Origin of the sequence: Pseudoalteromonas sp. 3D05 (assembly GCF_002723455.1) — a bacterium.
Lineage (GTDB): Bacteria > Pseudomonadota > Gammaproteobacteria > Enterobacterales > Alteromonadaceae > Pseudoalteromonas.
Genome location: NZ_PDUS01000022.1, coordinates 31,147 through 81,497, shown reverse-complemented (window position 1 = coordinate 81,497; position 50,351 = coordinate 31,147). Strand labels below are relative to the sequence as shown.

General features: G+C 39.8%; 36 protein-coding genes, 8 tRNA genes and 1 pseudogene. 16 read left to right on the top strand and 29 right to left on the bottom strand.

Annotation, left to right across the window (positions count from 1 at the left end):
* The first annotated feature begins 189 nt into the window (after positions 1-189).
* On the top strand, positions 190-1,608 hold the full coding sequence (locus CSC79_RS17785; RefSeq protein WP_099297104.1) for a sodium:alanine symporter family protein: 1,419 nt from the start codon (positions 190-192) through the stop codon (positions 1,606-1,608).
* A 695-nt stretch (positions 1,609-2,303) separates the two neighbouring features.
* Here CSC79_RS17785 and CSC79_RS17780 read toward each other — a convergent pair.
* From CSC79_RS17780 to CSC79_RS17725, 12 genes are all read right to left on the bottom strand, one after another.
* A tRNA-Leu gene (locus tag CSC79_RS17780) sits at positions 2,304-2,390 on the bottom strand.
* Positions 2,391-2,427: 37 nt separating this feature from the next.
* Positions 2,428-2,501 (bottom strand) — tRNA-Cys (locus CSC79_RS17775).
* 18 nt (positions 2,502-2,519) lie between these two features.
* A tRNA-Gly gene (locus CSC79_RS17770) sits at positions 2,520-2,595 on the bottom strand.
* A gap of 51 nt (positions 2,596-2,646) precedes the next feature.
* A tRNA-Leu gene (locus tag CSC79_RS17765) sits at positions 2,647-2,733 on the bottom strand.
* Between the two features lie 39 nt (positions 2,734-2,772).
* Positions 2,773-2,848: transfer RNA gene (locus tag CSC79_RS17760), tRNA-Gly, on the bottom strand.
* 88 nt (positions 2,849-2,936) lie between these two features.
* Positions 2,937-3,023, bottom strand: a tRNA-Leu gene (locus CSC79_RS17755).
* Positions 3,024-3,058: 35 nt separating this feature from the next.
* Positions 3,059-3,132: transfer RNA gene (locus CSC79_RS17750), tRNA-Cys, on the bottom strand.
* Positions 3,133-3,162: 30 nt separating this feature from the next.
* A tRNA-Gly gene (locus CSC79_RS17745) sits at positions 3,163-3,238 on the bottom strand.
* 139 nt (positions 3,239-3,377) lie between these two features.
* On the bottom strand, positions 3,378-3,923 hold the full coding sequence (pgsA, locus tag CSC79_RS17740) for a CDP-diacylglycerol--glycerol-3-phosphate 3-phosphatidyltransferase (protein ID WP_099297102.1): 546 nt from the start codon (positions 3,921-3,923) through the stop codon (positions 3,378-3,380).
* A 42-nt stretch (positions 3,924-3,965) separates the two neighbouring features.
* On the bottom strand, positions 3,966-5,789 hold the full coding sequence (uvrC, locus tag CSC79_RS17735) for an excinuclease ABC subunit UvrC (protein WP_099297100.1): 1,824 nt from the start codon (positions 5,787-5,789) through the stop codon (positions 3,966-3,968).
* An 8-nt stretch (positions 5,790-5,797) separates the two neighbouring features.
* Positions 5,798-6,448: a UvrY/SirA/GacA family response regulator transcription factor gene (gene uvrY / locus CSC79_RS17730; protein WP_099297098.1), complete on the bottom strand. Its 651-nt coding sequence runs from the start codon at positions 6,446-6,448 to the stop codon at positions 5,798-5,800.
* 109 nt (positions 6,449-6,557) lie between these two features.
* On the bottom strand, positions 6,558-7,709 hold the full coding sequence (locus tag CSC79_RS17725; RefSeq protein WP_099297096.1) for a dicarboxylate/amino acid:cation symporter: 1,152 nt from the start codon (positions 7,707-7,709) through the stop codon (positions 6,558-6,560).
* Positions 7,710-7,922: 213 nt separating this feature from the next.
* On the opposite strand from CSC79_RS17725, the gene CSC79_RS17720 reads away from it, so the two are divergent.
* From CSC79_RS17720 to CSC79_RS17705, 4 genes are all read left to right on the top strand, one after another.
* Entirely contained in the window at positions 7,923-10,256 is a 2,334-nt protein-coding gene (locus CSC79_RS17720; RefSeq protein WP_099297094.1) for a carbohydrate binding family 9 domain-containing protein, read from the top strand.
* A 207-nt stretch (positions 10,257-10,463) separates the two neighbouring features.
* Positions 10,464-11,432 carry a cysteine synthase A gene (gene cysK / locus CSC79_RS17715; protein ID WP_099297092.1) on the top strand — a complete coding sequence of 323 codons (969 nt, stop codon included), beginning with the start codon at positions 10,464-10,466 and terminating at the stop codon, positions 11,430-11,432.
* Positions 11,433-11,606: 174 nt separating this feature from the next.
* Positions 11,607-13,586: a tetratricopeptide repeat-containing sensor histidine kinase gene (locus tag CSC79_RS17710; protein WP_180270454.1), complete on the top strand. Its 1,980-nt coding sequence runs from the start codon at positions 11,607-11,609 to the stop codon at positions 13,584-13,586.
* Positions 13,587-13,669: 83 nt separating this feature from the next.
* The gene (locus CSC79_RS17705; protein ID WP_099297088.1) at positions 13,670-14,146 is read left to right on the top strand and encodes a hypothetical protein; all 477 of its coding nucleotides are present in this window, start codon (positions 13,670-13,672) and stop codon (positions 14,144-14,146) included.
* 50 nt (positions 14,147-14,196) lie between these two features.
* Here the strand turns inward: CSC79_RS17705 and CSC79_RS17700 are convergent, their stop codons facing one another.
* The 4 genes from CSC79_RS17700 to gltB form a co-directional block, all read right to left on the bottom strand.
* Positions 14,197-14,877 carry a response regulator gene (locus CSC79_RS17700; RefSeq protein ID WP_099297086.1) on the bottom strand — a complete coding sequence of 227 codons (681 nt, stop codon included), beginning with the start codon at positions 14,875-14,877 and terminating at the stop codon, positions 14,197-14,199.
* A gap of 323 nt (positions 14,878-15,200) precedes the next feature.
* A complete protein-coding gene (locus tag CSC79_RS17690) occupies positions 15,201-17,369 on the bottom strand; it encodes an ATP-binding protein (protein ID WP_099297082.1) in 2,169 nt (722 codons plus the stop codon).
* A gap of 129 nt (positions 17,370-17,498) precedes the next feature.
* Positions 17,499-18,914, bottom strand: a complete 1,416-nt coding sequence (locus tag CSC79_RS17685) for an FAD-dependent oxidoreductase (protein WP_099297080.1) — start codon at positions 18,912-18,914, stop codon at positions 17,499-17,501.
* Positions 18,915-18,923: 9 nt separating this feature from the next.
* Positions 18,924-23,381: a glutamate synthase large subunit gene (gene gltB / locus CSC79_RS17680; protein WP_099297078.1), complete on the bottom strand. Its 4,458-nt coding sequence runs from the start codon at positions 23,379-23,381 to the stop codon at positions 18,924-18,926.
* A 775-nt stretch (positions 23,382-24,156) separates the two neighbouring features.
* On the opposite strand from gltB, the gene CSC79_RS17675 reads away from it, so the two are divergent.
* The 6 genes from CSC79_RS17675 to CSC79_RS17650 all read left to right on the top strand — a co-directional run bounded on the left by CSC79_RS17675 (position 24,157) and on the right by CSC79_RS17650 (position 31,417).
* Positions 24,157-25,410, top strand: coding sequence for an HlyD family efflux transporter periplasmic adaptor subunit (locus CSC79_RS17675; RefSeq protein ID WP_099297076.1), 1,254 nt, complete (start codon positions 24,157-24,159; stop codon positions 25,408-25,410).
* Between the two features lie 37 nt (positions 25,411-25,447).
* On the top strand, positions 25,448-26,158 hold the full coding sequence (locus tag CSC79_RS17670) for an ABC transporter ATP-binding protein (RefSeq protein WP_099297074.1): 711 nt from the start codon (positions 25,448-25,450) through the stop codon (positions 26,156-26,158).
* A gap of 3 nt (positions 26,159-26,161) precedes the next feature.
* Complete coding sequence (locus CSC79_RS17665) at positions 26,162-27,475, top strand: ABC transporter permease (RefSeq protein ID WP_099297072.1); 1,314 nt, start codon at positions 26,162-26,164, stop codon at positions 27,473-27,475.
* A 9-nt stretch (positions 27,476-27,484) separates the two neighbouring features.
* Positions 27,485-28,690, top strand: coding sequence for an FtsX-like permease family protein (locus CSC79_RS17660; protein WP_099297070.1), 1,206 nt, complete (start codon positions 27,485-27,487; stop codon positions 28,688-28,690).
* Positions 28,691-28,772: 82 nt separating this feature from the next.
* Complete coding sequence (locus CSC79_RS17655; RefSeq protein WP_099297068.1) at positions 28,773-30,101, top strand: sigma-54 dependent transcriptional regulator; 1,329 nt, start codon at positions 28,773-28,775, stop codon at positions 30,099-30,101.
* Entirely contained in the window at positions 30,101-31,417 is a 1,317-nt protein-coding gene (locus tag CSC79_RS17650) for an ATP-binding protein (RefSeq protein ID WP_099297066.1), read from the top strand. The genes CSC79_RS17655 and CSC79_RS17650 overlap by 1 nt, the downstream gene beginning before the upstream one ends.
* Positions 31,418-31,465: 48 nt before the next feature.
* On the opposite strand, the gene CSC79_RS17645 is transcribed toward CSC79_RS17650, so the two are convergent.
* Entirely contained in the window at positions 31,466-31,804 is a 339-nt protein-coding gene (locus CSC79_RS17645; protein ID WP_099297064.1) for a Grx4 family monothiol glutaredoxin, read from the bottom strand.
* 275 nt (positions 31,805-32,079) lie between these two features.
* Between CSC79_RS17645 and CSC79_RS17640 the strand changes: the two genes are divergently transcribed.
* From CSC79_RS17640 to CSC79_RS17625, 4 genes are all read left to right on the top strand, one after another.
* Entirely contained in the window at positions 32,080-32,661 is a 582-nt protein-coding gene (locus tag CSC79_RS17640) for a Fe-Mn family superoxide dismutase (protein ID WP_099297062.1), read from the top strand.
* A gap of 308 nt (positions 32,662-32,969) precedes the next feature.
* The gene (locus CSC79_RS17635; protein ID WP_099297060.1) at positions 32,970-34,892 is read left to right on the top strand and encodes a PrkA family serine protein kinase; all 1,923 of its coding nucleotides are present in this window, start codon (positions 32,970-32,972) and stop codon (positions 34,890-34,892) included.
* Positions 34,893-34,923: 31 nt separating this feature from the next.
* Positions 34,924-36,207, top strand: a complete 1,284-nt coding sequence (locus tag CSC79_RS17630; RefSeq protein WP_099297058.1) for a YeaH/YhbH family protein — start codon at positions 34,924-34,926, stop codon at positions 36,205-36,207.
* Between the two features lie 21 nt (positions 36,208-36,228).
* A complete protein-coding gene (locus CSC79_RS17625) occupies positions 36,229-37,743 on the top strand; it encodes a SpoVR family protein (protein ID WP_099297056.1) in 1,515 nt (504 codons plus the stop codon).
* 38 nt (positions 37,744-37,781) lie between these two features.
* Here CSC79_RS17625 and CSC79_RS17620 read toward each other — a convergent pair whose 3' ends face one another.
* Entirely contained in the window at positions 37,782-38,777 is a 996-nt protein-coding gene (locus CSC79_RS17620; protein WP_099297054.1) for a diguanylate cyclase, read from the bottom strand.
* Positions 38,778-38,781: 4 nt separating this feature from the next.
* Positions 38,782-39,786 carry a response regulator gene (locus CSC79_RS17615; RefSeq protein WP_099297052.1) on the bottom strand — a complete coding sequence of 335 codons (1,005 nt, stop codon included), beginning with the start codon at positions 39,784-39,786 and terminating at the stop codon, positions 38,782-38,784.
* A gap of 202 nt (positions 39,787-39,988) precedes the next feature.
* Between CSC79_RS17615 and tpx the strand changes: the two genes are divergently transcribed.
* Positions 39,989-40,570, top strand: coding sequence for a thiol peroxidase (tpx, locus tag CSC79_RS17610; protein WP_099297050.1), 582 nt, complete (start codon positions 39,989-39,991; stop codon positions 40,568-40,570).
* A gap of 87 nt (positions 40,571-40,657) precedes the next feature.
* Here tpx and adk read toward each other — a convergent pair whose 3' ends face one another.
* From adk to CSC79_RS20295, 10 genes and pseudogenes are all read right to left on the bottom strand, one after another.
* Positions 40,658-41,302: an adenylate kinase gene (adk, locus tag CSC79_RS17605; RefSeq protein ID WP_099297048.1), complete on the bottom strand. Its 645-nt coding sequence runs from the start codon at positions 41,300-41,302 to the stop codon at positions 40,658-40,660.
* A 177-nt stretch (positions 41,303-41,479) separates the two neighbouring features.
* A complete protein-coding gene (gene htpG / locus CSC79_RS17600; RefSeq protein ID WP_099297047.1) occupies positions 41,480-43,393 on the bottom strand; it encodes a molecular chaperone HtpG in 1,914 nt (637 codons plus the stop codon).
* A gap of 356 nt (positions 43,394-43,749) precedes the next feature.
* Complete coding sequence (gene recR / locus CSC79_RS17595; protein ID WP_099297046.1) at positions 43,750-44,358, bottom strand: recombination mediator RecR; 609 nt, start codon at positions 44,356-44,358, stop codon at positions 43,750-43,752.
* Positions 44,359-44,366: 8 nt separating this feature from the next.
* Positions 44,367-44,693, bottom strand: coding sequence for a YbaB/EbfC family nucleoid-associated protein (locus CSC79_RS17590; protein WP_099297045.1), 327 nt, complete (start codon positions 44,691-44,693; stop codon positions 44,367-44,369).
* Positions 44,694-44,751: 58 nt separating this feature from the next.
* Entirely contained in the window at positions 44,752-47,193 is a 2,442-nt protein-coding gene (gene dnaX / locus CSC79_RS17585) for a DNA polymerase III subunit gamma/tau (protein ID WP_099297044.1), read from the bottom strand.
* 4 nt (positions 47,194-47,197) lie between these two features.
* Positions 47,198-47,737 carry an adenine phosphoribosyltransferase gene (gene apt / locus CSC79_RS17580; RefSeq protein ID WP_099297043.1) on the bottom strand — a complete coding sequence of 180 codons (540 nt, stop codon included), beginning with the start codon at positions 47,735-47,737 and terminating at the stop codon, positions 47,198-47,200.
* A 458-nt stretch (positions 47,738-48,195) separates the two neighbouring features.
* A complete protein-coding gene (locus CSC79_RS20330; protein ID WP_272897230.1) occupies positions 48,196-48,318 on the bottom strand; it encodes a hypothetical protein in 123 nt (40 codons plus the stop codon).
* A gap of 60 nt (positions 48,319-48,378) precedes the next feature.
* Positions 48,379-49,140, bottom strand: a complete 762-nt coding sequence (locus CSC79_RS17575) for a putative DNA-binding domain-containing protein (protein WP_099297042.1) — start codon at positions 49,138-49,140, stop codon at positions 48,379-48,381.
* A gap of 5 nt (positions 49,141-49,145) precedes the next feature.
* Positions 49,146-49,967 (bottom strand): DUF692 domain-containing protein, encoded by an 822-nt coding sequence (locus tag CSC79_RS17570; RefSeq protein ID WP_099297106.1) that lies wholly within the window; start codon positions 49,965-49,967, stop codon positions 49,146-49,148.
* A 186-nt stretch (positions 49,968-50,153) separates the two neighbouring features.
* Positions 50,154-50,351: pseudogene (locus CSC79_RS20295) on the bottom strand (hypothetical protein); the annotation flags it as partial.

Below are 50,351 nucleotides of genomic sequence, written 5' to 3'. Positions count from 1 at the left end.
ATTTTTACGCAAGCGTTTTTAATCGTTTTTTTGCATTTAATTTTTACCCCAACGATACCCAAGCAAAACACACAAGTTACACACAAAAACCTGTGGATAAGTGATTAATTTGCGCTGTTTACTAAACTATTTATCACGCTTGTGGTAAGTTGCGCCGCATATTTACAACTCGTTTATTAGGCAGCACACATGACAGATATAATAAATAGTATAAGTGGTCTCTTATGGGGTCATATTTTGGTGTACTTATTAATAGCCGCGGGACTATTTTTTACAATACGCCTTGGCTTTATTCAATTCTTACAATTCCCGCATATGGTCAAAGTAATGTTCCAAAGCCGTCAAGGTTCAGATGGCGGTATCTCCTCTTTCCAAGCATTTTGTACGTCGTTAGCTGCCCGTGTTGGTACAGGTAATATGGCAGGTGTTGCAGTCGCGCTTTATTTAGGTGGTGCTGGTGCTATTTTTTGGATGTGGCTGATAGCTTTAATAGGTATGGCAACGAGTTTTGCAGAAAGTACGTTGGCTCAGGCTTACAAAACTCGCGATGAGGAAGGTAATTTTCGCGGTGGCCCTGCTTACTACATGGAATACGGTCTTGGCAAACGTTGGATGGGCATCGTGTTTTCGCTGTGCTTGATTCTAGCATTTGGTTTAGTTTTTAATGCTGTACAGTCAAACTCAATTGCAGCAGCATTTGAAGTTGCCTTCGGTATTCCCAACTATATAGTAGGTATAGCACTTGTTATAGGCTCTGGTATTATCATATTTGGGGGTCTAAAAACGATTTCACGGTTTGCTGAGTTAGCAGTCCCTTTCATGGCCGCCGCCTATCTAATTGTTGCATTGTATATATGCGCTATAAATTACACTGAATTACCTGATGTATTTATGCATGTAATTAGAAGTGCCTTTGGCCTTGAGCAAGCTGGCGCCGGGGCAATTGGTTATGGTGTTATGCAAGCTATGATCCAGGGGATCAAGCGCGGATTATTCTCAAACGAAGCGGGTATGGGTAGCGCTGCTAATGCTGCGGCAACCGCAACACCCAATCCACCTCATCCTGCTTCACAAGGTTATGTACAAATGCTAGGTGTATTTGTTGATACTATTATTATTTGTACTGCGACAGCCGCACTTATTTTATTGTCTGAACAATTAGCACCAGGCTCAAATGTAACGGGTATCGCTTTAACACAAGCAGCCCTTGAAGAGCATGTTGGTAGCTGGGGCGCAATATTTGTTGCGGTCGCCATTTTGTTTTTTGCTTTTACATCAATTGTAGCTAACTATTCTTATGCTGAAACAAACTTAATGTTTTTAGAGCACAACCATGCATCAGGCATGTTGATATTTAGGTTACTAGTTTTAGGTATGGTAATGTTTGGTGCGCTTGGCGAATTGCCACTTGTGTGGACTTTAGCGGATGTATCTATGGGCTTAATGGCAATAGTGAACGTAATCGCATTATTTATGCTATCTGGTGTTGTAGTATGGCTAGCTAAAGATTATAACGCTCAACGACGCGCTGGAAAACTACCGACGTTCGACCCAAGTAAAAACGATAAGCTCAATAAAACGATTCCAAAAGGCATTTGGCACAAGTAACTTTAAAATGGTTTCGATAAAAACCCGAAACGGCCGTGGTCATTTCGGGTTTTTTATTGTTTTATATTAGTTCGCTTAATTAAGAGCTCTATTTTAATGTAGACACTCTTTGTCGCTAACTTGAGGTTTAGACTCTCTAAATGATTAAGTGTTATTGCGGATTGGTATAAGCCTCGTCGGTATATTCCTAATAACAGTATTTACCTAGTAAGACTCTTAACAAACGCATTAGTATTATCAAGCGCCTCGTCCCCTCTCTTTATAAATAATTAGTGAAGCAATTTACATTAACGCTATTAATGCTGGTTATGGCTTTGTAATGGTGTTAATACAAATAACAGTATGTGACTTTGGTTGATGCATATTACGAAACAAACCATCAACGCCATTAAAAGCCTTATATTACTGCTTTTATATAAACCTCTTAAATTGGGCAGCCTGTTTTGGGGTTGATAGTTCCCATCGATAGCAAGGCGTAAATTTAGTGATTTGTTCTAAATGAGAGGTTTTTCGTAGCTAGAGTCAGGTTTGGATTATAAAAATGATCAACTGCAACCCGTTAATGGAGCAAATTATTGCAACAAAGCGTGAGAATTTAGCGTTTTAGACTAAAGAAGTATTTTAGTGTGAGCTTTTACGATTAGTTCAGTTAATCGAGAATAGTTTAATTAAAACTGTAAGGGGAGAGTATAAAGTGGTGCCCGAGGCCGGACTTGAACCGGCACGACTTGTTAGTCGAGGGATTTTAAATCCCTTGTGTCTACCAATTCCACCACTCGGGCATCGAGTTTGCTATTTAAAGCGTGTGGACTAATTATTTGGAGGCGGAACCCGGAGTCGAACCGGGGTAAACGGATTTGCAATCCGGTGCATGGCCACTCTGCCATTCCGCCTAAACATATCAAATAATTTGGAGCGGCACACGAGGCTCGAACTCGTGACCTCGACCTTGGCAAGGTCGCGCTCTACCAACTGAGCTAGTGCCGCATTATTGAGTATTTATCTAACTTTTAATTACCTTGGTAAAATAATTAAAAGTGGTGCCCGAGGCCGGACTTGAACCGGCACGACTTGTTAGTCGAGGGATTTTAAATCCCTTGTGTCTACCAATTCCACCACTCGGGCATCGAGTTTGCTATTTAAAGCAAGTGGATAAAACTAATATGGAGCGGCACACGAGGCTCGAACTCGTGACCTCGACCTTGGCAAGGTCGCGCTCTACCAACTGAGCTAGTGCCGCATCATATTAATTCTATTTTTTACATAAACTAATTTATGTAACAGTGTTTTTATAAATTACACATTGGCAATGTAATTAAACCACAAAGTGGTGCCCGAGGCCGGACTTGAACCGGCACGACTTGTTAGTCGAGGGATTTTAAATCCCTTGTGTCTACCAATTCCACCACTCGGGCATCGAGTTTGCTATTTAAAGCATGTGGAGTGTTGTTGGAGGCGGAACCCGGAGTCGAACCGGGGTAAACGGATTTGCAATCCGGTGCATGGCCACTCTGCCATTCCGCCCCAATATCGGGGTTAGCCTTTAAGATAAATTGGAGCGGCACACGAGGCTCGAACTCGTGACCTCGACCTTGGCAAGGTCGCGCTCTACCAACTGAGCTAGTGCCGCTTTGTTTATCTAGGGGGCTATGCCCTCTCAACACGGACGCATTCTACAGAGATTATTAAACGCGTCAATACAAAAAATGCTAGTTTTGAACTGTTTGATTATTTTTTATCTAAAACGGTGCGTTATTAGACGTTTACAATCAATTTTTAGTCAATTCACCCCATGCAGCTACTAAATATTGCAGCATTGAACTCAATGTTAAGAAGGTTGCAATATATAATAAGCCATAGCTTAAATACATCATCCATGTATCGTACTGCCAAATCAGGCCTATAATGGCTAACATTTGTGCTGCTGTTTTGATCTTGCCCATATTAGACACAGCAACATTACCTCTTTTGCCCTGCTCAGCCATCCATTCGCGTAAAGCTGATATAACTATCTCTCGGCTAATGATGATTAATGCAGGAATGGTCATATACATAGATTGATAATAACTAGATAGTGCAACCAGTGCAGCGCACACCATCACTTTATCTGCTACTGGATCTAAAAATGCGCCAAAGGGCGTTGATTGCTCAAGCTTACGCGCTAAGTAACCATCAAGGATGTCGGTTATTGATGCTAGCCAAAAAATAAATGCGGCAGCAAAAAATGCCCATGAATAAGGTAAATAAAATATCACCAAAAAAATGGGGATAAGAAAAAGTCTAAAGGTTGTGAGTGTGTTTGGAATATTCCACATAACTACTTGGAGATGTCTTTTTTTCTATATTCGCACGAAGGGCTAGCCCTTGTCATGCAAATGATTAAATATCTTCTCAGCCATGTCAGGGCTGATCCCAGGAACTTGCTTTAATTGATCTATATTAGCAGCTTTTACACCCTGCATGCCCCCTAAATATTTTAATAATGTTTGACGTCGAACAGAGCCGACACCGCTAATCTCTTCTAGCAACGACTGGGTACGTTGTTTTTGACGCTTATTTCGGTGCCCTGCAATTGCAAAGCGGTGCGATTCATCACGAATATGCTGAATTAAGTGAAGCGCTGGTGCATCAGAGTCCATTGGAATGGTTTTTCTACCACCATCAATTAAAAGTGTTTCCAAACCAGGCTTACGGCTGGTCCCCTTTGCAACACCAACCAATAACGGCATTTTTGAATGTGGCCAAGTTTCAAAATATTGCTCAGCACGAGAAAGTTGCCCTTTTCCGCCATCAATGAATATAACATCAGGAATTTTATCTTCCGCAACAAGCTTGTTGTAACGCTTATTTAACGCAAATTCCATTGCGGCATAATCATCGCCCCCTGTTATACCAGTCACATTAAAGCGTCGGTACTCTTTATTATTAGGTCCTTGAGAATCAAAAACAACGCAACTTGCCACCGTATTTTCGCCCATTGTATGGCTGATATCAAAACATTCCATTCTATTAATATCATCAAGCCCCAAAGTTGCCTTGAGCTGAGCGTAGCGTTTGTTTATTGAGTCGATGGTACTTTGTTTTACAGTGATACTATTTAATGCATTTTTATTGGCTAATTGTAAATATTGAAAGCGCTCGCCCCGAGTTACAGTTTTTAAAGCTACTTTGCGCTCACTTATTTGACTCATAGCATCACTGAGTACACCAGATTCATTAAGTGTAAAAGGTAAAATAACTTCTTTTGCAATTCTGCCAGTAGCCCCTGGCGCCAGGTAATATTGACCTAAAAAAGATGTAAGGATTTCTTCATGCGATGAATCTTTTGGCACTTTTGGGAAATATGTTTTACTGCCGAGCACTTTATGGTCGCGAATCATTAATAAATGTATACCATTTAAGCCATTTAAGTGAGCAAAGCCTACAACATCCATTTCAGCATGATTTCCAGAAATAGACTGCTGCTCTTGCATCTTACGCAGTAACATTATTTGGTCACGAACTTTGGCAGCGAGTTCAAATTGCAACGCCTTACTGGCAACTTCCATTTTATTTACCAGTTCGGCAATAACCTCATGTGACTTACCTGTCAAAAATTTTCTAACATAATCGACTTGTTGAGCATATTCTTCATCAGTTACTTTATTAACACACGGTGCTGAACAACGTTTAAGTTGATATTGCAAACAGGGGCGACTGCGAGCTCTGTAATATGCATCTTCACACTGGCGAACTGGAAATATTTTCTGCATTAGCCTTAAGCTTTCAGACACAGCCCCAGCACTTGGGAAAGGACCAAAGTATTCGCCTTTGACTTTTCGGCTACCACGGTGAAACGCCAAACGAGGGTGTTTATGAGCAGTAAGTAAGATGTAAGGGTACGACTTATCATCACGTAACAAAATGTTGTAACGCGGCTGATATTTTTTTATTAGGTTGTTTTCAAGCAGAAGTGCTTCGGTTTCGGTATTTGTAAGAGTAACTTCAATACCATTAATATTGCTGACTAAAACACGCGTTTTGCTGTCTGTTACGTTACTTCTAAAGTAACTAGTTACCCGCTTTTTTAAATTTTTAGCTTTGCCGACATAAATGACTTTTTGTTCACTATCAAGCATCCTGTATACACCAGGTTCACTTGATAGTGTTTTTAAAAAATGCGCGTGATCAAATTGAGTCATAAAACAGATTAATTTGCGCTATCAATATCAATCATTTTGTACCGAATTGCTAAGTGGGTTAGCTCTACATCCCCACTCACATTAAGTTTTTCAAACATGCGATAACGGTAGCTATTCACTGTTTTAGCACTTAAATTTAATCGCTCGGCAATGTCTTGAACTTTTTGCCCTTTTGTAATCATGAGCATTATCTGTAGCTCACGCTCAGATAAACAGTGAAATGGGTTTTCATCTGTTCGGCCTGTTACCTGCGCCAAAGCTATTTGTTGAGCTATGTTAGGCGCTATATAGCGTTGACCTGCATTAACAGCCCTAATAGCATTAACCATTTCATCTGAGCCCGCATCTTTGGTCAGAAACCCGTGCGCACCAATTTGCATAACTTTACTAGGAAATGGGTCTTCGCATTGCACTGTTAGTACGATAATTTTCACATCAGGACAGTAACGGCAAATCTTTTTTGTCGCCTCTAATCCACCGATCCCAGGCATGTTCATATCCATTAATACAATATCTGGCGAATTTTGCCGACAAAACTGAACAGCTTCTTCACCTGTTTTTGCCTCGCCAACTACCTTAAAACCCCGAATATCATCTAGAATACGTCTGATCCCTGTACGCACAAGTTCATGATCATCAACTAGAAGTACATTAATCAATGGAACACCCTCATATAACCTAAAAACATGCCCTAATGGCAAGATTAATGCGTCACATTAACACATAAAGCTGAAACGATAACAGTATTATCGTTTCACAAACTTCAAATTAGGCTGATTGTTTTTCACTAAAACGATCAACCCACAATGCAATGACACCGTCTCCCGTTACATTACATGCCGTACCGAAGCTATCTTGGGCTAAATAAAGTGCAATCATTAACGCTACAGCCCCTTCGTTAAATCCTAACATACTGGTTAACAAGCCTAATGCAGACATTACTGCACCACCTGGCGCTCCTGGTGCAGCAATCATAACGACCCCAAGCATCATAATAAATGGCAACATACCAACAAGTGAAGGTACGCCCATATTGGGTGATAAGAACATGACGGCCATCGCACATGTTACAATAGTAATGGTCGAACCTGATAGGTGGATAGTCGCGCATAAAGGCACACTAAAGTTAGCAACATCTTCTTTTACGTTATTTGCTTTACTCGCTCGTAATGAAACAGGAATTGTTGCAGCACTTGACATAGTACCTAATGCTGTAAAATACGCTGGGAGCATGTTCTTCAACAACTCAAGTGGATTACGTTTGAGTAAGATACCACTGCCTACATAAAGGATACTTAACCACACCCAATGCATAACAAGCGCAGCGATAAGTACAACTCCAAACGTTTGTAAGGTATCAACGACGGTGCCAGCCACAGTCATTTCAGCAAATACACCCGCAATGTAAAAAGGTAAAGCAGGAATAATGACCTTAGCGAGTAACGCATCAATCACATCTCGCCCCTGATCAGACACTTTCTTAAGCGTTTCTAATTGTAATTGACTCATGCCAATACCAAAAACAAATGCAGTAGCAAGAGCAGTCATTACACCCATCAATGGTGGAATTTCTATATCAATAAAGCTTGTAACTTCAGTAACAACTTCAGCTTCAAATGTTAGGCCACCATCAAAAAGCGGGATCACTGCACTGATAACTAAAAAAGCCAATGTACCTGCAATGACTGTTGAACCATACGCAAAGCCAACTGTTTTACCCAGAAGGTGACCTGACCCTTTAGGTAAGCCCGCAATTCCCGAGGCAATAAAAAATAAAATGATTAAAGGGATAGTAAAAGAAATTATTTGTCCGATAATTTCTTTTGCGGTGTAAAGAAGCTCAACACCTATCAGTGGCGCATACAAGCCCACTAAAATACCACCGAGAATACCGGCTATTAATTTGAGTATTAAATTCATAACGTTCACTTTAAGATATAGATATTAACCTTTTACCACGTTTTAATTTATTTTTGTTATAAATTAGGCAGATTTATGTTTGATCGTATAAATTACCACCACAACAGGGCTCAAACTGATTTAAACGTAAATATATGCGCCCTATCGCGTTGCATTTGTTAACAAACATGCAAATTTATAACATACCCCTAGTTTGAACTTTTATAAGCATTTATGTACAAATCAATTATCTGTGCAGCCTTTATCAGCGCTTCCTTTAACGCTATTTCGGCTACTCAACCTATTAAACTACCTTACATCCCTCAATCAGCCACTGTAGATGGAAAATTAGATGAACCAAGCTGGAAACAAGCCAGAAAAATAGTCATAGATAATGTAACTTGGCCTTACGAAAATACTAAAAGCCCGGTGAACACCAACGTATACGTTTACGAAAATGGTGAAACTCTTTTTATCGGATTTGATGCACAAGATTCAAACCCTGAAGATATTCGCGCATTTTATCGTGATCGTGATGCTGCTTGGGACGATGACTTAGTCGGTTTAAAGATAGACTCTTACAATAACTCCCAACTTGCATATCAATTTTTTATAAACCCTCTTGGTGTCCAACAAGATTCAATTGAAAATGAACTTACTAAAAGCGAAAGTTCATCATGGGACGGTATTTGGGATAGTGTGGGCATTATTCATGAAAATGGTTATACGGTTGAAGTAGCCATACCTCTGCGTGTACTTAACTTTGATGACAGTATCGCTAATAAAACCATGGCTATGGAATTTTTACGGTTTTTACCCAGAAGTGAACGTTTGCGTATTTCGAGCATGCAAATAGATCATGGTAACAATTGTTGGATTTGTCAGATGCCCAGTTACATAGGATTTCAACAAGCAAAACAAGGTAACAATGTAGCTGTTATTCCTTCTGTGGTAACTGGAAAAAGTGAAAACCGCGACATAGATGCAACTGAGGTAGGTGAATGGCAAGCCGATCAAAATACTGAAGTAAGCCTTGATGTAAAGTGGGGTATCACTCCCGATATTACGCTTAATGCTACCATTAACCCTGATTTTTCTCAGGTAGAGGCTGACGTTGCACAGCTGAGTGTTAATAATAACTTTAGCTTGTTTTTTCCAGAAAAAAGGGCATTCTTTTTAGATAATGCAGACTATTTTGCCTCTACACTAAACTTAATACATACCCGAAATATTGCAGAGCCCGACTACGGAACTAAAATTACAGGCAGCAAGAACGGTCATACTTTTGCAGGCTTTGTTGCCAACGACAGTCAAACAAACGTTTTAATCCCCGGGAATCTTGGTTCTTCACTTGTTTCTTTTGACAGTAAAAGTGAAAACGCTGCGCTGCGTTATCGATATGATTTTGCGTCAGCTTTGTCATTGGGTTCAACAATAACACACCGCCAAAGTGATGATTACCAAAACAGTGTATTGAGTATTGATGGTAAGTTTAAACCGACAGTGAATGATACATTTTTACTTCAAGCCTTAAAGTCTGACACACAATACAGCGATGAATTTATAAATGAGTTGTGTGATGGTGAGAGTTGTTTAGACGCTGATCCTGAGCCTTGTGAAATAAATCAGGATTGTGATTTTAATGAAGGTGTTTTACGAGTTCTTAATCAACATAAACAATCAGGGACTGGCTACTTTGTAAAATATGAACACGATGAAAAATATTGGCGAGCTTTTGCCGATTACCAATACCGCGATGCCGATTTACGTGCTGATTTAGGGTTTATTTCGCAAGTTGATTTTCAAAAGTTTACCACTGGTGGGGAATATCGCTGGTATGGTGAAAAGCACAACTGGTGGAATCGTGCTAATTGGTATGCGGATTGGGATATTACACATAACGAAAATAACGAATTACTAGAAAAAGAAGCCCAAACTAGCTTTTCAGTCAATGGCCCTCTGCAAAGTTATTTTGAACTATCTATGGAACACCGAAACCGAACTGGCCTTCGTCATGATAAATCTCGACTAGACATCGACAATAATACTGATCTTTTCAGCGAAAATGGTATTGGTTTATACAGTAACTTTAAGCCCAAAGCTGGATTATTTGCTTCTTTATACATGTACACGGGTAATGCAGTAGATCTGGCCAATAATCGTGTTGGCAACAAGCTTCGGATCCGCCCGATTTTAAATATGAATTTGGGTAAGCACTTTGAAATACGCCTTCGTCATACCTATGAGAAGTTAGACGCAAACGGCCGTGACGTATTTACCGCTAATTTAAGTGACGTCAGGTTGACCTATCAATTCAATGTAAATAGCTTCTTAAGGCTTGCCGTTATCTACACAGATCTCGAAAGGAATAAAAGCAACTATATTGAAGATGTCGACAGCCAATATAAAAAATTAGCTACACAGCTGTTGTATTCTTACAAACTAAACCCACAAACAGTTTTCTTTGCAGGCTACTCCGATACAGGCTATCAAGATGATGAGCTTTCATCCATCACTAAAGAACAGCGCACTTTATTTGCTAAATTCAGCTATGCTTGGCTTTTATAATTAACTAATGAGCCTCAATAGAGAGCTCATTTTAGCTGTTAGCCGCTGATTATAAGGCTTATGACTAAATGCTATAAGCCTATTCGCTATATGTTATAGCCAAACTTTACTTTCGTTTTTTATGGGGCAAAGTAAAGTGTGGTTATTATAGATCGAACACATACGTGATTTGATCCCGATTGAATTAATTGCTTCCAAGGGAACATTATGTCTAACATTTTTGAAGATAACTCATTAGCGATTGGTAACACACCAATCGTCAAGCTTAACCGCGTAACGTCTGGGAATGTATTTGCCAAGATAGAATCTCGTAACCCAAGCTTTAGTGTAAAATGTCGTATAGGCGCTTCAATGATTTGGGAAGCAGAAAAATCGGGCGTTCTAACTAAAGATAAAGAATTAATCGAACCAACATCTGGTAATACAGGTATCGCGCTTGCTTTTGTTGCAGCTTCACGCGGCTACAAGTTAACGCTAACTATGCCAAACACAATGAGCTTAGAGCGTCGTAAGCTTCTTAAAGCATTAGGTGCAAATCTAGTGTTAACAGATGGTGCTAAAGGTATGAATGGCGCTATTGAAAAAGCGAAAGAAATTCAAGCAAGTGATCCTCAAAAGTACATTCTTTTACAACAATTCGAAAACCCTGCAAACCCTAAAATTCACTTTGAAACAACGGGCCCAGAAATCTTCGAAGCAATGGACGGAAAAATTGATATCTTCGTTGCAGGTGTTGGTACAGGCGGTACAATCACAGGTGTTAGCCGTTATCTAAAACTAGAAAAAGGGCTAGATGTGCTATCAGTTGCTGTTGAGCCAACAAACTCACCCGTTATCAGCCAAACACTCGCTGGTGAAGAAGTTAAACCTGGTCCTCATAAAATTCAAGGTATTGGCGCAGGCTTTATCCCGGGCAACCTAGACTTAGAAGTTGTAGACGCTGCTGAGCAAGTATCTAATGAAGATGCAATTTCAATGGCTCATGAACTTATGAAAAACGAAGGTATTTTAGTGGGTATTTCATCAGGTGCCGCTGTTGTAGCTGCTAAGCGTCTTGCTGAAAAGCCTGAAAACGCAGATAAAAACATTGTTGTTATCTTACCAAGTGCGACCGAGCGTTACCTTTCTAGCCCGTTATTCGCTGATGAATTTTCTGATCAAGAACTCGTACAGTAATATATTCTCGATATACTAAATACCTCAGGCCCCGTATCTATGCGGGGCTTTTATTTGTACCTCAATAAAATTAAAACACAACCCTCCCCTCCATAATTAAGACACATTTGACGGCTAGTGTTATATAACTCATTTCCATTTTGCCTTCTTATGTACAACTTTATATACCCCTTAGTGTTAATATTATCTTTTTCAACTTTAGCTGTTGCTGATGCCAAAATAAAAAAAATCGAAACATCTGTAGCAAATGAAAATTTAGACATCTCAAGAAAAAGCTTAGATTCATTTTTTGAACAGATGGAGTTTGCTAAGTCACTAAGAAAAGCGAGTAACCATAAAAAGGCCATTGAAGTTTTAAAGCCTCTATTAAACTATACACACCTGTCTAACACAGAGCTATTCAAACTGCACACTGAGCTGGGGATCAATCATCGACGCTCTTTATTATTAAAAAATGCCACAACACATTATCTCTTAGCCAAAAAAATAGCGAAAGAAATTGGCGAAAATGAATTACTTTCCAAAGCCCACAGTAACCTAGGTGTTTTATATGAAACACAGAGCAACTTATCCCTGGCTATGCAAGAGCAAACTAAAGCATTAGCACTTCTTGATGAAAGTTCAAACTGGGGGCTAATAGCGAGTGTGTATTACAACCTAGCTGAAATATCTAGTAGGTTGAATAAGTTAGAGGAGGCAGCCTACCTTTACTCAAAAGCACTTGAGAACGATAAAAAATCACAGGACAAATTTAATATTGCTTCCACTAATTTAAGTTTAGCTAAAATAACAATTAAGCAGACTAATTATCATCTTGCAATAACACAGCTCATTAGCACACTCGAGTATCTATCTAGTTTGAAAGCTCCGCAGCAGCTCTCTGTTACGCATAGACTATTATCCTTAAGTTACTTGAAAACAAACCGATTAAATAAAGCATTCAAGCACGCAAATAAAAGTGTATCGTTTGCACTAGAAACAGACTCGCCGATTTATAAAACTTATTCATTAATGCAATTGTTAGAAGTGTCGTTAGCGAAAAAAAACATACTTTTAAGTACACAAACTTTGCACAAAATTCAGCGGCAACTAGAACATATTGATAACGAAGTACTGCTTTTAAAGTACCACAGATACAGTGCTTTACTTCTTGAATTAACCGGCGATCTTGAAAAAGCAATTCTGCATTGGAATAAAGTTGACTCATATCACAACATCATTCAAGTAAACTATTTAAATGTGGCTACTACGAATTATATGCACCAAGTGGATTCACTTGTCCAAAGACAAAAGCTTATTACATCTGAACAAAACAATATTGTCAGCCAAGCTAAACTGAAAACACAAAGGCTTGAGAAAAAAATATGGTTACTTGCATACTCAGTAGTATTTCTACTGTGTATTTTGATAATCAGCCTTTACTATATAAAACACAGAAAAGCTAAGTACAAAGCTAAGCTTTATCAATCCAGCTTGAATTTGAAAGACAAAATGTTAGCCGACATCTCTCATGAATTAAGAACGCCTTTGAGTGTCCTCAAGCTCAATATCGAAAGCTTAGAGCATGATTTACAGGAAGATAAATCACTTGCATACCAAAAAATCAATGACAAAATTAGTCAACTAAATAACTTGATAAGTAATGTCTATCAATTATCGCAAGTAGATAATGCATCTATGAGTTTAAACAATCAAACCTACTCTATTGTCAATTTATTTAAAACCTATTCTGAAGACCTTAAATCAATGGCAGAGCATAAAGGGCTCACATTTATCATAGACAATGCGGTTTCACAAAAACAAAGTATTTTTATTGATAAACACAAACTCGATCAGATAATTTATAACATCTTCAATAATGCTTGTTTGTACACAAATAACCCTGGATTAATTAGATTTAAAGTTCGCCTAAATCCAACACAACTTATTATTCAAGTGGATGATAGTGCTCCTGGCGTCTCAGAATCACATATTGAACATTTATTTGAACGCCTTTACAGAGTCGAGGATACACGCTCTAAATCTGTTGATGGTTCAGGCTTAGGGCTCTCAATATGTGCTAGCTTGCTAAAGCTTATGCAAGGTTCAATTAAAATAAAAAAAGGTAAATACGGGGGGCTATGTGTGAGGGTGTTACTCCCACTTAAATATTAAAAAACTATACAAATTAATATCTTATCCATTTTCTATCCATATTTAATTGTTTAAATGTAACAATACAGTGATGGAGAGAAAACATGACACAGCAAACATTAAAACACCGAGATTGGGTAAAGATAATTGATAAACGCCATAGAGAGCTCTCACTTAAAAAAAAGAAAACAATAGCTGACTTACTGCCTTGCTATTTAATTTGTTCGGTAGCGATTGGATCAGCATTTTTAATATTATCCAGCTTCATAAAATCAAACAAACAAGAAGAACTCTCAGCTCAAGAAAAGCAAATTATTCAGCAGTATTTTAGTAAAAAATTGAAAGCAGGAAGATGGTATTTAAGTCATTCAGACTTCAATGGTAATAACATAAGTATTTATATCAACTTACCGGAGCTGCTTCCTATAGAAGAGCCCTATCTGAGCAACTATATTCAAAATACTTTGTGTCCATCGCGTAAAGAACATGAATCAAAGCTCATAGAAAATTACAACTTATTGATAAATTTGTTCACCGGGCCAAAAGCAACCAGTATGCAAAGCACAAGGTGTAAGGTGTAATTTAAACTGCAAAAAGCCAGTAATAGAATACTGGCTTTTTTATTGACTGGTTAAGCTATTTCATCTTTATTGAAGCAATAGCCGGCTCCATATACAGAGCCAACTATTTTAGGAGAGAAATTTAAGTGTTTAAGTTTTTTGCGGATGTTTTTAATATGGCTATCAATCACTCGGTCGGTGATATCCAAGTTGCTCGGTTGCACATATTCAAGAATATATTGTCTAGAGAACACACGGCTTGGTGATTTATACAGGAGTGAAAAAATGTCAAATTCTACTTTAGTAAGAGCAAGCAAGTTGCCTTTTAATTTTACAGTTAGGTTTTCAGTGTTTATTTCGATGGCCTGCTCAGCCTCTGTATGTTGATTTTGTGAGCACCGGCGTAATATAGCTTTCACACGCATTACTAACTCAGCCGCACTGAAGGGTTTACAAACATAATCATCAGCCCCCAGTTCAAGCCCTTTTAATCGGTCTGACTCAGCAACTTTGGCTGTAACCATAATTACAGGTACTAACGAAAAAAGCCTAATCTTCTTTAGACACTCGACCCCACACTGATTAGGTAGCATTACATCCATTATTATTGTATCGGGTTTATTTTCTTTAACCCAAGAGACAACTTTTGCACCATCATCAATATGTGTTGACTTAAAACCTGCCGCTTTAAAAAAAAGCATTACTTGTTGAGCAATATCAATATCATCTTCAACAATTAAAACATGATGCATAAATGAGCCTGTTTATTTTATTTGAATTGTTTTTAAATGCTTTTTTATCGAGCATCTAAAAGTTAATGATAATGTTTCGTCAAATAACAACATTGATAATACATCATATATATCATCACTATTTTCCAACTCACAAAGTAAATCCTGCTCAATGGGTGTTGTTGACTTGATAAAGCCAAGGGTCGATAGTTTTGTATAAGAAACTGACATATCTAAGCGCTATCCATATAAGTTTACACCAAAAATACTATTTTGGTTTTAAATTCTAATATGGTTATTACAACTCAATATTATGGAGAGAATATGGATAATGTCATAAGATGTTATTTATTTAAGTATAAAGGAACAGTAATGAGCACGCTGACGCCGCCTAATTCACTTAGCGATGCGTTGATAGTCCCCCCATGTAAAGATATTATTTTTTTACTTATTGCCAGTCCTAAGCCTGAACCACCGGATTCTCTGCTTCTTGATTTGTCACAACGGTATAAACGGTCAAAGATTTTATCTAAATCATTTACACTGACACTTGGACTGGAATCACTTAAGCATAGAATCAAATCGTTATTAATGATCTCGCTACTAAACTCTACTTTACCTGGTAAATCTGTGTAGTTAATACTGTTGCGCGCGAGATTATAAATAACCTGATTTAATTTATGAACATCAATTGATACTGAAGCGTTTAATTGTATATCAACTTTACTTTCAAATGATAAACCCGCTTTAGTCACTAACAGTTCAATGTCATTTGAGAAGCTTGAAACGAGCTCATGCGCATCACACTGCACCCTTTGTAACTCTAGATATCCACTATCAGCCTGAGCAAGTTCATATATATCAGAGATTAATTTATTTAGGCTGTCCAACCTGACATGTAAGAGTTTATATGTCGCGTCTGGATCATCTATCAAGTTATGCTCTAGTGACTCTATATTTAATTTTAACACCGTTAAAGGTGTGCGAAGCTCGTGTGATACATCCGCTAATAATTGGTCCTTCATCATAAGCGACTTATTTAATATTGTCGCTTCTTGCTGAGCCAACTTGCGTTTTTGACGATAGAGTAAATACAAGCCAATAAAACTGAGTAGAAGTATCAGCGCCACACCAGCAGCAATAAACATATTTTGCTGATTTTTAATTTCATTAACTTCCTGCTCTGCTTTCATTTCGGCTAATTCGATCTGAGACGTTTGGTATTGCGCTTGTGCTGCTAACCCTAGCGCGCGTGAGTTACTCTCATTATTCATTTCGTCTGTTAGTTTATTGTATGCCATATTTTTCATAGCAAAGGCTTCTTCAAAACGACCTAGTTGGCTATAAACTGTGGCTAATAAGTTTGTTAATGTATGTTGAGAACTCTGTGTAACACCGCTGGTATTGAGCTTATTTAAAATCTTCAGAGCCTTCATATGATCATTATTACCCACAAGCGCTTTAGCATAAGATAGTGAAAGCTGTTGATGTAGTACCTTACTTTCAATTTTATCTAAGCTTTCAAGTGCTTCTTCAAAAAGAAGAATAGCCTCTGCGTATTGCTGTGTATGTGTAAGTAACTCAGCCTGATTACCTTTAGTCCATGCAATATTTCTTTCACTTTTTAACTCAGTGAAAAGCGTCAACGCCTCTTCTAAAAAAACGGGTACTTCAGCATATCGTTCAAGAGCCATCAACTGTTGACTTATTTTAATTAGGTCAGACCCCGCATAATTAAAAAACTGAGTTTTTTTGTCATACTTATATGCATTTAAATACGCATCGAGGCTTTTTTCATGATCTTTTAAATCTGCATAGCTTTTACCAATACTGTAATATAATTGACCATACCAATTTTCGGGGGATTCTGCCTGATTCGTTACATAATCTAAGAGATCTAACTGAATTTCTAACGCTTTAACAGGCAACTTTAGATCACTATAAATCATTGCTTCAGCATTATAAGCAGCCATGGTAACAGGTGTGTTATTTGCCATAGTCGCCGCAATTTTGGCCCTTTCTACAGCTCGCATCGCTTCACTAAATTTACCGCTCTCTTTAAGAGCAAAAGAGTAAAACCGTAAACTATGGCTTAGCATCCGATGGTCTTTTGTTTTTTCAAAGAATTTAATTGCTTGCTCAAAATTTCGTTGTGCTGTTATAAATTGCCCGAGATTTATAGCCAAATCTCCACGAGTAATAAATAATTTCCCCTGATATTCAGAACTTTTAAACCGCGTAAGCAACTCCTCAAGTTGATTCAAGTAATTCTCTACTTTAGTAAAATCTCCCAGCTTATTGTGCAGTAGTGCAACTCTGTGAAGAACGAAAACACGTTGGCTATCAGCAAGCTCACTTTCAAGCAACCTTGCTCCTTCTTGAGCCAGCATTTCTTTATCTTTTTGTTCTTTTATTGCGGCTACAAACGAATCAAATTGTGTTATCTCATTTGCAATTAATACCGGAGCTGTAAATACACTTAAAGCTAAAATGAGTTTGATCAATAATTTCATTTACTCTACAAGTCCATACTGTGAGTTATTTTATTGATTTAATAATAACAGTTTGCGATATAAAATTCTGTTTATAATAAAAAAGCAAGCCAGTAGGCTTGCTTTTCATATTCTTAAACTTTCAAAACGTTATACTTCTAAGTAGTCCATGATCCCTTCAGCGGCATTACGCCCTTCGAAGATTGCCGTAACTACTAAATCTGAGCCGCGAACGATATCGCCACCAGCAAAGATTTTTGGATTTGTGGTTTGATGGGTAAAATCACCTTGCTCTGGTGCATTAATGCCACCCCAATGGTTAATTTCAACATCGTATTTTTCTAACCAATCCATTTTGTGTGGCTTAAAGCCAAACGCCATAAGTACTTGGTCGGCTTCGATTACATGCTCTGAGCCAGGTACGACTTCTGCGCGGCTACGACCATTCTCATCAGGTTCACCCATTTGAGTTTTAACCATTCTAACGCCTGCAACATGACCTTTATCGTCAAGTTCGATACCTGTAGGTTGTACGTTAAAGGTAAATTCCACACCTTCTTCCTTGGCGTTTTTAACTTCACGCTTTGAACCAGGCATATTTTCTTCGTCACGGCGATAAGCACAAATTACTTTGTCAGCACCTTGGCGAATCGATGTACGAACACAGTCCATAGCTGTATCACCACCCCCAAGTACCACAACTTTTTGCTTAGCCATATCAATATAAGCTTGGTTTGTCTCGTCATAGCCCATTACGCGGTTGGTATTGCCAATTAAGAACGGTAATGCATCATGTACACCCGGTGCATCTTCGTTTTCAAGGCCTGCACGCATACTTTGATATGTACCCACACCTAAAAACACAGCATCGTAATCAGCTAAAATCTCATCCATGGTGATATCAACACCGACTTCGACGTTAAGTTTAAACTCAACGCCCATTTCAGTGAATATTTCGCGGCGCTTTTGCATCACTTCTTTTTCAAGTTTGAAAGAAGGAATACCAAACGTTAATAACCCACCAATTTCAGGGTGACGGTCAAATACGACCGGTTTTACACCATTGCGCACTAGAATATCAGCACAGCCAAGACCTGCTGGGCCTGCACCAATAATGGCTACTTTTTTATCTGTCCATGTCACATAGGACATGTCAGGCTTCCAGCCCATTTTAAATGCCGTGTCAGTAATATACTTTTCGATATTACCGATAGTTACTGCGCCAAACTCTTCATCCAACGTACATGAGCCTTCGCATAATCTATCTTGTGGACAAACACGTCCACATACTTCAGGCAAACTATTGGTACGGTGAGACAGCTCTGCGGCCTCTAATATACGGCCTGTACGAATTAACTTGAGCCACTGTGGGATATAGTTATGTACTGGGCATTTCCACTCGCAATATGGGTTACCACAATCTAAACAACGATCAGCTTGAGAGTTTACTTGAGTCTCTGAAAAGGGTTCGTAAATTTCAACAAACGATTTCTTACGTGACGAAATAGGTTTCTTTCGCGGATCAACCCGCTGCACGTCTATAAATTGATATACATTCTCGCTCATACTACCCCCTTACTGTGCTTGAACACGAAGTTCTGCACTACTGCGAGCGCGATGCCCGAGTAAACTTTTCACATCACTTGATTTTGGTTTAACCAACTTAAACTTAGGTAAGTAAGTTTCAAAATTAGCTAAAATATTCTCTGCACGACTTGAGCCTGTTAGCTCTAAGTGCTCGGCAATTAGACCGCGTAAGTGTTCTTGGTGAGAACTGAGTTCATCCAATAGCACAACTTCAACCAACTCTGGGTTAATGCGTTTTTCAAAGTCGTTACGCTCATCTAAAATATAAGCAAAACCACCTGTCATACCCGCACCGAAGTTAACCCCAACATTACCAAGTACGCACACAACACCACCGGTCATGTATTCACAGCCGTTATCGCCTAGGCCTTCTACCACTGCTTGCACACCCGAGTTACGCACAGCAAAACGCTCACCTGCACAGCCTGCAGCAAATAACTTGCCGCCTGTTGCACCGTATAAACACGTGTTACCAGCAATCGTCGCTTTGTGGCTTTGAAATGATGAACCTAGCGGCGGACGAATAACCAGCTTACCGCCAGCCATACCTTTACCAACATAATCGTTAGCGTCACCTACAAGCGTCATTTCAAGTCCGCCTGCATTCCACACACCAAATGATTGACCAGCAGTACCGTGCAATTCAATTGATACAGGATCAGCTGCCATACCTTGGTTGCCATGTTTGTCAGCAATATAACCTGATAGCATGGCACCCACTGAGCGATCGGTATTACAAATACGATTAACCAGCGAAATCCCCGTACTTTCATCGATTGCTTGTTGTGCTTTTTCAAGCAGCGTTTCGTTTAACTTACCTAAGTAATGTGACGAGTTTGGCGCACTGCAATAAAGCGTTTCACCCGTTGGGTTATTTGGCTGAGCAATCACAGATGATAAATCAATCTTTTGTTGCTTCGCGGTTTTGCCTTCAATCGCTTCAAGTAAATCTAAGCGACCAATTAAGTCGGTTAAATTTGCTACACCAAGGCTTGCCATGATTTCACGTGCTTCTTGTGCAATAAACTTAAAGTAGTTCATCGCCATTTCTGGCAGACCATGATAATGCTTTTGACGCAGTGTATCGTCTTGTGTTGCAACACCGGTCGCGCAATTGTTTAAGTGACAGATACGTAAGTATTTACACCCTAATGCCACCATAGGGCCAGTACCAAAGCCGAAGCTTTCTGCCCCTAAAATAGCCGCTTTTATAATGTCTAAACCTGTTTTTAACCCGCCATCTGTTTGTAGACGAATACGGTGACGTAAGCCATTTTCAACCAATGCTTGTTGGGTCTCTGCAAGACCAAGTTCCCATGGGCTACCTGCATACTTCACGGATGTTAATGGACTTGCACCTGTACCACCGTCATAACCCGATATTGTAATTAAATCGGCATAGGCTTTTGCAACACCCGTTGCAATCGTCCCCACACCTGGCTCTGATACTAGTTTGACCGAGATCAGCGCTTTAGGGTTTACTTGTTTTAAATCAAAAATTAGCTGGGCTAAATCTTCAATTGAGTAAATATCGTGATGTGGTGGAGGCGAAATAAGCGTTACACCGGGTACTGAATAGCGTAGCTTAGCAATATACGGGGTTACTTTTTCACCCGGTAACTGGCCGCCCTCGCCTGGTTTTGCACCCTGCGCTACTTTGATTTGAATGACATCAGCGCTGCGTAAGTAATGCGGTGTTACACCAAATCGGCCCGAGGCAACTTGCTTAATACGCGAGTTTTTCTCTGTACCGTAGCGTAGTTTGTCTTCACCGCCCTCACCGGAGTTCGAACTACCGCCTAAGCGGTTCATTGCGATGGCCAGTGCTTCATGTGCTTCCGGTGACAACGCACCAATACTCATTGCCGCAGAGTCAAAACGTTTATATAGCTCAGTAGCAGGCTCAACATCATCAATGCTGATACCTTTATCTGGCAATTTAAGCGCCAACATGTCACGCAATGTAGATACTGGGCGTTTATTAACCAAATCAGCATAGACGCTGTAATCAGTGTAGTCACCTGAACGCACTGCTTTTTGCAATGTTTGAATAACGTCTGGGTTGTAAGCGTGGTATTCACCGCCATGTACATATTTTAATAAACCACCATGGCTTAATAGCTTGCGTTTGCTGTGTGCTAACTGATGAAGTTTACGTTGGTCTTCATCAAAGTCGCTAAAACATGCGCCCTTGATTCGACTAGCTACGCCATTGAAACACGTATCAACTATTGTGTCTGACAAACCGACCGCTTCAAACAACATTGAGCAGCGATATGACGCAACGGTACTAATGCCCATTTTCGACATAATCTTGTATAAGCCTTTGTTTATCGCATTACGATAAGCAAGGGTCACTTCGCAGTAGCTTTTCTTAATCACTTTTGAGTCGCTCATTGCAACCAATGATTCATACGCAAGGTATGGGTAGATTGCCGTTGCACCAAAACCAATTAGTACGGCAAATTGGTGCGCATCTCGAACACTACCTGTTTCAATGATGATATTTGATTCGCAGCGTAAGTTGTTATCTACAAGGCGTTTTTGTACAGCGCCAACAGCCATTGCTGCTGGGATTGGTAATTGATTTTCATCAAAATTACGGTCGCTTAGAAATAACATTACACAGCCTGAAGCCGCTTTTTCTTGCGCTTCATCACAAATGCGGGTGACCGCATTAGCTAAGCCTTCTTCTTTACTATAAGTAATGTCAATTTTACAGTAGCTGTAATGCGCTTGGTCGGCACTTAGTAACTGCTGCATGTCAGCGTACATCAAAATCGGTGTATCAAACTGCAAGCGTTTAGCGTGGCCTGTGGTTTCGTTAAACACGTTTTGCTCACTACCAATACAAGTAGCCAGTGACATAACGTGATTTTCACGAAGAGGGTCGATCGGCGGGTTGGTTACTTGCGCAAACTTTTGGCGGAAGTAATCAAACAACGAACGGTTACCTTCAGATAGCACGGCAAATGGCGTATCATCGCCCATCGAGCCCGTTGCTTCTTGGCCAATTTCACCCATTACACGAATAACACTGTCGAGCTCTTCGTTAGTAAAACCAAACATTTTTTGGTATTTAAGTAAGGTGTGATCGTCAAATGAACGATTACCTGCATCTTGCTCTGATAACTGCTCGAACGGTGTTAATCGTTTCACATTCTCTTGCAGCCATGCTTTATAGGGGTGGCGCGCTTTTAAATCTTGATCGATTTCATCAGAGTGCCAAATTTTGCCTAAATGTGTGTCAATAACTAACAGTTCACCCGGACCAACACGGCCTTTTTCAACGACTTCATCAGCGGTGTAATCCCAAATACCCACTTCAGAGGCAAGGGTAATAAAGCCATCTTGTGTGATCACATAGCGCGCAGGACGAAGGCCGTTACGGTCTAGATTACAGGCCGCAAAGCGACCATCAGACATAACGATACCCGCTGGGCCATCCCACGGTTCCATATGCATTGAGTTAAAGTCATAAAACGCACGTAAGTCATCATCCATTGCACGGTTTTTCTGCCATGCAGGTGGCACAAGCATACGCATAGCACGGAATAAATCCATGCCACCCGCTAAAAATAGCTCAAGCATGTTATCTAAACTTGATGAATCTGAGCCTGTTTCATTAACAAAGGGTGCTGCTGTTTGTAAGTCAGGAATAAGTGGCGAGGCGAACTTGTACGAACGCGCACGCGCCCACTGACGGTTACCTTGAATCGTATTGATCTCACCATTGTGCGCTAAATAACGAAATGGTTGAGCAAGTGGCCAGCGTGGCTGTGTGTTTGTTGAAAAGCGTTGATGAAAAACACATATCGCACTGGTCATACGAATATCAGCTAAGTCTAAATAAAAGTTAGGTAAATCTACCGGCATCATTAAGCCTTTGTAGATGGTCACTAACCCAGACAAGCTCGCTATGTAAAAACCTTCATCGTCGCTTAAACGTTTCTCAGCACGACGACGTGCGACGTATAAGCGGCGCTCTAAATCTTTCGGACGCCAACCCTCAGGCGCACTTACAAAAATTTGTTCAAAATTTGGTAGTTGTTTTTTGGCAATAGGGCCCAAGCACGATGCATCTGTCGGCACAACACGCCAACCCTGAATATTAAGCGTTTCTTTTTCGAGTTCTTCACTCAATACATCTTTGGCAGTTTGTGCAAGTACTGGATCTGCGTTTAAGAAAATCATGCCAACTGCATAATTTTTACCTAAATGCCAATTTTGCTCACTGGCGATCGCGCGAAAAAAGCTGTCTGGTTTTTGTAACAATAAACCACAACCATCGCCTGTTTTACCATCGGCAGAAATACCACCACGGTGTTCCATACGGTCAAGGCCGGTGATCGCTGTTCTTATTAAGCGATGACTAGCCTGACCATTAACCTGGGCTATTAAGCCAAAGCCACAATTATCTTTTTCTAATTTTGAGTCGTATAACATAGACCCCTCCCCTTGCTACAACAGCTAGCTATTAAAGATCTTCTCGACGGTTTGCTAGCAGACGGTCAAAACTATCGCCAATTGTACATAGAGTCAATAGCATTATGAATACATATTCATATTCTTGAATATTTCTCACGCAAGTACAATCTTTTTATTTCGTGCCAATTTTTAACATTTAGCCAATAAACACCCATTATTTTTTTATGACACTGGTGTCAAATTTAACAACTTGTAAAAAACGACACTTTTAAAATCACAGTTTACGTAAACGTAAAGACGCCATAAAATGCATAAATATTCACTATCGAGTTTGAGTGATGTCCATCGCTTTTTTCCATTGAGTGTCGAATTTTTACTTATTATAAATGGCGTAATTAAGATGCACTTTTACAAATTGACTCAAGGCATAACTCTGTTGAGCTGCATAAAAAACACATAAATGCATAAATACCACTTTGTGATAATCGGGCTATTTACCTTCCCTTACATAAAAGCACTATGAAATTGACCTTAAGGGAATGCTCAAAAAAGTGTCCGCTGCGGACACATTTACTGTCCGCGGACACATTAAATAGGGCAAGTAAAAACATTTAATACAATAAATCAATAACTTGAAACTTGGCACAGTAATCGAATACATAAAACTAAGATATTAATAGGACACCATTATGTTTATTCTCAGTTTGTTTTTAGTCTCGCCAATTACCATGCTTGCCGTGAGCTTAATGATTACCTACCTCGAAGAATAAATATAAAAAATAAAGGAAGTCTCATGATAAAAGACACTAGCGCACAGGACACTTCTGTTGTCCGAACTAAAAGCTATAAAAAACCGCTCATTATTGGGGCAGCAATCATGTCGCTTGTTGCATTGTGTGCTCAGGCATTTATGGGCACTGAAAAAGGGGCATTTTCTGTTGATAGAGATACATTGCAGATTGCCCACGTAACTCGGGCTACATTAATTAGGGATGTTTCTGCCAGTGGCAAAATCGTCGCTGCAAATGCACCAAAAATTTACAGCCCAGAACGAGGCTATGTGGATTTACGAGTAAAAGCAGGCGATAACGTTAATAAGGGAGCGATTATTGCTATTGTTGAAAGCCCTGAACTCACGAACGAATTAAAGCAACAACAATCTGTATTAGCGCGCCTAGACGGTGAGCTTAAACGCAAACACCTAGAAGCGCGCAGACAAAAACTGAGTTTAACTAAAGCTCTCGACCTCGCTCAAGTTGAACTCAATGCTGCTGATAGGGAAAACCGCCGCGCTAAACTTTCAATTTCTAAAAATTTAATTAGCCAAATTGATCTAGAAAAAGCAGTCGATGATTTAGCTCGCGCAAAGCTTTCATACAAACATGCCCAACAAGAGGTAGCGTTAGCTAAGGATACATTAGCGTTTGAACTTCAAGCCGCTGAACGAGATTTAGCACGGCAACAGCTTGTTGTTGACGAACTAAACCGACAAGTTAGCAACCTGACTATTGAAGCTAGCGTTTCCGGTATTGTAGGCAATTTATTAGTACAACAAAAAGAAGCGGTTACGCAAAGCCAACCGTTAATGACCTTGGTTGATTTGAGTAACTTTGAGGCAGAACTGCAGGTCCCTGAAAGTTATGCAAATGAACTGGGGCTAGGCATGACAGTCGAGCTCACATTAGGGGCTAGTAAAGTGTTAGGAACGCTTAGTGCAATTTCACCCGAAGTTAATAACAGAGAAGTCACCACTCGGGTCAGGTTTAATAAAGAACTAACAGGAATTCGTCAAAATCAACGATTGACCGCCCGTATACTATTAGAAAACCGCGACAATGTGTTGCAGGTCAAACGTGGTGCATTCCTACAACAAGGAGGAACTCGAGCCTATAAGGTTGTAAATGACTCTGCACAATTAATTGATATATCTATTGGGGCAACAAGTATCAATGCCGTCGAAATAATCACAGGTGTAGAACCCGGCGATCAACTAATAATTTCAACTTATGACAATTTTAAAAACGCATCAACCTTATTACTCCGCTAATAGTCGCGTTTAAACAAAACAATAAAAGGACACAATCATGCTAAAAATGAACAACATTAGTAAAATATATCAAACTGAAATGGTACAAACACATGCATTGAAAGACTTTAGTTTACAAGTAGATGAAGGTGAATTTATTGCGGTAACAGGGCCTAGTGGCTCAGGTAAAACAACATTTTTAAACATCGCTGGCATGCTAGAGCCCTTCTCTGAAGGAGAATACTTACTTGACGGTATTGATGTTGGCAAATTAAACGATAACCAGCGCGCTGATGTTCGTAATCAAAAAATTGGCTTTATATTTCAAGGCTTCAACCTCATTCCTGATTTGAATTTATACGAGAACATTGAAGTACCTTTGCGCTATAGAGGTATTAAAGCAGCTGAACGTAAACGTCGAATTGAACAATGTTTAGAGCAAGTAGGCCTTGCCTCGCGTGCTAAGCATCTACCGCAGCAACTGTCTGGCGGTCAACAACAACGGGTTGCGATCGCACGAGCGCTGGCGGGTGAACCAAGGTTTTTACTCGCTGATGAACCAACGGGTAATTTAGATAGCCTAATGGCACGCCAAGTGATGGAATTACTTGAACAAATAAATCGCGATGGTGCAACCATTGTGATGGTCACACACGACCCCGAACTCGCCCGCCGCGCCCCCCGTAATATTCAAGTAGTCGATGGTCAACTCGCCGATTTTACCTTGTACCAAGGCGCGCAAAACCTTAAAAATGTTGCTGGAGCGTAAGCCATGCTATTACATTACTTTGATTTAAGTTGGCGTAGTTTTAAACGTACGCCATTGGTCAGCAGTTTGATGGTGTTAGCAATTGCTATTGGCATTGGTGTCACCATGACAAGCCTCAGTGTTTATCACATGATGGCGAGCGACCCAATCCCTAGTAAAAGCAGCCAGCTGTTTAGTGTTCAAATGCAAATAATGGATGATGGCAACACATGGTGGACAAAAGATAATTTACCACTGCAGTTGACATACAAAGATGCGACCAACTTATATCGTGCTAATACTGAAGGTAACCGCTTGAGTATGGTGCGTAGTGGCTTTTCTATCTATACCGACTCAGACACCGTTAAGCCTTTTAGCAAAAGTGCGCGGATGACCACACCTGAATTTTTTGACATGTTTCAGCTTGAGTTCTTATATGGCAATAAGTGGTCGCAACAGCAAGAAGAAAATGCAGCTCCTGTCGTTGTCATAAGTGAAGAGTTGAACGAAAGGCTATTCGCTGGTGAAAATTCTGTCGGCAATATCATTTACCTTGATAACGAAAGCTATGAAGTTATTGGCGTAACAAAGAACTGGCCTTTAGTCGTTAAATACTACGATTTAAATAATGGAGCCTTTAACGAGCCTGAGAGCATGTTTTTACCATTTAGCCTTGTTGAAGCGAGAGAATTTGGCAACTGGGGTAATACCAATGGCTGGAAACATGAAGACGTTAGAAGCTTTAAAGCGAAGCTACAGTCAGAAATGGTATGGGTTCAATTTTGGGTGGAATTAAACAACGCACAGCAAAAACAAGACTATGAAACCTTTTTAATGGCCTATATGGAAGAGCAACAAAAGCGTGGCCGTTTCAATCGCAAAGAGCTTATTTACAGCTTACGCGATGTTAACCAATGGATGGAATACAACAATGTAATCAGTGAAGACAATAAAATCTTGGTCGCATTAAGTTTTATGTTTTTAGCCGTCTGTTTAGCCAATATTCTTGGCTTATTGTTAGCAAAATTTTTACGTCGCGCGCCTGAAGTCGGTGTACGCCGCGCTTTAGGGGCTAGTAAACGGCAAGTATTTTTACAGCACCTTGTTGAAGTTGCAATGCTCGGATGTTTCGGTGGCTTAATCGGTATCGTACTTGCACAATTAGGGCTGTGGGGTGTTCGTCAAAGCTATGATTACTACTCATCAATCGCCACTATGGATATCACTATGTTACTCAGTGCACCCATTATTGCAATTACAACCTGCATCTTAGCCGGGCTCTACCCTGCTTGGTTAGTTTGTAAAACCAACCCTGCAATTTACCTAAAGAGCCAATAGGGGCAAATTATGTTAGAGATAAAACCAATTTTTCACGCGTTATGTCGCTCAAAAATAGGCGCCTTATTGCTATTACTTCAAATTGCTATCACCACCGCGATTGTCAGTAATGCTGCATTTATAATTGAAGATAAAGTGAGCTATTTAAGTCAAGAAACAGGCTACCCTGAAGACGAAATATTTTCATTCCACGTCATGTTATTTGGTGATGATGTTTCTAGCCACCAGCAGTTTGAGTTGGACGAAGCAATGTTACGTAGGTTACCTGGCGTAATTGATGCTGCTTATATTAGTAATACACCGCTTTCAGGGAGTGGCAGTGCGTCTGACTTTAGTATTAACCCAGCTCCTGAACCCGGGCTTTCAGCCAGAACGTCCTATTTTTTTACTGATGACCATGCTTTAAATACATTAGGACTTGAACTTGCTGCTGGACGAAACTTCAACGAAAGTGAAGTTATTGTAACTGATAATAATGAGCAACGTGCTAATGTAACTATCATTACCCAAGTACTAGCCGATGAGTTATTTCCTGATGCAGATGCTTTAGGTAAAACCGTATATTTAGGTGATATTGCTCTTAAAATAGTGGGTATTATCAAAAAAACTAAAGGCCCTTGGCTCAAAGATAGCCGCCCTGATAGTGTTGCTTTAATCCCTTACATCAACCCAAATATTTCAGGTAACTTTATCGTTCGTACTGATGCCAGCCAACGCGCAAAATTAACGAGTACAATTGAAGATGAGATGCTAAAAAACTATGACAAACGCGTAATTGTAAGAGTCCGAGGTTTAGATGAAGCCAAAGAAAGTTACATGGCGCAAGACACCTTAATGATGCGTATGTTAATTGTGCTCATCACTATATTAGTACTGGTAACTGCTCTGGGTATATTCGGCTTAACTTTATTTAATATCAGTAAGCGGACTAAACAAATTGGTACCCGTCGTGCATTGGGCGCGAGAAAATCTGCCATCATTAGCTATTTTTTAGTTGAAAACGCCATGATCTGTAGCTTTGGTTTAATATTAGGTTGTATCGCAGCCTTATTACTTGGCCAATTGCTCATGCAACATTTTTCAATTGCTGCATTACCAACAAGTTATATAGTAGGCACCGCAATTATGGTGTTTGTAATGAGTTTGCTAGCAGTATTTGGTCCAGCCAGACGTGCGGCGAATATATCCCCTAGCATTGCTACGCGAACCATATAAAGCCATTCCCAACCTATGCTACACTGGTTTAATACCGTGTAGCATTTTAAATAAAGATAATAAAAACAGCGATTATATTCTCATGGAAAAAATACTTATCGTTGATGATAACCCCGCTGTTTTAGAGGCGCTATCATTACTACTGGAAATTCATGACTTTGCTGTTGTGACTGCCACTAATCCATTTGAGGCCATTCAAGTGGTGCAATATCAACGTATTGCGTTGGTCATCCAAGATATGAACTTCACTGCAGACACAACCTCTGGTGAAGAAGGTAAAGCGCTTTTTTATCAATTAAGGCAACTCAATCCACACTTACCCATTATTTTGATCACTGCATGGACAGAGCTTGAAGTAGCCATAGAGCTTGTTAAAGCAGGTGCCGCAGATTACCTACCCAAACCATGGGATGATACAAAGCTGCTAACGTGTGTCAGTAACTTGATCGAACTTGGTCAGGCAAAACAACAAAACGCAATTTATAAGCGTCATCAACAAGAACGTGATAAAAGTATAAACAATGCAGAACTCGTCGGGTTAGTTTACAAAAGTACGGCCATGGAAAATATTCTCACAATGGCCATCCAAGTAGCTAAGTCGGATGTTTCAGTGCTCATAACAGGCCCCAATGGCAGCGGTAAAGAGCGAATAGCACATATAATTCAAGCCAATTCTTTATTGCACGATCACCCCTTTATAACAGTAAACGCCGGTGCCCTGCCCAGTGAATTAATTGAAGCAGAATTATTTGGCGCCGAAGCTGGTGCATACACAGGAATAACCAAACAACGTATTGGCCGCTTTGAGGCAGCTGATGGGGGAACATTGTTTTTAGATGAGATTGGCAATCTACCTCTGTCAGGGCAAATGAAGTTGCTACGCGTTTTACAAACGGGTGAATTTGAACGACTCGGTTCGACTCAAACACGAAAAGTTAATGTGCGAGTTATTTCAGCAACCAACGAAAATTTGGCAAACGCTATTAAGCTGGGTAAATTTAGAGAAGATTTATACTATCGCCTGAATGTCATTGAGTTAAATTTACCCGCTCTTGCTGAGCGTCCAGATGACATCTTGGTACTAGCAAATCACTTTTTGAACAATAGAGAGCTTAGCATTGAAACAGAGCAAGCATTATTAACCCACAGTTGGCCTGGCAATGTTCGTGAACTAGAAAATGCATGTAAACGCGCGGCCGTATTAAACTCATCAGGTATTATTACTTTGGCTGATTTTGCATTACAAACACCCAAAATGAATAATTTGAGCACTAAAACTGAGGTGACAAAACACGATATAGAGCAGGCCATGCACCTACATCAAGGAGTAATTGCAAAGGTTGCGAGGCAATTTGGTATGAGTCGGCAAGCACTGTATAGACGTTTGCAAAAATTTGAGATTGATTATTGATGAATATTAACAATCGATTTATGAGTATTCGCTATGGTTTGCTTTTTATAAGTGTTGTTGCCGCACTCGTCCCAATTTTGCTAATTAGTTGGATTACAGATCTTTCATGGCAGCTGGCTCTTGCTTTCAGTGTTTTTTCTGTACTGATAACCAGCTACTTATCACTGCGGTTGGTTAATCCACTAATGCAAGGAATACATTCATTAGAGACAGGATTGCTTAATTTTAAAGATGGGGAACTTTCATCATTACTTGCCTATGATGAAAACAATGAAATTGGGAGATTATGCGAACTTTATAATCAAACAGCAAAACAACTGCGCCAAGAGAAACAATGGATTTATCAACGTGAATTGATGCTAGATAAAGTGCTACAAAGCTCACCGCAAGCGGTTATTTTAAAAAACGACCAAGGCTTTATCGTTTACAGTAACCACAGCGCCAGAGACTTACTCAATGCTAAAACGTCACTTGAAGGCAGTCAGTTTTCGGCGCTATTTGCCAATGCCCATCCACAGCTAATTAATGCCCTTGAGCGCGAAGTTGACGGTTTATTTACCCTGGATAATCAACAACAAGAATCGCAAACGTGGCATTTAGCCACTGGCAAACTGTTACTCAATAATCAGTTTCATACTTTATATGTATTTAAACAATTAACTCGCGAACTAAGCCGCCAAGAAGTGGAAGTCTGGAAAAAAGTGATACGTATAATCAGCCACGAGCTCAATAATTCACTCGGGCCTATGTCATCCATGTTACACAGCGGAAAAATTCTCAGTGCGAAAGTCGATGAGCCAAGACTAAGCCGCGTATTTTCAACCATTGAAGAGCGTATTAAACACTTAAACGAATTTGTTCAAGGTTACGGTAAGTTTGCCAAACTCCCCACACCACAGCTTTCTAAAATAAATTGGCCAACATTATTCTTGCAACTACAAAATCAATGGTCATTTAATTTATCAGAGCAAACCGCAGTAACAACGTTTGCAGATCAAACTCAGATTGAACAATTACTAATTAACCTGTTGAAGAATGCGCATGAATCGGGCTCTAAAGCTGAGCATATTACAATCACACTAGCACAAGATAATAACAATACCCGAATTATCGTAAGTGACCAAGGCAAAGGAATGAGTGAGCAAGTGATGGCCAATGCACTGATCCCTTTTTATTCAACAAAATCAAGCGGTAGTGGTTTAGGGCTCGCATTATGCAGAGAAATCGTTGAAGCACACCATGGGCAGATAAGTTTGCATAATCAAGCTACAGGCGGGTTAAGCGTACACATAATACTGCCTAATAACACCCAATAAAAAAGCCGCTAAACAGCGGCTTTTAAACATTCTAACTGGCAATCAGGATTACTCAGCGTCAGCTTCTTTGAACTTTGCTGCTGTTTCAGTAATCAATGGTTGTAACTCACCACGCTGGAACATTTCGATGATGATATCGCAACCACCAATCAACTCACCTTCAATCCAAAGCTGTGGGAATGTTGGCCAGTTAGCATAAGCTGGAAGTTCAGCACGGATGTCTGGATTTAGTAAAATATCAACATACGCAAACGGTTCGCCACAAGACATTAGAGCTTGAGACGCCTGTGAAGAAAAACCACAATTTGGTAATTTAGGTGAGCCTTTCATATAAAGGATAATTGGATTTTCTGAAATCTGCTGTTTAATTTTATCAATGGTTTCCATCTACAACCTCAAAGTGACGATAGCTGAACATATTCATGGCTTGAAAAATTTTCATTAAGCCTCATATATGTATCTTAAAATGGGCAAATAAAGCCGCAATCGAAATAGTCTTGCATTTGCATTGCTGTTTTGCATTGCTGTTTGCTAAAACTTGAGTAAAATACTCAACAATTATAGTAACACTATAATTCTGTTTGGTATAGATAAGTGGTCTGTTCAAGCAGGCATTACGTATTACCAAACGGACTATCAACCAAAAGAAGATGGAGATAAAAATGTCATTTGAACTACCGTCACTACCATATGCAATTGATGCACTTGAGCCACACATCTCAAAAGAAACACTAGAGTTTCACCACGGCAAACACCACAACACTTATGTTGTTAAATTAAATGGTTTGATCCCTGGCACTGAATTTGAAGGCAAAACACTTGAAGAGATCGTTTGTTCTTCAGAGGGCGGCGTATTTAACAACGCAGCTCAAATCTGGAACCACACTTTCTACTGGAACAGCCTTTCTCCGAACGGTGGCGGCGAACCAACTGGCGCAATCGCTGACGCGATCAATGCTAAGTGGGGCTCTTTCGATGCGTTTAAAGATGCATTAAATGATAAAGCAGTAAATAACTTTGGTTCAAGCTGGACGTGGTTAGTTAAATTAGCAGATGGTTCACTAGACATCGTTAATACGTCTAATGCTGCTACACCACTAACTGATGAAGGCGTTACGCCTGTTCTTACTGTTGATTTATGGGAACACGCATACTACATCGATTACCGTAACGTGCGTCCTGATTACCTTAAAGGTTTCTGGTCTCTAGTTAACTGGGAATTCGCAAACGCAAACTTCGCGTAATTTAGTAACCTATTTAGAGTTTACTAATAGAAAAGGTGCTTCGGCACCTTTTTTTGTTATTAAAAATTGCTTTGTAATATTGACCACCCTCCTTAAAAATATATTTCCTCTATTTGAACGCCGTACCCACGCAAGGTAAGCAACAAGGTGTATTGAAAGTAATCGTTTGAAATAAGTCCTCATAAAACCCTAAGATAAATTTTTAATTTTATTGCACAAAAATCCAAATTCATGACTAAGCTTTAAATAGCCTTTGCTTACTTTTAATAATTCAGCACCTAGTTTAAGCAGGTTTTTTGGAGGTCTTCATGAGTATTTTTGAGCATTACCAAGCACGCTACGAAGCGGCACAAGAAGAAGAATACAGCATTGCTGAATTCTTAGAAATTTGTAAAACCGATAAGTCTGCCTATGCCAGTGCCCCGGAACGATTACTAATGGCAATTGGTGAACCACAAATGATTGATACGTCTACAGACGCGCGACTGAGTAGACTATTTTCAAACCGTGTTGTAGCCCGGTATCCCGCGTTTAATGACTTTTATGGAATGGAAGACGCCATTGAGCAAATCGTTTCTTACCTAAAACATGCTGCGCAAGGTCTCGAAGAGTGTAAACAAGTACTCTACCTACTTGGGCCTGTTGGCGGTGGTAAATCTTCGATCGCAGAGAAACTAAAATATTTAATGCAACAAGTCCCTATTTATTCAATCAAAGGTTCACCTGTTAATGATCACCCCTTAGCATTATTTGATGTGAATGAAGATGCAGGCGTACTTGAAAAAGAATATGGCATTAAACCGCGTTACTTAAAAACAATCATGTCGCCATGGGCAACTAAACGCCTACATGAATTTAATGGTGATATAAGTCAGTTTAAAGTAGTGAAACGCTACCCTTCAATTTTAAATCAAATTGCAATTGCAAAAACTGAGCCCGGCGATGAAAACAATCAAGATATTTCTGCACTGGTTGGTAAAGTAGATATTCGTCAACTTGAGCATTTTGCCCAAAGCGATCCTGATGCTTACGCTTATTCGGGCTCATTGTGTCTCGCGAATCAAGGGTTAATGGAGTTTGTTGAGATGTTTAAAGCGCCTATCAAAGTGCTGCACCCTCTACTAACAGCGACCCAAGAAGGTAATTACAACGGCACCGAAGGCATCAGTGCTCTGCCCTTCAATGGTATGATTTTAGCTCACTCGAATGAATCTGAATGGCAAACATTTAAAAATAATAAAAACAATGAAGCGTTTCTAGATCGTGTCTACATAGTAAAAGTACCTTACTGCCTACGTGTGTCTGAAGAAATTAAAATTTATGATAAATTACTTGAACACAGCGAGTTGTATAATGCGCCATGTGCACCAGGGACGCTTGAAACTCTCGCCAAGTTTACCACCCTATCACGCCTAAAAGACCCAGAAAATTCCAGCATCTATTCTAAAATGCGTGTTTATGATGGGGAGACTTTGAAAGATACTGATCCCAAGGCAAAGTCGTATCAAGAATACCGTGACTATGCGGGGGTTGATGAGGGGATGACTGGACTATCAACCCGTTTCGCCTTTAAAATTTTGTCCCGCGTATTTAACTTTGACACGCTTGAAGTTGCAGCTAACCCTGTACATTTATTTTATGTATTGGAACAACAGATAGAGCGAGAGCAATTCTCGGCTGATGTAGAGGAGCGTTATTTAAGCCATTTGAAAGGCTATTTGATACCTCAATACGTTGAATTTATAGGCAAAGAGTTACAAACCGCTTACCTTGAGTCTTACTCTGAATATGGACAAAACATATTTGACCGCTACGTTACCTATGCCGATTTTTGGATTCAAGACCAAGAATATCGCGACCCAGATACCGGCCAGTTATTTAATCGCGAAGCACTTAATGCGGAGCTTGAAAAAATTGAAAAACCTGCGGGGATCTCTAATCCCAAAGATTTTAGAAACGAGATAGTTAATTTTGTTCTTCGAGCTCGCGCTCACAATAACGGTAAAAATCCACTTTGGACAAGTTATGAGAAACTTCGAACGGTTATTGAGAAAAAAATGTTCTCAAATACCGAAGAGCTATTACCTGTTATTTCATTTAATGCCAAAACATCGGCTGAAGATCAGAAAAAACATGAAGACTTTGTCAATCGCATGGTCGAAAAAGGCTACACCCAAAAACAAGTTCGCTTGCTGTCAGAGTGGTACTTACGTGTTCGTAAGTCGCAGTAATAAAATGGTAGGGGCATTTTAGGGGGTCAATATGGCGAATTTTATAGACCGTCGTCTAAACGGTAAAAATAAAAGTACGCTTAACCGTCAGCGCTTTATAAGACGGTATAAGAAACAGATAAAAGAAGCGGTATCTGATGCTGTAAACAAACGTAGCGTAACGGATACCAGTAGTGGCGAAAGTATTTCGATTCCACAAAGAGATATTAGTGAGCCGATTTTTCATCAAGGTAGAGGCGGTGATAGAGAGCAAATACACCCAGGGAATGATCAATTCTCAACGGGTGATAAAGTTAAGCGTCCTCAGGGAGGACAAGGGGGAGGCGCTGGAGAGGGTGAAGCAAGTGACTCTAGTGAAGGAGAAGATGATTTTGTTTTTTCTATTTCTAAAGACGAATACCTAGACTTATTATTTGAGGACTTAGAGCTGCCTAACCTGCAGCAAAATCAACTTGATAAGCTGGTACAAATGAAAACTCACCGAGCGGGATTTTGTAGTGATGGTATGCCCAGTAATATTGACATAGTACGCTCATTACAAGGCTCTTTAGCGAGGCGTGTTGCAATGAGTGCAAGTAAAAAGCGCCGTTTGAAAGAACTTAATTTTCAGCGCGAAATTTTGCTTGCAGAAGCTGAGCCTGACTTAGCTGCAATTACTTTACTTGAACAAGAGATTGCGCAATTAGAACTGCAAATAAAGGCGGTGCCCTTTATAGATAACTATGATTTACGCTTTCGTAACTATGAAAAGCAGCCCCACCCCACCAGCAAAGCGGTTATGTTTTGTATTATGGATGTGTCTGGATCAATGGATCAGGCAACCAAAGATATGGCTAAGCGTTTTTACATCTTGCTCTATCAGTTTCTAACAAGAAGCTACAAAGATATAGAGGTGGTTTATATTCGCCACCATACGCAAGCAAAGGAAGTGGATGAACAAGAGTTTTTTTATTCACAGGAAACCGGCGGTACCATTGTTTCAAGCGCGTTGAAGCTCATGAATGAAATAATTCAAGAGCGCTATAACGCATCACAATGGAATATTTATGCCGCACAAGCATCTGATGGTGATAACTGGGCCGATGATTCACCACAGTGTTCGCAGATCCTGCAAAATAAGCTGCTCGACGATGTACGTTATTATGCCTATATAGAGATCACGACTCGCGCTCATCAAAGTCTTTGGCGAGAATACCAGAGCCTCTGCCAAAAATACGACAACTTTGCCATACAGCATATTAAGCGTGTTGAAGATATTTACCCTATTTTTCGAGAGCTATTTAAGAAGAATCGTCAACATCAAGGTGCTGCGTAACCTGCACAATGAGGTATTTATATGACCGATCAACGTATGAGTGATGGTCCTGACTGGACGTTTGAGTTATTGCAACAATATCAAGATGAAATTGCACGTGTTGCTAAGCATTATCGATTAGATACTTACCAAAACCAGATTGAAGTTATTACTGCTGAGCAAATGATGGATGCCTATTCAAGTGTGGGTATGCCTATTGGTTATAGTCACTGGTCTTATGGAAAGAAGTTTATTCAAACAGAACAAAATTATAAGCGAGGACAAATGGGTCTTGCTTATGAAATTGTGATTAATTCAGACCCTTGTATCGCTTATTTAATGGAAGAAAACACCTTACCAATGCAAGCACTTGTCATGGCCCATGCATGCTACGGACACAATTCTTTTTTTAAAGGGAACTACTTATTCAAAACATGGACCGATGCAGGCTCAATAATCGATTACTTGCTATTCGCTAAGAATTACATCTCTCGTTGTGAAGAAAAGTATGGCATCGACGAAGTCGAAACCCTGATAGATTCTTGCCACGCGTTAATGAATTACGGCGTTGATAGGTATAAGCGCCCGCAGCAAATATCTTTATTTGAAGAACAGAAGCGTCAACAAGAGCGTGAAGAATACATGCAATCACAAGTCAATGAACTTTGGCGTACTATTCCTGTTCAGCATCAGGAAGCGAAAAAAAGTGAACATAACTTTCCTTCAGAACCACAAGAAAATATTCTGTATTTTATTGAAAAAAATGCGCCGTTATTAGAATCATGGCAACGTGAAATAATTCGTATTGTGAGAAAAATATCGCAGTATTTTTATCCGCAAAAGCAAACCCAAGTTATGAATGAGGGCTGGGCTACGTTTTGGCATTACACTATTTTGAATCACCTTTATGATGAAGGGAAACTGACCGACTCATTCATGCTAGAGTTTTTACAAAGCCATACCAATGTTGTATATCAGCCGCCTTATAATAGTAAATATTATTCAGGTATTAACCCTTACGCACTCGGGTTTAATATGATGGTGGACATTAGGCGCATCTGTGAAAACCCGACTGAAGAAGATAGACGCTGGTTTCCTGAATATGCTGGCAGTAATTGGCTGGATACTTTGCATTTTGCTATGGAGAACTTTAAAGACGAAAGTTTTATCAGCCAGTTTTTATCGCCTAAGCTTATTCGTGATTTTAAATTATTTACTATTATTGACCATGAAAAAGAGCCTACTTTAGAGATTGGCGCGATTCATGATGACAGTGGTTATCATAAAGTGCGAGAGTCATTATCTGCACAATATAACCTAAGTAATCATGAACCAAACATACAAGTATATGATGTAGATATTAGAGGCGATCGCTCATTAACGCTTCGATATGTTCCCCATCAACACATCCCGCTGGCGAAATCTCAGGATGAAGTTCTTAAGCACCTATATCGATTGTGGGGTTTTAAAGTAAAGCTAGAACAACAGTCCCACTCTGGGGAGATAACAGCACTGGGTCAATGTCCGATGGACGACTCTCGCCATAGTACTGAATGAAACATTGAAGCCCAATTGTCTAGACAAAAAAAATGACGCTAGGCGTCATTTTTTAATTCATCGTTAGGTTGCTGTAATGCAGTGTAATCTGTAATACAGTTTCGCCCTTTATCTTTTGACGTATATAGCGCTTTATCAGCAGCTTCAATCCACTTTTCATAACGTTCAAAATCAGATTGGAAACAGGCAAGACCAATGCTAATCGTCATTTTTATTTGTTCTCCATCAAAATAGATCGAAGAAGCTTCAATTAAACTACGCAGTCTTTCTGCCAATATTTCAGCGCCCGCCTTATCTGTATCAAGTAGTGTTACTGCAAACTCTTCACCACCATATCGACCCGCTACGTCTGTTTCACGCAATGTTTTTCTGAGCAAATCAGCAATATGACGTAATGCCTCATCACCACAACGGTGTCCGTATTGATCATTGATTTTTTTGAAGTGATCAATATCAAACATCAATAAACAACTGCTACCAGCACTTCTTTTTATCCTTAAAAACTCTTTTCTGAGAGAGTCTTCCCAGTGACCACGGTTGTTCAATTTAGTTAAAGCATCTGTCTGGCTCATTAGCTCTAATTTGCTATTTAGCTCTTCGAGCTCACTTTTGTTCACGGCTACATCTGTAACATCATAAATAATGATACAAATATGGCTTACTTCACCTCTGACATTAGATAATGGAATAAAAGTCGCATTTTGATACATATGGTCCGCTTTACCTGTAATAGGCCTGTAATTTTTAAAGCGGAATATATAAGGTTGTTGCTCCCATATGGTGAACGAGCGATTTTTTAAAACAAATACTGATTCTGATTTACTGCGAAACCACTTCTCATCAATCGAAGGAAAAAGGTCGAATAAGTCTTTATCTTTTACAGCACTTGGCAATAAACCCGAATGATTTTCCATAAAACCATTCCAGATACACACTTTATATTCGCGATCTAACACTACCAAGCCGACATCGACAGTGTTAAACATATCCATTAACCAATGGATTTCATTCATATTAAAATCAGCTGCTGGCATAATGTTAGTCTTCTAATAGGTACGCAACTTTGTATTTCAAAGTCTTCATTGAATCTTCGGTGAATAACAGCATTAAATCACAATTTATATTATGGTTTTCAATACCGTAACTGATCTCAATCGCAAGGGTGCGTTGCCAACGAGATTTATTCGCTTTCACTAAATCAGACACATCACAGTGTTGACCTAGCACGACCGGGTGACCTTGGCTAAACGTCATATCTAACTGGCGAGAAAGGCCGGTTAAAATGGCGCCAATTAAGATATTACTAATATCCATTAATAGCTCAAGTTCAATATTGTTATTTAGCTCGCCTTCGTAATTCATTAACGAAGCAATTTCTTTGAAGCTTGAGTCATTTAAAAGTAACAATGCCTCACCCGACACACCACCACCAATAAAGCCCTGGCATACGCCTGAAGTAGTTGCATTTGCATCAATTGAGCGCAATGCCATATCTAATTCATTAACTTCAAGGATATTAACATTAGGTATCGGCAGTTCGACAAACACATTTAACAGTCGAGCAAGCAGGTCCCCTGCTTGACCCATAGCAACATTGGTTAGCTCCTGATAGATATCCCGCACATCGGGGTCGACTTGCTCCCCTAACTGGTGTGCTAAACGCTCACGCATGGCTTTGTCTTTAATACCATGGTGTTCAATAATATCGGCAAGCTTTTGAGCGTCACAGGGTTTTTGAATAAAGTCAATTGCACCTAAATCGAGTACCCGCTGATGGGCGTTCGGTTGTATATCACCAGACACCACAACAGTGAGTACAGAAAGAGATTGATTTTGAATCTCTTGCAATACTTCGTAACCATCCATTTTTGGCATGTTTAGATCTAGAAATAGGATTTCTGGTTGTATGGCTTTGATCTGCTCAATGCAATGCTCACCATCTTCAGCAAACTCAACTTTGATATCCCAATCATCTGGTAGCGATCGTGCTAATTGTCGCCGTGCTAGCTTTGAGTCGTCGCAAATTAATACCGATGTTGACATAGCTTCTCTCTGTTTTGCCGTTGCACGTATTTAGTATACAACATGCTTTTATTGTTATTTGTCAGCGAATAAACGTAAATCTGTGCAATATGTTAATCAATGTAACCAATATTTACAATTTTAAATTTCAGTAAACTCTTTGTCCCGTTCGTTGATTATAATACACTGAATGCAATTGCGTTAATTTTAAAGGAAATACCTTATGCTTAGATTGCTTACTTTTGCTTTGTGTAGCTTTTGTGCCACTACTTTTGCGGCTGATATTGGCCAAAATACCTTAGATGCCGGTAAGGTATCAGCTCAATCAAAACCTGTTACTCTGCTAGGCACGGGGGTTGAAGTAGATCAGCAAGCTCCAAATTTTAAAGTCGTTAATGATTCATTTGCCCCTGTTACTCTGAAAGACTATCAAGGCAAAGCCGTTTTAATCAGTGTTGTACCAAGCCTAGATACCGGTGTTTGCAGTATTCAAACTAAACATTTCAACGAAAAAGTAGCTGCGCAATTTCCCTCGATTGCCATGCTTACAATCAGTGCTGATTTACCTTTTGCTCAAAAGCGATTTTGTAAAGCTGAAAATATAGACAAAATTACGACGTTATCAGATTCTGTTTGGCGTGACTTTGGCCAGAACTATGGACTAATTATTAAAGATATGGGCTTGTTAACACGTGCAGTATTTGTATTAGATAAAGAACATAAAATTGTATACAAGCAGTTAGTTGATGAGTTGTCTAAAGAGCCTAATTACGCGCCTGTCATTGATGCAATGAAAACAATTTAAGCCATGACGTATTAAAAACCGTAGTTATAAAAAACCATAGTTATAAAAAAACCGCCAAATTTGGCGGTTTTTTACTTTAGGCACTTTTTAGCCTAATAATTCACCTAGCTGTTGGCTTACCGCTTCAACAGCTTGAGTACCGTCTAATTTATGGTACTGGGTGTTACCCGCTTTTGCTTCTGCTTGGTAGTAATCAACCAACGGCATAGTTTGCTCATGGTAAATACCTAAACGTTTGCGTACTGTTTCTTCAGTATCATCGGCGCGGATGATTAAATCTTCACCTGTTACATCGTCTTTGCCTTCCACTTTTGGTGGATTATAAACAATGTGGTAAACGCGACCAGAGCCCGGATGAACACGACGCCCGCCCATACGCTCAACAATGATTTCATCAGCAACGTCAAATTCGATAACGTGGTCTACTACTACGCCATTCTCTTTCATTGCATCTGCTTGTGGGATTGTGCGCGGGAAACCATCTAACAAGAAACCTTTTTCGCAATCTTCTTTAGCGATACGCTCTTTCACTAAACCGATGATGATATCATCAGAAATTAACTGACCTGCATCCATTACTTTTTTAGCTTCTAAACCCAGTGGTGTGCCTTCTTTAATTGCTGCACGTAACATGTCACCAGTAGAAATTTGTGGAATACCGTATTTGTCCATCAAAAACTGAGCTTGAGTGCCTTTACCTGCACCCGGCGCGCCCAAAAGAATAATGCGCATATCATTGTCCTCGGTTGATACTGTTCTGAACAAGCAGCCCAGTAGTATTTATCTTAAAGATTGAATTCTTCCATAAGCGCTTGCGATACTCAAGCAACTTATACTAATTGCTTATCCGTAATTAACAAAAAAGGGAGCTATTTGCTCCCTTTTTATTCAATAACATATCTAATGCTATTATTTACTAAGATCGAGCATCAATTTATTCAAACGAGTTACAAAACCGGCAGGGTCTTTAAGCGTACCACGCTCTGCAAGCAATGCTTGATCAAGTAATACATTTGACCACTGACCAAACTTGTCTTCATCTTGTTCAACATTAAGGTGCTTAACAAGCTGATGATCTGGGTTAAGCTCAAAAATTGGTTTCGCTTCTGGTGCAGTTTGACCCACAGATTCCATTAGCTTTTGCATTTGCGAGCTCATGTCGTTATCGTCGCTAACCACACACGCAGGCGAGTCAGTTAAACGATGCGTAAAGCGTACATCTTTAACGCTTTCACCGAGTGCAGTTTTAATGCGCTCAATTAAGCCTTCAACTTCTTTTTCAGACTCTTCTTGCGCTTTCTTGGTTTCTTCGTCATCCAAGTTACCTAGGTCAAGATCGCCTCGGGTAATTGACTTGAACGGTTTTTCAGAGAATTCTGTTAAGTGGCTCATCATCCACTCATCAACACGGTCGCTCATTAGTAATACTTCGATGCCCTTCTTACGGAAGATCTCTAAGTGTGGTGAGCTTTTAGCCGCTGTAAACGAATCAGCAACAACATAGTAAATAGCATCTTGCTCTTCGTTCATACGTTCAATGTACTGCTCTAATGAAACGTTTTGAGCTTCTTCATCTGTGTGCGTTGAAGAGAAGCGTAGTAATTTAGCAATCGCTTCTTTGTTGGTCGCATCTTCAGCTGGACCTTCTTTCATTACTTGGCCAAATTCGTTCCAAAATGTTTGGTAATCATCGGCTTTATTTTTCGCCATGCGCTCAAGCATTTTTAAAATACGTGAAGTACAACCCTTACGAATAGCTTGTGTTACTTTGTTATCTTGTAAGATTTCACGCGATACGTTCAACGGTAAATCGTTTGAATCAAGTAAACCTTTTACAAAGCGTAAGTAGCTTGGCATAAACTGCTCAGCGTCATCCATTACAAACACACGTTGTACGTAAAGTTTTAAGCCACTTTGACGTTCACGGTTCCATAAGTCGAAAGGCGCTTTTTTAGGGATATAAAGTAGGCTTGTGTATTCAGTTTTACCTTCAACTTTATTGTGACCCCAGCTTAGCGGCTCTTCCCAGTCATGACTTACGTGCTTGTAGAACTCTTTGTATTCATCTTCAGATATTTCAGACTTATCACGAGTCCAAAGTGCTGTAGCGCGGTTAATGCTTTCCCAAGCAGCAGGCTCTGCTGGTGTTTTTTCGCCATCTGGGCCTTCAGACTCAGGTACTTCCTCTTTATACATTTGTACTGGTGTAGAAATGTGATCAGAATATTTAGTAACAATGCTACGCAGGCGCCAATCATCAGCAAATTCAGCTTCGTCTTCACGAAGGTGCAGAATAATGTCTGTACCACGGCCTTCTTTTTCAATCTCTTCTAGGGTGTACTCGCCCTCACCTTGTGATTGCCACTCAACACCTTTTTCTTCGCCAGCTTTACGAGTGCGAACAGTCACTAAGTCAGCCACAATAAACGCTGAATAGAAACCAACACCAAATTGACCAATTAACTGTGAATCTTTACTTTGGTCGCCAGTTAAGTTTTTGAAAAACTCAGCTGTGCCCGATTTTGCAATAGTGCCTAATGAGCTGATAACTTCATCACGGGTCATACCGATACCGTTATCTGAAATTGTCACAGTTTTTGCATCTTTGTCTGCACTGATACGCACACGTAAGTCCGCATCGCCTTGGTATAAATCACCATTTGAAAGCGCTAAAAAGCGTAACTTGTCGGCCGCATCTGATGCATTAGACACAAGTTCACGTAAAAATATTTCTTTATTTGAATAAAGCGAGTGGATCATTAGGTTTAATAGTTGTTTAACTTCTGTTTGAAAGCCTAATGTTTCTTTTTGTGCTGCAGTCATTGTGTAAATCTCCAATTAGCAAATTGTCTGCGTTATGCACTTAATATGGGGCGCGCAGAATGAACTTCAAGGGATAATTTAAAAAAGGTGTGTGATCAGAAGTAAAAAGCGTATGAAATTAAAAAGCCTGTACTTAATTTAATAAATACAGGCTTTTTTAAAGCTTTTAGGACTATCACGTTATTAGGGTCTGTTGACCTTTGCGGATTAAGACTTGCTCAAACTAGGGGCGGTTTAATCGCGGCGCGAGGTTTGTAACCTAGTGGGCTAAGTCAAACCCGGGCTACAAAGAGTAAATCGCCCCTAGGCAGAACCCGAAGGGCAGCGCCTGTTTAACCTTGAAAGGTAAACAGACCCTAGTCTTGGCTTACGGCTTTTCGGCCACTAAAGGCATGCATTAAGGTCATGCCATCAAGTAAATCGAGTTCACCGCCTACTGGTATTCCATGGGCAATACGAGACGCTTCGACTTTATGGCGGTGGCACAATTGTGCAATAAAATGTGCTGTAGTTTCACCCTCAACCGATGGGTTGGTGGCCAAAATTACTTCATTAACTCCACCTTGACGCAATTTGCTCTCTAAAATATCAAGGCCAATTTCGTTTGGACCAATACCGTCGATGGGTGATAAGTGCCCCATTAAGACAAAGTATAAACCTTTATATTGCCCTGTTTGCTCAATCGCCAATACATCTGTCGGTGACTCAACCACACACAAAACGCCACTGTCTTGGCGTTTTGGGCTCATGCAAATCTCGCACTGTGGCTGCTCTGCAAATGTTCGACAAGATTGACAATGTCCTACAGCACTCATCGCTTTAGTTAAAGCATTACCAAGTTGCGTGCCGCCTTTGCGGTCACGCTCAAGCAAATGAAACGCAATGCGTTGCGCGGACTTTGGACCAATGCCCGGCTGGCATCGCAGTGCTTCAATGAGCTGGCTTAAACTTTGTGAAAGTTGCATTGTTTACCTTAGAACGGCATTTTCATACCTGGTGGTAATTGCATGCCACCAGTTACTTTACCCATGCGTTCTTGCGTTTCTTCAGCCACACGACGCACAGCATCATTACATGCTGCTGCAAGTAAGTCTTCAATCATGTCTTTATCGTCTTCCATCAGGCTTTCATCAAGCTCTACACGGCGAACGTTGTGGTTACCAAGCATAGTAACTTTAACAAGGCCTGCACCGGCTTCACCAACCACTTCCATAGTAGCGATTTCGTCTTGGGCTTTTTGCATGCGCTCTTGCATTTGCTGCGCTTGCTTCATCATGTTACCCATTCCACCTTTAAACATAATTCTCTCTCTTTGTGTAATCTTTAATTGTCATGAAGATAAGGGCTATTGTAATGAATTACAATGCCTGGATGCTGTTTTCGTCTATTATTGCTGAAAATAGCTGCTGAAATTGCACGATATTTTCATCTGAATTAATCACATCAATCGCTTGTTGATGACGCCCTACATCTATTTTCTGCTGTATTAAATAGGGTGAGTCAATTACACCCTGCGCAAAATTGATACTGAGCGTTACGTTGTGCTCATAAATACTTGAAAGTGCTGCATCAAGTTTTTGCCTAAGTATCGGTGAATCTAAATGCTTTTGTGACTCGTCAACGTCGATATGTAAATTGTTATCTTGTTTTGTAAAAATAGAATGCAACGCAAATTGGCGCATTCTGCCACCGAGCCCCATTCGCTTGATTAAATAAGCCCATTCATCTTGTTGATGAGCAAACCTGATCTCACTAATTGGACTTTGAAAGTCATCAGGAACTGGAATGCTCAGCGCTTGTTGAACAACCTCTGGCTTTTTTTGTGGGTTAATTTGTTCTAATAACTCAGGCGCCAAATTTTCAGTAATTGTCTGATGTTTATCTTTAAAGTCTACTTTTTTTGTTGCGACTTGATTATTTGAGCGTGTCTGGCTCCCCGACTCTGGGAGCACTGGCTTTTTTACGGTTTGGCCTGCGTCATCATTTGACCAAGGCGGCGCATCGATAGCTGTTGAGTTGGGCTCTGCTGCCTGTTGTGGCTGTGACTCAGGTAATGGCGTTTGAGGTTCAGGTTTAGGGCTGACTCTGTCAGCATGTGTAACTTGTTGCTCAATGGTTTGGGTATTATTAATACTTGTACCAGATAACTTACCTGCACCGGATATGTTTCTATCACGTAGAATGCGTGCAATGGCTGATTGTGCTTGTGACTCTTGTTGTGCAATTGAGGTTTGAGGTTCGCTATTATAGCTATTAGCTTCAGGCTCAACGTGTGCTGTTTGGGTTTGCTCATTAAAGCCTTGCTCTACTGCACTGCTCATAATGTCATCAAACTGTGTCGCTAACGTTTGTTCAGCGTCACTGTGTTGTTGGTAGGCATCATCTTGACTTTGCTGCTGGGCATGCTCATCGCTGAGGGTGTTTTCAGTACTTGCTTGTGCTTCTGTTTTATCTAAGGTTTGAGCGAGTTCAGCACGTTGTTCATTGGTGTTGCTTTGCTCAACTTGATTGTCCGATGCAATGTCCTTCTCAGGCTGCATTTTATCGGCTACATTTACATCACTGTCTGATGACTGGATTTGACGATTAGCCTCAGCACGAGGGGTTTGCTGCACCATTTTATTTTTATTAATAATATCGCGCAGAGCACTGGCTCGCCCAGCGTTGTTTTTTTTCGGTTGCGCTGTGCTTGATGACTCTTGCGTTGATAAAAAACCGGTAGGCTCAAAGGCAAGAAGCCTTAGCATGATCATTTCAAAGCCAAGACGCGGCTCAGGCGCCCATTGTAAATCTTTTTTACCATTGAGCAGCAACTGGTAATAAATTTGAATTTGTTTACAGTCGCTTGCTTGCGCTACTTCTTGGATAAACTCTGCATTATGTTCATCTAACTTTGCTGCATCAGGCACTAGCTGAGTTAGCTGAATAAGGTGTGTTAGGCCAATTAAATCATCAAGAAGCGCATTATATTGCGGGTTTTGACTCGCAATTTGTTCTACTTGCATTAACAAAGCTGCCCCATCTTGAGCTAATAAAGCCGCTAAAATGTGTTGGCTGTAGTGATTATCCATCAACCCCAGCATGCGTTGCACTGCTTGATGTTGAATGTTGCCATTTGTTTGAGCGATCGCTTGATCTGTCAAACTTAGCGCATCTCGCATACTGCCATCAGCAGCTTTAGCAATTATATGTAATGCCTGTTGTTCAAAGCTTAACTGCTCTTCGTTCAGTACATACTCTAGTTGCTGTAAAATTTCAGGTTGTGATAACGCATTCAGATTAAACTGTAAGCAACGAGATAAAATAGTAACTGGAAGCTTTTGTGGGTCCGTTGTGGCAAGCAAAAATTTAACGTGCTCTGGTGGCTCTTCTAAGGTTTTCAATAAAGCATTAAAACTATGCTTTGAAAGCATGTGCACTTCATCAATTAAGTACACCTTATAACGTCCACGAGTTGGAGCATATTGAACGTTATCTAGTATCTCACGCGTATCTTCGACTTTGGTTCTCGATGCCGCATCGATTTCTAGCAAATCAATGTAACGCCCCGCTTCAATATCTTTACAGCTACTACATTGACCGCAAGGTTGGGCAGAAATACCCTCATCACAGTTTAAGCTTTTAGCAAAAATACGTGCAATGGTGGTTTTCCCCACCCCGCGGGTCCCAGTGAATAAATAAGCGTGGTGCAGTCTATTTTGTGTTAATGCATTAACTAATGCTTGCTTAACATGTGACTGACCGACCAATTCATGAAAGGTCTGAGGTCGCCATTTTCTCGCTAGGACTTGGTAACTCATGTAATTATTCGCCTTCGAATTCAACCAATTTAAGGATATTTATACCCATTTTCTCAATGCGTTGCTCACCACCAAGCTCTGGCAATGACACAACAAACGCAGCATCAGTTGCATTACCACCAAGTTTATTAACAAGCTTAGCAGTCGCTTCAATTGTGCCACCTGTTGCTAACAAATCATCTACCAAAAGTACTTTATCGCCAGGTACAATCGCATCAGTATGCAGCTCGAGCACATCTTCACCGTATTCAAGTTGATAATCTTGAGAAATAACAGCGCGAGGTAATTTACCTGGTTTACGCACAGGGATAAATGGAATTCCTAATGCATAAGAAAGTGGAGCCCCAAAAATAAAACCGCGTGACTCTGTACCAATAATTTTGGTAAATCCTTGGTCTTTATAAGCGTCGATAAACGCATTTATAGTTGCTTGAAATGCAGCTGGATCAGCCATAAGTGTTGTTACATCACGGAACATGATGCCCGCTTTTGGGTAGTCGGCTATCGTTGTGATGCTGTCTTTAATAATCGATGGAGTTGTCATAATTTAAGCTGTTATATCGTTAATATTACAAAGCAGGTAATTATATACCCAAGCGACCCTAAGATGCGAGCTTAGCTGAAATTAAAACGCCGAGATAAAGAATCTAGTTAACCTCAATGTTGGACAACAAATTTATCCCCAGCGGCTACTTCCAACGCTGCCTGCGTTGAATTTACTTGCAATAAGCCTGCTATTGTCGCGTAAATTCGCTTTGTTATCGCTAAAAGTCTCCGACTGGAGACGGATAAATACATTTGTTATTTAATATCAATATATTAGTGCATTTCTAACCAGGTTTCAGGTTAAATACAATTAAATTAGGACTTATGGCGATATGTACTGCAATAGTTTTGTTTATATGTGCATTAAGATTGATAAAAAACAGCTGTAAAGAAGGGATTAAAACACATTAAAGAGGCTGTACTAAATACAGCCTTATTATATTTAAACTGGTTAAGTTACGATAATGTCGTCATCCAACCTAAAATTGCATTCAAGCAACCAATTCCAACAAAAATAGCTAAAAATGCTAAAAAATACATTAAATTAAATGGGTCTTTAAAATCTTTATCTTCCGACATGGTACTACCTTTTATTAAGCGCGACGTTTAAAAGCGCACATGATAATCCATGTGAAATTATCAATAAAGGTTTTCATCCTCATTTTTTGTCACAACAACTCCTTTATGAGCCATTGTCATTAGCGTGCTGTTAGCTCCATCGTGGATTTGTTGTTCACTAAATTGAGAAGCTTGCTGCAATACACAATTACATAGTTCAAAAAAATCAATACCGGGCGTCGTTTCAATAAGAGATAGCAACAATGCTGTCATCGCATTCGTCACAAGAAATTGAGTTTCATCTTCATGATCTCTATAAACAACAAAGTAATGCGGTGTTGCACCTGGTTGAGTAGGTATGTAATCTGCACTAATATTATGCACGGCAAATTGATAACTTAAATTGCGTGCCGTACTACTCAAGAATAAAGGCACTGAAGTGATTGCACTGCCAATAGGTAGTTCGCTCTCGTCTTGTTGACATATCGACACGTCCAATTCAACCCACTCATAATGCGCAAGCTCAATCATAAATATAGGGTCGTTCTTTGCTCGCTCATAAGTATTAACCAGATAATTGACAAACTCCGCAGCAATATCTAAGAAATAAGGTGACTGACAATCATGCTCAATAAAAAATTTCCTGATCAGTTTTTGCCAATCCTCGCGAGAATATAAGGACTTTAAAACCGGAAAACCGGATGAAATAAACCCTTCAATATTATTAAAAAATAAGTCGCGGTAAATAGCCATTCGACGGTCTTCAATTCCATGAGGAAGAGGATTTTCCTTTGGTTGGCGAATATGTTCCATAAAGGCATATTGGATTTTATCAAAAGACATACTACTCAAGCTCGCTTTTTGCTTATTTGGCTATGCTTAATTTGTAATTGAGAAATTGTATCTAACTCTTTGGCTAAAATATCCATAGGTGGGATGTTAAAGTCTCGCTCTAATAACGTTGGAAATACACCATGAACTTCATAAGCCTTATCCAGCAACTGCCAAACAGGGTCAATGACATCAGCACCATGGGTGTCAACAATCAAATCTTCAGCTTCATTATAGTGACCCGCGATATGAATATAATCAATCCGCTCAGAGGGGAGCCCTTGAATAAATTCCATTGAGTCATACTTATGGTTAGTCGCATTTACATAAATATTATTTACATCGAGCAACAACTTACAATCAGCGCGTGAAAGAATCTCTGTCGTGAATTCAAGTTCACTCAATTCTTGCCCAGGGGCTGCATAATACGACACATTTTCAATCGTAATTTGTCGTTCTAATATATCTTGAACTTGCTTAATACGTTTTACTACATGCTTAATTGCGGGTTCAGTAAACGGGATTGGCATCAAATCATACATATGACCTTTACCAGAGCAGTAACTCAGATGTTCGCTGTAACGTTTAATATCATGCTCTTTAAAAAAGCCCTTTAATGATTTTATAAATTCAATATCCAGTGGCTCAGGTGAACCAATAGATAAAGACAAACCATGGCACACAAAATTGTGGGCATTTGTAAGCGACTTAAACTGTTTTTTATAGCGACCACCTAATTTGAGCCAATTCTCAGGTGCAACTTCAAAAAAATCAATTTGGGTAGGTACATGCTCAAGTAATTCGTCAAGCATTTCTCGGCGCAAACCTAAACCCACCATGCCAAACTCACTTACATTTAAGGTCATATTTATTCCTACTATTTTCCTCAGATAAACAAAATAATATCAGTAACACATGATGGCTACCTTATTTACTAATTTTACGCTAAACGGTTAAGTTGTGGCATGGCACTTCTTGATTAATGATGTTGATAACCAATAAAACAAGAAGTGCAACGACAAAGTTTAATGGCTTCCACCACATTTGCCTTCACCACATTTACCTTCTTTTTTGGTTTTCGAGTCTTTCATTTTGGCATGGCCACCACATTTACCTTCACCGCATTTGCCTTCAGCTTTGGCTTTAGCATCTTTTGTTTTTGCATGACCGCCACATTTGCCTTCACCACACTTACCTTCGGCTTTAGCTTTAGCATCTTTTGA

Coding starts and splice junctions, on each gene's coding strand:
- CSC79_RS17700 (WP_099297086.1), bottom strand. CDS start 14,877: ATGCATCATGTTTTAATTGTTGAAGATGATATTGATATTGCTCAACAA.
- cysK (WP_099297092.1), top strand. CDS start 10,464: ATGTCTAACATTTTTGAAGATAACTCATTAGCGATTGGTAACACACCA.
- adk (WP_099297048.1), bottom strand. CDS start 41,302: ATGCGCATTATTCTTTTGGGCGCGCCGGGTGCAGGTAAAGGCACTCAA.
- tpx (WP_099297050.1), top strand. CDS start 39,989: ATGCTTAGATTGCTTACTTTTGCTTTGTGTAGCTTTTGTGCCACTACT.
- apt (WP_099297043.1), bottom strand. CDS start 47,737: ATGACAACTCCATCGATTATTAAAGACAGCATCACAACGATAGCCGAC.
- uvrC (WP_099297100.1), bottom strand. CDS start 5,789: ATGACTCAATTTGATCACGCGCATTTTTTAAAAACACTATCAAGTGAA.
- CSC79_RS17685 (WP_099297080.1), bottom strand. CDS start 18,914: ATGAGCGAGAATGTATATCAATTTATAGACGTGCAGCGGGTTGATCCG.
- CSC79_RS17660 (WP_099297070.1), top strand. CDS start 27,485: ATGTTAGAGATAAAACCAATTTTTCACGCGTTATGTCGCTCAAAAATA.
- CSC79_RS17720 (WP_099297094.1), top strand. CDS start 7,923: ATGTACAAATCAATTATCTGTGCAGCCTTTATCAGCGCTTCCTTTAAC.
- CSC79_RS20330 (WP_272897230.1), bottom strand. CDS start 48,318: ATGTCGGAAGATAAAGATTTTAAAGACCCATTTAATTTAATGTATTTT.
- recR (WP_099297046.1), bottom strand. CDS start 44,358: ATGCAACTTTCACAAAGTTTAAGCCAGCTCATTGAAGCACTGCGATGC.
- CSC79_RS17675 (WP_099297076.1), top strand. CDS start 24,157: ATGATAAAAGACACTAGCGCACAGGACACTTCTGTTGTCCGAACTAAA.
- CSC79_RS17705 (WP_099297088.1), top strand. CDS start 13,670: ATGACACAGCAAACATTAAAACACCGAGATTGGGTAAAGATAATTGAT.
- CSC79_RS17655 (WP_099297068.1), top strand. CDS start 28,773: ATGGAAAAAATACTTATCGTTGATGATAACCCCGCTGTTTTAGAGGCG.
- CSC79_RS17620 (WP_099297054.1), bottom strand. CDS start 38,777: ATGCCAGCAGCTGATTTTAATATGAATGAAATCCATTGGTTAATGGAT.
- CSC79_RS17615 (WP_099297052.1), bottom strand. CDS start 39,786: ATGTCAACATCGGTATTAATTTGCGACGACTCAAAGCTAGCACGGCGA.
- CSC79_RS17690 (WP_099297082.1), bottom strand. CDS start 17,369: ATGAAATTATTGATCAAACTCATTTTAGCTTTAAGTGTATTTACAGCT.
- CSC79_RS17630 (WP_099297058.1), top strand. CDS start 34,924: ATGGCGAATTTTATAGACCGTCGTCTAAACGGTAAAAATAAAAGTACG.
- CSC79_RS17785 (WP_099297104.1), top strand. CDS start 190: ATGACAGATATAATAAATAGTATAAGTGGTCTCTTATGGGGTCATATT.
- CSC79_RS17645 (WP_099297064.1), bottom strand. CDS start 31,804: ATGGAAACCATTGATAAAATTAAACAGCAGATTTCAGAAAATCCAATT.
- CSC79_RS17575 (WP_099297042.1), bottom strand. CDS start 49,140: ATGTCTTTTGATAAAATCCAATATGCCTTTATGGAACATATTCGCCAA.
- CSC79_RS17640 (WP_099297062.1), top strand. CDS start 32,080: ATGTCATTTGAACTACCGTCACTACCATATGCAATTGATGCACTTGAG.
- dnaX (WP_099297044.1), bottom strand. CDS start 47,193: ATGAGTTACCAAGTCCTAGCGAGAAAATGGCGACCTCAGACCTTTCAT.
- CSC79_RS17570 (WP_099297106.1), bottom strand. CDS start 49,967: ATGGTGGGTTTAGGTTTGCGCCGAGAAATGCTTGACGAATTACTTGAG.
- pgsA (WP_099297102.1), bottom strand. CDS start 3,923: ATGTGGAATATTCCAAACACACTCACAACCTTTAGACTTTTTCTTATC.
- CSC79_RS17635 (WP_099297060.1), top strand. CDS start 32,970: ATGAGTATTTTTGAGCATTACCAAGCACGCTACGAAGCGGCACAAGAA.
- CSC79_RS17725 (WP_099297096.1), bottom strand. CDS start 7,709: ATGAATTTAATACTCAAATTAATAGCCGGTATTCTCGGTGGTATTTTA.
- CSC79_RS17650 (WP_099297066.1), top strand. CDS start 30,101: ATGAATATTAACAATCGATTTATGAGTATTCGCTATGGTTTGCTTTTT.
- CSC79_RS17590 (WP_099297045.1), bottom strand. CDS start 44,693: ATGTTTAAAGGTGGAATGGGTAACATGATGAAGCAAGCGCAGCAAATG.
- htpG (WP_099297047.1), bottom strand. CDS start 43,393: ATGACTGCAGCACAAAAAGAAACATTAGGCTTTCAAACAGAAGTTAAA.
- CSC79_RS17670 (WP_099297074.1), top strand. CDS start 25,448: ATGCTAAAAATGAACAACATTAGTAAAATATATCAAACTGAAATGGTA.
- CSC79_RS17665 (WP_099297072.1), top strand. CDS start 26,162: ATGCTATTACATTACTTTGATTTAAGTTGGCGTAGTTTTAAACGTACG.
- CSC79_RS17625 (WP_099297056.1), top strand. CDS start 36,229: ATGACCGATCAACGTATGAGTGATGGTCCTGACTGGACGTTTGAGTTA.
- gltB (WP_099297078.1), bottom strand. CDS start 23,381: ATGTTATACGACTCAAAATTAGAAAAAGATAATTGTGGCTTTGGCTTA.